Here is a 55,623-nt window from a genome sequence, read left to right on the forward strand (position 1 = left end):
GTTTAAACCCAACTCATTGAGTTGGGTTTTTTGTGTTCTGTTTTATTGGTATCATAAAATTCCACTTAACTGTATAATATAATAACTTTATACCGAATTTTAAATCAGCATTCAGGTTTTATGGGTCGGGAAAATGGAAATAATAAAGGATAGAGCGAGAAAGTTGAAAATTCCTGAGAAACGGCTTATAGTAAGATTAAAGTCAAATATAGTCAAAGTCAGTAAAGGAGGGGGTTGAGTGGGACATAATATTTCTGACATCATTGAACAATATTTAAAACGAGTGTTAGATCAAAATGGCAAGGAAATTTTAGAGATTAAGCGAAGTGAAATTGCAGATAAATTTCAATGCGTTCCTTCCCAAATAAATTATGTCATCAACACCAGGTTTACAAGCGAAAGAGGATATATTGTTGAGAGCAAACGCGGGGGCGGCGGTTACATCAGAATCATTAAAATTAAAATGAACAATGAAGTTGTCCTGATCAATAATATTATTTCTCAAATTAGTACCCATTTGTCTCAAGCAGCCTCTGATGACATTATTTTAAGGCTATTAGAAGACAAGGTGATTTCAGAAAGAGAAGCAAAAATGATGGTCAGCGTAATGGACCGCTCAGTTTTACACATTGACTTGCCTGAACGTGATGAATTAAGAGCAAGAATGATGAAGGCTATGCTGACTGCATTAAAATTAAAATAAGCGGGTGAAAAGATTGATTTGTCAAGAGTGCCACGAGAGACCAGCCACTTTTCACTTTACAAAGGTTGTTAACGGAGAAAAAATAGAAGTTCATATTTGTGAACAATGTGCCAAGGAAAATAGTGATTCATATGGTATAAGTGCAAATCAAGGTTTCTCTATTCATAATTTACTTTCGGGTTTGCTGAACATGGATTCTTCATTTCAAAATGCAGGGACTCAAATGTTCAGTCACTCGGAGCAAATATCTGCTTGTCCGAAATGCGGAATGACGTTTCAGCAATTCAGAAAAATTGGCCGTTTTGGATGTTCTGAATGTTACAAAACATTTCATAGCAACATTACACCAATCCTACGTAAAGTGCACAGCGGAAACACTGTGCATGCAGGTAAGATACCGAAACGAATAGGCGGCAATCTTCATGTCAGACGGCAGATTGATATGCTAAAAAAGGAATTAGAATCCTTAATCCATCAAGAAGAATTTGAAAATGCAGCTCATGTAAGAGATCAAATTCGTTCATTAGAACAATCACTCAAAAGTACAGATAGTGAGGAGGAACAGGAGTAATGTCGCTAAAGCATTTTATTCAGGACGCACTAAGCAGTTGGATGAAGCAGAAAGGACCTGAAAGTGACATTGTACTCAGCAGCCGCATACGTTTAGCAAGGAACTTTGAACATATTCGGTTCCCTACGCGGTATTCCAATGAAGAAGCCTCATCCATCATACAGCAATTTGAAGATCAATTTTCAGAGCAAGAAATTCCCGGAATCGGCAAATTTGTTTTGATTAGAATGAATGATGCACAGCCTTTAGAAAAGCGTGTACTTGTTGAAAAACATCTAATCAGTCCTAATCTGACAGAGTCTCCTTTTGGCGGCTGTTTGCTTTCTGAAAATGAGGAAGTAAGTGTCATGTTAAATGAAGAGGACCATATTAGAATTCAGTGTCTTTTCCCTGGATTTCAGCTTTTAGAAGCAATGAAAGCCGCAAACCAGGTCGACGACTGGATTGAAGAAAAAGTTGATTATGCATTCAATGAGCAAAGAGGATACTTAACCAGCTGTCCTACAAACGTAGGTACAGGTTTAAGGGCTTCGGTCATGATGCATCTGCCGGCGCTGGTTTTAACTAGGCAAATAAATCGAATTATACCGGCAATTAATCAATTAGGCTTAGTTGTTAGAGGAATTTATGGGGAAGGCAGCGAAGCAGTAGGGAATATCTTTCAAATTTCAAATCAGATCACGCTTGGTAAGTCAGAGCAGGATATTGTAGATGATCTTAACAGTGTTGCTGCCCAGCTGATTGAACAAGAGCGATCTGCCCGAGAAGCGATTTATCAAACTTCTAAAATTGAACTTGAGGATCGGGTATATCGGTCTTATGGGGTCTTGTCTAATTGCCGGATGATAGAATCGAAAGAAACTGCAAAGTGCCTTTCAGATGTTCGGTTAGGCATAGACCTAGGTATTATAAAAGGACTTTCAAGCAACATACTTAACGAACTAATGATTTTGACGCAGCCAGGTTTTTTACAGCAGTACTCGGGAGGCGCTTTGCGTCCGAACGAAAGGGACATTCGAAGAGCGGCTCTCATAAGAGAACGGCTTCACTTAGAAATGAATGGGAAAAGACAGGAGGATGAATCGATATGATGTTTGGAAGATTTACAGAACGGGCTCAAAAAGTACTGGCGCTAGCACAGGAAGAAGCACTTCGTTTAGGTCATAATAATATTGGCACTGAGCATATTTTATTAGGACTGGTAAGAGAAGGAGAGGGCATTGCTGCCAAAGCTCTTCAAGCGCTTGGACTCGGTTCAGATAAAATTCAGAAAGAAGTAGAAAGTTTGATCGGGCGCGGGCAGGAAATGTCTCAAACGATTCATTATACTCCTAGAGCTAAAAAAGTCATTGAACTTTCGATGGATGAAGCAAGAAAACTCGGTCATTCTTATGTCGGAACAGAACATATTCTTCTTGGCCTGATTCGTGAAGGAGAAGGTGTTGCCGCGAGAGTTCTGAATAATCTCGGTGTCAGCTTAAATAAAGCAAGACAGCAGGTGCTCCAGCTTCTTGGAAGCAATGAAACAGGATCATCAGCGGCAGGAACAAACAGCAATGCGAATACGCCTACGCTTGATAGCTTGGCAAGAGACTTGACTGCTATTGCGAAGGAAGACAGTCTTGATCCTGTAATCGGCAGAAGCAAGGAAATCCAGCGTGTCATTGAAGTGTTAAGCCGCAGAACGAAAAACAACCCTGTTCTCATTGGTGAACCAGGTGTTGGTAAAACGGCTATCGCAGAAGGTTTGGCGCAGCAAATTATCAATAATGAAGTACCCGAAATCTTGCGTGATAAACGTGTGATGACATTAGACATGGGGACGGTTGTTGCCGGCACAAAATATCGCGGAGAATTTGAGGATCGCCTGAAGAAGGTCATGGATGAAATTCGCCAGGCAGGAAATATCATTCTATTCATCGATGAGCTCCATACATTAATCGGGGCAGGCGGAGCAGAAGGTGCTATTGATGCATCTAATATCTTAAAACCTTCACTTGCTCGCGGTGAGCTCCAATGTATTGGAGCAACGACTCTTGATGAGTACCGTAAATATATTGAAAAAGACGCAGCATTGGAACGCCGTTTTCAGCCGATCCAGGTAGATCAGCCATCTGTCGATGAAAGTATTCAAATTTTACAAGGTCTTCGTGACAGATACGAAGCCCACCACCGTGTTTCTATCACTGATGATGCCATTGAAGCTGCGGTTAAGCTTTCTGACAGATATATTTCTGACCGCTTCCTTCCGGATAAAGCCATTGACTTAATCGATGAAGCTGGTTCAAAGGTGAGACTGCGCTCCTTTACAACGCCGCCTAACTTAAAAGAGCTTGAGCAGAAGCTTGATGAGGTTCGTAAAGAGAAGGATGCGGCAGTGCAAAGCCAAGAGTTTGAAAAAGCTGCTTCCTTACGTGATACTGAGCAGCGCTTGCGCGAGCAAGTAGAGGATACGAAGAAATCATGGAAAGAGAAGCAAGGACAGGAAAACTCAGAGGTTACTGTGGATGATATTGCGATGGTTGTATCCAGCTGGACCGGTGTGCCTGTATCTAAAATCGCCCAAACTGAAACTGATAAGCTTCTCAATATGGAAAACATTCTTCACTCTCGTGTCATCGGCCAGGATGAAGCGGTTGTAGCTGTTGCAAAAGCCGTCAGACGTGCGAGAGCAGGGTTAAAAGATCCTAAACGCCCAATCGGCTCATTCATTTTCTTAGGCCCTACAGGTGTAGGTAAAACAGAGCTTGCGCGAGCACTTGCTGAATCCATTTTTGGCGATGAAGAATCCATGATCAGAATAGATATGTCTGAATACATGGAAAAACACTCAACTTCAAGACTTGTCGGTTCACCTCCGGGATACGTGGGCTACGATGAAGGCGGTCAATTGACTGAGAAAGTCAGAAGAAAACCTTACTCTGTCGTGCTTCTTGATGAGATTGAGAAAGCGCACCCTGATGTCTTCAATATCCTTCTGCAAGTTCTTGAAGACGGTCGATTGACTGATTCTAAAGGACGTACAGTCGATTTCCGCAATACCATTTTGATCATGACATCAAACGTCGGAGCAAGTGAGCTGAAACGCAATAAATATGTCGGCTTTAACGTTCAGGATGAGACTCAAAATCATAAAGACATGAAAGATAAAGTGATGGGTGAATTGAAACGGGCGTTTAGACCTGAGTTCATCAACCGTATCGATGAAATCATCGTCTTCCATTCACTTGAGAAAAAACATCTTACTGAAATCGTGTCATTAATGTCTGATCAATTGACGAAACGCCTGAAAGAACAGGATCTTTCTATCGAATTGACTGATGCTGCAAAAGCAAAAGTCGCGGAAGAGGGCGTTGATCTGGAGTACGGAGCCCGTCCGTTAAGAAGAGCGATCCAAAAACACGTAGAGGATCGTTTATCTGAAGAACTCCTCAGAGGAAATATTCATAAAGGACAGCATATTGTTCTTGATGTAGAAGATGGCGAATTTGTCGTAAAAACGACTGCTAAAACGAATTAATATAAAAGACAGAAATGAGGCATACAGCATGTAAGTGTATGCCTCACTTTCATATCAAGAAATAGTAACAAGGGAGAGGTCTTACACTATATATGGCTAAAACAAAATCGAAATTCATCTGCCAATCCTGCGGCTACGAGTCTCCAAAATGGATGGGGAAATGTCCGGGCTGCGGTGCTTGGAATACAATGGTTGAAGAAATGATTAAAAAAGCACCGGCCAATCGGAGAGCGGCTTTTTCTCATTCTGTTCAAACTGTACAGAAACCTTCACCTATTACATCAATCGAAACATCAGAAGAACCCCGCGTTAAAACCCAGCTTGGCGAGTTTAACAGAGTACTCGGCGGAGGTGTCGTTAAAGGCTCCCTCGTTTTAATCGGCGGTGATCCTGGTATCGGAAAGTCAACGTTATTACTGCAGGTTTCCGCTCAATTATCAGGCTCATCAAACAGTGTTCTGTATATTTCGGGAGAAGAATCTGTAAAGCAAACGAAGCTTCGAGCTGACCGCCTCGGCATCAATAATCCGTCACTGCATGTTTTATCTGAAACCGATATGGAGTATATTTCGTCTGCTATACAAGAGATGAATCCAGCGTTTGTCGTTGTTGACTCTATTCAAACGGTATACCAAAGCGATATCACATCGGCACCGGGCAGCGTTTCACAGGTCAGAGAATGTACCGCTGAGCTAATGAAAATTGCAAAAACAAAAGGTATCCCGATTTTTATCGTGGGACACGTGACGAAAGAAGGGTCTATTGCAGGGCCGAGACTGTTGGAGCATATGGTTGACACTGTTTTATATTTTGAAGGAGAACGCCACCATACTTTCCGCATTTTGCGGGCTGTAAAAAACCGTTTCGGATCTACAAACGAAATGGGCATATTTGAAATGCGGGAAGAGGGGCTCACTGAGGTTTTGAATCCTTCAGAAATTTTCTTAGAGGAACGCTCTGCGGGTTCCGCGGGCTCGAGTATCACTGCTTCTATGGAGGGCACTAGACCGATTCTCGTTGAAATTCAGGCACTCATCTCGCCAACAAGCTTTGGAAACCCAAGGCGTATGGCAACGGGAATAGACCACAACAGGGTTTCTCTGTTAATGGCTGTATTAGAAAAAAGAGTGGGGCTGCTGCTGCAAAATCAGGATGCTTATTTGAAAGTGGCTGGCGGCGTTAAGCTTGATGAACCGGCAATTGATCTTGCCATTGCGATCAGTATCGCATCAAGCTTTAGAGACACACCTCCAAATCCTGCAGATTGTTTTATTGGAGAAGTGGGATTAACCGGAGAAGTCCGGCGGGTTTCAAGAATTGAACAGCGTGTGAAAGAAGCGGCAAAGCTTGGTTTTAAACGCATGATCATACCCGCGGCTAATCTGGATGGATGGACAAAACCAAAAGGGATTGAGGTTATCGGAGTAGCAAATGTTGCAGAGGCGCTTCGTACTTCATTAGGAGGATAATAGATGGAAAAAGAGAAAAAAGGGGCGAAACACGAGTTAGACTTGTCATCTATATTGCAGTTTGTTGCTCCGGGTACACCGCTCAGAGCGGGGATGGAGAACGTCTTGAGAGCAAATACAGGCGGTCTGATCGTTGTTGGATATAATGATAAAGTAAAAGAAGTGGTGGATGGAGGATTTCACATCAACACGGCTTTTTCTCCGGCGCATTTGTATGAGCTGGCTAAAATGGATGGCGCGATCATTTTAAGTGATTCGGGTCAAAAGATCCTATATGCGAATACACAGCTGATGCCGGATGCCACAATTGCTTCATCAGAAACAGGAATGCGGCACAGAACTGCCGAAAGAGTAGCTAAGCAAACCGGCTGTCTTGTGATTGCTATTTCTGAAAGAAGAAATGTCATAACGTTATATCAGGAAAACATGAAGTATACACTAAAGGACATAGGATTTATTTTAACAAAGGCAAACCAAGCCATTCAAACACTTGAAAAATATAAGACAATCCTCGATAAAACGATTAATGCACTGAATGCGTTAGAGTTTGAGGAGCTTGTTACCTTTAGTGATGTCTTGTCTGTCATGCATCGTTATGAAATGGTATTGAGAATTAAAAACGAAATAAATATGTATATCAAAGAGCTGGGGACAGAAGGACATCTGATCAAGCTGCAAGTCATTGAATTGATTACGGATATGGAAGAAGAGGCCGCTTTATTTATTAAGGATTATGTAAAAGAAAAGATTAAAGATCCGTTTGTTCTTTTGAAGGAGCTGCAGGATATGTCCAGTTATGATCTGCTGGATGATTCCATTGTGTATAAGCTTCTCGGTTATCCTGCTTCTACTAATCTTGATGATTATGTATTGGCTAGAGGATACAGGCTGTTAAATAAGATACCGCGTCTGCCGATGCCAATTGTTGAAAATGTTGTAGAAGCATTTGGAGTCCTTCCAAGGATTATTGAGGCGAGTGCAGAAGAATTAGATGAAGTAGAGGGAATCGGTGAAGTACGAGCCCAAAAAATCAAAAAAGGATTAAAACGCCTGCAAGAGAAGCATTATTTAGACCGGCAGCTGTGATTTCGGTTAAAACCTGGGGAATACGGGTATATTAATGTTGGTTTTTGTTTATTCTGATATTCGTAGGGTGCATAAAACTTTGTGAAATTAAAATGTTTAAAAAGGAGGTGGGGGTATGTTAAAACGAATAGTTCAGGCGTTCTTCATTATTTTTGGCGGCGTTGTTGGTATATTTCTAATACCTGAATTGTTTGTACTGTTAAATATACAGGACATACCTTTAATAACAAACGCATATACGTCTGCGGCAATTGGGGCAATTATCTTTTTTCTCATCAGTATATGGGGTACAGAATACGTTGTGAACTGGGTGAAGTGGATAGAGGATTCATTGTTAAAAGCGCCGGTTCCAGATTTGTTATTTGGAAGTCTAGGCCTGGTTTTTGGACTTATAATTGCTTATCTTATCGTAAATGTTATTCCTTTAGACAATATACCTTACCGCATATTCAGCACAATTATCCCTGTATTTTTGGCTTTCTTCCTCGGTTATCTCGGCTTCCAGGTGGGCTTTAAGAAAAAGGATGAATTGATCAGCCTGTTTTCCATTTCCGCCAGAATGCAAAAGAAAAAAGGATCAGCTGAAGAAGAACATGAGGTTCAAGACAAGAAGCTGAAAATTTTGGACACTAGTGTTATTATTGATGGGAGAATAGCAGATATTTGCCAGACTGGATTTTTAGAGGGAGTTATCGTGATTCCGCAGTTTGTCCTTGAGGAATTGCAGCATATTGCCGACTCTTCCGATGTGTTAAAACGAAACAGAGGACGCCGCGGTCTTGATATCCTGAACCGCATTCAGAAAGAATTAGACATTGAAGTTGAAATTTACGAAGGCGACTTTGAGGATATTCAGGAGGTTGACAGTAAGCTCGTCAAACTTGCGAAGCTGACATCCGGGGTCGTTGTGACGAATGATTTTAATTTAAATAAAGTATGCGAGCTTCAGAAGGTAGCAGTATTAAACATTAATGACCTTGCCAATGCGGTCAAGCCTGTTGTGCTTCCTGGCGAGGAAATGAATGTTCAGGTCATTAAGGATGGGAAAGAGCATAATCAGGGAGTTGCCTACTTGGATGATGGTACGATGATTGTCGTTGAAGAAGGACGCAATTATATCGGCAAGCATATTGATGTACTCGTCACAAGTGTGCTGCAGACAGCAGCGGGACGAATGATTTTTGCGAAGCCTAAGCTGTTGGAGAAGGCGCTGTAAAGGGAGAAAAAACAATGAGTTATGATGTGGTGATTCCTGCAGCCGGACAGGGAAAGCGGATGAAGGCAGGGAGAAATAAACTGTTCATTGAGCTGAAAGGAGACCCGGTGATCATACACACGTTAAGAGTGTTTGACAGCCACCGGCAGTGCGAAAAAATCATCTTGGTGATTAACGAGCAGGAGCGGGAGCACTTTCAACAATTGCTGACCGATTATCCGTTTCAAACTTCGATTGAGCTTGTTGCAGGCGGAGATGAGCGTCAGCACAGTGTTTATAAGGGGCTGAAAGCCGTAAAGCAAGAAAAGATTGTCCTTGTACATGACGGTGCCCGCCCATTTATAAAACATGAACAAATTGACGAACTGATCGCAGAGGCGGAACAGACAGGAGCGGCCATCCTCGCTGTTCCGGTAAAAGATACAATTAAACGCGTTCAAGATTTACAAGTCAGCGAGACGATTGAACGTTCAAGCTTGTGGGCTGTCCAAACGCCACAAGCTTTTCGTCTTTCTTTATTGTTGGAGGCTCACGCTGAGGCCGAGCGCAAGGGATTTTTAGGGACGGATGACGCCAGCCTCGTTGAACAGATGGAAGGCGGTTCGGTCCGTGTTGTAGAAGGCAGTTATACAAATATTAAGCTGACGACGCCAGACGATTTGACGTCAGCTGAAGCTATCATGGAATCAGAAAGTGGGAATAAACATGTTTAGAATTGGACAAGGATTTGATGTGCATCAATTAGTGGAGGGCCGTCCTCTGATTATTGGCGGGATTGAAATCCCGTACGAAAAAGGGCTGCTTGGCCATTCTGATGCAGACGTATTGCTGCATACTGTCGCTGACGCCTGCCTGGGAGCTGTGGGTGAAGGTGACATTGGCAAGCATTTTCCTGACACAGATCCTGAGTTCAAGGACGCAGACTCTTTCAAATTACTTCAGCATGTTTGGGGAATCGTGAAACAAAAAGGGTATGTCCTTGGGAACATTGATTGCACCATCATAGCGCAAAAGCCGAAGATGCTGCCGTACATAGAAGATATGAGAAAAAGAATCGCTGAAGGCCTTGAGGCAGAGGTTTCACAGGTAAATGTAAAAGCAACAACGACAGAAAAGCTTGGATTTACAGGACGGGCGGAAGGAATAGCGGCTCAGGCGACAGTACTGATACAAAAAGGCTAACTTGTTTTGATGCTGGGTCTATTTGGTGGTAGAATAGATTCATACATTTTTGCCTGAGGCCATACATGACATGAAAGGAAGTATTTGAAAATGGGAAACGAAGTACGCGTCCGTTATGCACCGAGTCCAACCGGACATTTGCATATTGGAAATGCCAGAACGGCGCTTTTTAATTATTTATTTGCTCGCAATCAAGGCGGTAAGTTTATCATTCGTGTTGAGGACACTGATAAAAAGCGCAATATTGAGGGCGGAGAACAAAGCCAGCTGAATTATCTGAAATGGCTAGGTATTGACTGGGATGAGAGTGTGGATGTCGGCGGAGAGTACGGCCCATACCGTCAGTCAGAGCGTAACGATATCTATAAAGTGTACTACGAAGAGCTCCTTGAAAAAGGGCTTGCTTATAAATGCTACTGTACGGAAGAAGAGCTTGAAAAAGAGCGTGAAGAGCAGATTGCCCGCGGAGAAATGCCACGTTATTCTGGGAAACACAGAGATCTGACTCAGGAAGAACAGGAGAAATTTATTGCTGAAGGCAGAAAGCCGAGTATTCGTTTCCGTGTGCCGGAAGGAAAAGTCATCGCCTTCAACGATATCGTAAAAGGCGAAATTTCTTTTGAATCAGATGGCATTGGCGACTTCGTTATTGTGAAAAAGGACGGAACGCCTACTTATAACTTCGCGGTAGCTATTGATGACTACTTAATGAAAATGACACACGTGCTGCGCGGTGAGGATCATATTTCTAACACACCGAAACAGATTATGATCTATCAAGCATTCGGGTGGGATATTCCTCAGTTCGGACATATGACGCTGATTGTAAACGAAAGCCGTAAAAAGCTCAGCAAACGTGATGAATCCATAATTCAATTCATCGAGCAGTACAAAGAGCTTGGCTACTTGCCAGAAGCGCTGTTCAACTTTATCGGACTGCTAGGCTGGTCACCGGTTGGAGAAGAAGAGCTTTTCACAAAAGAGCAGTTTTTTGAAATTTTTGATGTAAATCGTTTATCTAAATCACCAGCTTTGTTTGATATGCATAAGCTAAAATGGGTTAACAACCAATATGTGAAGAAGCTGGATCTTGATCAGGTTGTTGAACTGACGCTTCCGCATTTGCAAAAAGCCGGCAAAGTTGGCACTGAGCTTTCTGCTGAAGAACAAGAGTGGGTTCGCAAATTGATTTCCCTGTATCATGAGCAATTAAGCTACGGTGCCGAAATTGTTGAGCTGACTGATTTGTTCTTTGCGGATGAGATCGAGTATAATCAAGAAGCGAAAGCTGTTCTGGAAGAGGAGCAGGTTCCTGAAGTGCTCAGCACATTCGCTGCGAAGCTTGAAGAGCTTGAGGAGTTCACTCCAGATAATATCAAAGCATCGATCAAAGCAGTGCAGAAAGAAACTGGCCACAAAGGGAAAAAACTGTTTATGCCGATTCGTGTTGCTGTTACAGGGCAAACTCACGGTCCGGAACTGCCGCAATCAATCGAATTGATCGGTAAAGAGACTGCGATTCAGCGTTTGAAAAATATCTAAATAAATGATTGTTGACAGGGAAGAGTATAAAGCTTTAGGCCATTACAGAAAGGATCTTCATTGGCTGAGAGAGATCCATGAGCCGGGTTTTAGAAGTGCGCCCTTAAGACCTTTGAAGAACGTTTTTAAAAATCAGTATTCAAAGGCGGCCGCCGCCGTTACAGGCTGAAGTTGGGAGAGCAGGAGTCTGCTTTTCAAACAGAGTGGAACCGCGCGGTTAAAGCGTCTCTGTCATGTTTACATGCAGAGACGCTTTTTTTATTGGGCAGAGGAAATCAGATAGAGAAACGGGGGGAAGCATGTGTTTTTTAGAATGCTCAAAGAAGACATTGATACTGTTTTCGATCAAGATCCTGCAGCAAGAAGCTATTTTGAAGTGATTTTAACTTATTCCGGTTTACATGCTATATGGGCGCATCGGATTGCACATGCTTTATATAAACGAAAATTTTATTTCCTTGCACGCCTTATATCTCAAGTAAGCCGATTTTTTACCGGGATCGAAATCCACCCCGGCGCCACAATTGGAAGAAGATTTTTCATAGACCACGGCATGGGGGTTGTCATTGGGGAGACATGTGAAATCGGCAATAACGTAACCGTTTTTCAGGGAGTTACCCTTGGGGGAACGGGGAAAGAAAAGGGAAAAAGGCACCCAACGATTAAAGACGACGCATTGATAGCCACAGGTGCTAAAGTGCTCGGTTCAATTACGGTCGGTGAAGGCTCAAAGATTGGCGCTGGTTCAGTAGTGCTGCATGATGTTCCCGATTTTTCAACAGTTGTCGGTATCCCCGGACGGGTCGTTGTACAAAATGGCAAGAAGGTAAGACGCGATTTAAACCATCAGGATTTGCCCGATCCGGTTGCTGACCGCTTTAAGTCTTTGGAACAGCAGATTTTAGAGCTGAAGGCAGAAATTGAAGACAGAAAAGAAAGGATCAATCAAAAATGACAATCACACTTTATAATACATTGACTAGACAGAAGGAAACATTCGTTCCTCTTGAAGAGGGGAAAGTGAAAATGTATGTATGCGGACCGACAGTTTACAATTACATTCACATCGGGAACGCGCGTCCGGCTATCGTTTACGATACGGTTCGAAACTATTTGGAGTACAAAGGCTATGATGTGCAGTATGTCTCTAACTTCACAGACGTAGACGATAAATTAATTAAAGCGGCAAATGAACTTGGTGAGGATGTGCCTACCATTTCAGAGCGTTTTATTAAAGCATATTTTGAAGATGTAGGTGCGCTCGGATGCCGAAAAGCCGACCTTCATCCGCGGGTGATGGAAAACATGGATGCCATTATCGAATTCGTAGATCAGCTCGTGAAAAAGGGCTACGCTTATGAATCAGAAGGTGACGTTTATTTCAAAACAAGAGCGTTTGAAGGATACGGAAAGCTTTCTCAGCAATCAATCGATGAGCTAAGATCAGGTGCACGCATCCGGGTCGGAGAGAAAAAAGAAGATGCTCTTGATTTCGCACTGTGGAAAGCGGCAAAAGAAGGGGAAATCTCTTGGGATAGCCCTTGGGGAAAAGGACGTCCGGGCTGGCACATTGAATGCTCAGCAATGGTGAAAAAGTATCTGGGTGACCAGATTGATATCCATGCGGGCGGACAGGATTTAACATTCCCTCACCATGAAAACGAAATTGCGCAATCTGAGGCATTGACAGGAAAAACGTTTGCGAAGTACTGGCTCCATAATGGCTATATCAATATTGATAATGAAAAAATGTCAAAATCACTGGGCAACTTTGTGCTTGTGCATGACATCATTAAACAGCATGATCCGCAGCTTTTGAGATTCTTTATGCTATCTGTTCATTATCGCCATCCGATTAACTATTCAGAAGAGCTTCTAGAAAATACGAAAAGCGCATTTAACCGTTTAAAAACAGCGTACAGCAATCTTCAGCACCGTCTGAACAGCAGTACGAATTTAACGGAAGATGACGATCAATGGCTTGAGAAAGTTGAAGAACACCGCAAAGCATTTGAAGAAGCGATGGACGATGATTTTAATACGGCGAATGCGATTTCTGTCTTGTTCGACTTAGCGAAGCATGCCAATTACTATCTTCAGAAAGACCATACAGCTGATCATGTGATTACGGCGTTTATCGAGATGTTTGACCGTATTGTTTCTGTTCTCGGTTTTTCATTGGGTGAGCAGGAACTTCTCGATCAAGAGATTGAAGACTTAATCGAAAAACGAAATGAAGCGCGCCGGAATCGCGATTTTGCGTTGTCAGACCAGATTCGCGACCAGCTGAAAAGCATGAATATCATTCTTGAAGATACGGCTCAAGGCACTCGCTGGAAACGGGGAGAATAACGGATGCTTGAATTTGATACGATAAAAGATTCAAAGCAGCTTAACGGTCTTGCGCTTGCTTATATAGGTGATGCCATTTTTGAAGTGTATGTAAGGCATCACCTGCTTAAGCAGGGCTTTACCAAACCAAATGATCTTCATAAGAAATCAAGCCGGATTGTTTCGGCAAAGTCGCAGGCTGAGATCCTATTTTTTCTGCAGAATCAATCATTTTTTACGGAAGAAGAGGAAGCGGTGCTGAAAAGAGGCAGAAATGCCAAGTCAGGAACAACACCTAAAAATACAGATGTTCAGACGTACCGCTATAGTACAGCATTTGAAGCGCTTCTGGGCTACCTTTTTCTAGAGAAAAGAGAGGAACGGCTTAGTCAGCTCATAGCCGAAGCTATACAATTCGGGACGTCAGGGAGGAAAACAAATGAGTCAGCAACATGATTACGTCATAGGGAAGAATGCAGTGATCGAGACGTTAAAATCTGATCGGAAGCTGTATAAGCTGTGGATGGCGGAAAACACCGTAAAGGGACAGGCACAGCAAGTGATTGAGCTTGCGAAAAAGCAGGGAATCACGATTCAATACGTCCCGAGAAAAAAACTCGATCAAATGGTGACAGGACAGCATCAAGGCGTAGTGGCACAGGTTGCAGCGTATGAATATGCAGAACTGGACGATTTATATAAAGCGGCCGAAGAAAGAAATGAACAGCCTTTCTTCCTCATTCTGGACGAGCTTGAAGACCCTCATAATCTTGGTTCCATTATGAGAACAGCTGATGCGGTCGGCGCTCATGGCATCGTCATTCCAAAACGGAGAGCTGTCGGGCTGACAACAACAGTGGCAAAAGCTTCAACAGGGGCAATTGAACACATTCCTGTAGCAAGAGTCACCAATTTGGCACGGACGTTAGAAGAGATGAAAGAACGGGGAATCTGGGTTGTCGGAACGGATGCGTCCGCGCGTGAGGATTACCGCAATATGGACGGCAATATGCCTTTGGCTTTAGTCATCGGAAGTGAAGGAAAAGGGATGGGCCGACTCGTGAAAGAAAAGTGTGACTTTCTCATTAAACTCCCGATGGCCGGAAAGGTAACTTCACTAAATGCATCTGTCGCGGCTGGTCTTTTGATGTATGAAGTCTACCGGAAACGAAACCCTCTGGGAGAATAAAGACCCATGGATATCCTGTTAGTAGACGGATACAACATGATAGGAGCCTGGCCGCAGCTGAAGGATTTAAAAGCGAACAGTTTCGAAGAGGCGAGAGACGTACTGATTCAGAAAATGGCGGAATATCAATCGTATACAGGAAACAGGGTTATTGTTGTTTTTGACGCGCATCTCGTAAAAGGGCTTGAGAAAAAACAGACCAACCATCGAGTTGAAGTGATTTTTACAAAAGAAAATGAGACGGCTGATGAGCGGATAGAAAAGCTCGCTCAGGCTTTGAATAATATTGCGACTCAAATTCACGTTGCGACCTCTGACTATACTGAGCAATGGGCGATTTTCGGACAGGGGGCATTGCGGAAATCGGCCCGGGAGCTTTTGAGAGAGGTAGAAGCGATTGAAAGGCGAATAGAGAGACGGGTAAGAAAAATCACTTCCGAAAAGCCGGCGGGTAAAATTGCTTTATCGGAAGAGGTTTTGAAAACGTTTGAAAAGTGGAGGCGAGGAGACTTAGATTAAGTTGACGCTTTTTTGCCCAATACTGTATAATATTTCTATCTACGTGCGCCGGGGGGATCGGAGTGAATCTACAGAACAACAAGGGAAAATTCAACAAAGAGCAGTTTTGCCAGTTGGAGGACGAGCAGGTCATTGAAAAGGTTCATGTTGGGGACAGTGATGCGTTAGATTACTTGATTACGAAGTACCGAAACTTTGTTCGGGCGAAAGCAAGATCCTATTTCTTAATAGGGGCGGACAGAGAAGATATTGTTCAGGAAGGTATGATAGGCCTCTATAAGTCTATTCGTGACTTCAAAGAGGACAAGCTTACCTCTTTCAAAGCTTTCGCAGAATTATGTATTACCCGCCAAATTATTACCGCAATAAAGACAGCTACTCGCCAGAAACACATTCCTTTGAATTCCTACGTCTCATTAGATAAACCGATTTTTGATGAAGAATCAGACCGAACGCTGCTTGATGTCATTTCAGGGGCGAAAACCTTAAATCCTGAGGAAATGATCATTAATCAGGAAGAATTTGATGACATTGAAATGAAAATGGGAGAACTACTAAGTGATTTAGAGAGAAAAGTACTCGTCTTATATCTCGACGGGAGAAGTTACCAAGAGATTTCCGATGAACTGAACCGACATGTGAAATCGATCGACAATGCCCTTCAGCGTGTGAAACGCAAGCTGGAGAAGTACTTGGAAATTCGCGAAATCAGTTTGTAATAGGAATTTATGCTATATTGACAGTATTTTTCTGACTATGATATGTTACTAAAGATAAGAACTAATGTCTATTTAGAAAAAGGTGTAATGACATGAGAAAAAAGATTACGTTAGCATGCAAGACATGCGGAAACCGTAATTATACGACAATGAAGAGCTCTGCATCAGCGGCTGAGCGATTAGAAGTAAAGAAATACTGCAGTACTTGCAATTCACATACAGCTCATCTTGAAACAAAATAGTTTTTGCGCTTTTTAAATTGTGGAGGTCTTTTACATGCGTATTATGAAATTCTTTAAAGATGTTGGGAAAGAAATGAAAAAGGTAAGCTGGCCTAAAGGAAAAGAGTTAACGCGTTATACCATTACGGTAATTTCAACAGTTATCTTTTTTGTTATCTTTTTTGCCCTCCTTGACACAGGAATTTCTCAATTAATTCGTTTAATAGTTGAATAATGATCAGCAATACGTGCTATAATAGATCATAATATTACTTGCCAAAACCCGTTCAGCGGGTTTTTTATTGTGGCTTAAAATGATAGTTATCATAGGCTTGCCGCCTATTTTTTGAAGCGTTATGGTAATTCACTAAAACCAAATGCGGGGAGGGAAGGACTGGACAGTCCTGAAGAGAATGGAAAAGAATTGGTATGTTGTTCACACGTACTCTGGTTATGAGAATAAAGTAAAAGCCAACTTGGAAAAACGTGTTGAATCAATGGGGATGCAGGATAAAATTTTCCGTGTAGTCGTACCCGAAGAAGAAGAAACGGATATCAAAAACGGCAAGAAAAAAGTCGTGAAAAAGAAAGTATTCCCTGGTTATGTGCTTGTTGAAATTGTAATGACAGACGACTCTTGGTATGTTGTCCGCAACACGCCGGGCGTTACTGGATTCGTAGGATCTGCCGGATCAGGTTCAAAACCGACGCCGCTTCTTCCAGGCGAAGCAGAAACCATTCTGAAGAGAATGGGCATGGACGAACGCAAAACTGATATTGACTTTGAACTGAAAGAGACAGTGAAAGTAATAGACGGACCTTTTGCTAACTTTACTGGATCGATTGAAGAGATTGATTATGACAAAAGCAAGGTCAAAGTTTTCGTTAATATGTTCGGCCGCGAAACGCCGGTTGAGCTGGAATTTACCCAAATCGATAAATTGTAATGTGAAAAAACTTGAAATTGCTATATATAAATGATAATATAGCAAAGGTACGTCTTGGACTTATCCAAGGCAACTAGCATGATATTTCGTCATTCATATAAAGAATGAAACCTTGAGTGGGAGGGTTTACCCTATTACCACATCACGGACTTAAGGAGGTGTGTCTCGTGGCTAAAAAAGTAGTTAAAGTTGTAAAATTGCAAATTCCTGCTGGAAAAGCTAACCCAGCACCACCAGTTGGACCTGCACTTGGTCAAGCCGGTGTTAACATCATGGGATTCTGTAAGGAGTTTAACGCTCGTACAGCTGACCAAGCTGGTTTAATCATTCCTGTTGAAATTTCGGTTTACGAAGACCGTTCATTTACATTTATTACAAAAACTCCACCTGCTGCAGTATTGCTTAAAAAAGCAGCTGGAATTGAGTCTGGTTCTGGTGAACCAAACCGTAATAAAGTGGCAACCGTTAAGCGCGATAAAGTACGCGAAATCGCTGAAACGAAAATGCCTGACTTAAACGCAGCAGACGTTGAAGCGGCAATGCGCATGGTTGAAGGTACTGCCCGCAGTATGGGTATTGTAATCGAGGATTAATTTGTTTCTTGTCGGGTTGCGAGTTTTAACAAGTTCGCAACCCTTATTCGTGGGAGGTTATTCCGCTATAACCACATAAGGAGGAAATTTTAAAATGGCTAAAAAAGGTAAAAAGTACGTTGAAGCTGCTAAGCTTGTAGACCGTTCTAAAGCTTACGACGTCTCTGAAGCAGTAGCTCTCGTTAAAAAAACAAACACAGCTAAATTCGACGCTACAGTTGAAGTGGCTTTCCGTTTAGGGGTTGACCCTCGTAAAAACGACCAGCAAATCCGTGGAGCAGTTGTTCTTCCAAACGGAACTGGTAAAACTCAGCGCGTTCTCGTTTTCGCAAAAGGCGAAAAAGCGAAAGAAGCTGAAGCTGCTGGTGCAGATTTCGTAGGCGATACTGACTACATCAACAAAATTCAACAAGGCTGGTTCGATTTCGATGTTATCGTAGCTACACCTGACATGATGGGTGAAGTTGGTAAAATCGGTCGTGTACTTGGACCAAAAGGTTTAATGCCAAACCCTAAAACTGGTACAGTTACTTTCGAAGTTGAAAAAGCGATCGGCGAAATCAAAGCTGGTAAAGTTGAATACCGTGTTGATAAAGCTGGAAACATTCATGTTCCTATCGGTAAAGTTTCTTTCGAGGATGAAAAACTTGTTGAGAACTTCACAACAATGTACGATACAATCCTTAAAGCTAAACCTGCTGCAGCTAAAGGCGTTTACGTGAAAAACGTTGCTGTAACTTCTACTATGGGACCTGGTGTCAAAGTAGACTCTTCAACTTTTAACGTAAAATAATATTGACATGACATCAACATTCTGATATTATTCAAAATGTTGTAAAATAGAATATCATTTATACCGTAGACAGTAGGGGCCTTAACCGCTTAATTATCCTACCGAGGTGTATATTATCACAGCTATTACGTTACGTATGCTTGTATATACAGCCTCCATGTCTCATGGAGGCTTTTTATATGGAATCCGTCGTCTCAGTCGTGATCACCTAACGGTATAAGTGTTACACAAGAATCTACAGGAGGTGTAACCATGAGCAGCGCAATTGAAACAAAAAAAGTTGTTGTTGAAGAAATTGCTTCTAAACTGAAAGAAAGTAAATCAACGATCATCGTTGACTATCGCGGACTTAACGTTTCTGAAGTAACTGAACTTCGTAAACAGCTTCGCGAAGCTAACGTTGAGTTCAAAGTTTACAAAAATACGATGACTCGCCGTGCGGTTGAACAAGCTGAGCTTAATGGTTTGAATGATTTCTTAACTGGACCGAACGCGATCGCATTCAGCACTGAAGATGTTGTCGCTCCGGCTAAAGTTCTTAATGACTTCGCTAAAAATCACGAAGCTCTTGAAATCAAAGCTGGCGTTATCGAAGGTAAAGTTTCTACTGTTGAAGAAGTGAAAGCTCTTGCTGAACTTCCATCACGCGAAGGCTTGCTTTCTATGTTGCTTAGCGTACTTCAAGCTCCAGTTCGCAACCTTGCTCTTGCTGCAAAAGCTGTGGCAGAACAAAAGGAAGAACAAGGCGCTTAAATTAATCAGTTTTTCATAAATTAAAACAAAATGGAGGAATTACAAATGGCTTTAAATATCGAAGAAATCATTGCTTCCGTTAAAGAAGCAACTGTACTTGAATTGAACGACCTAGTAAAAGCAATCGAAGAAGAATTTGGCGTAACTGCTGCTGCTCCTGTAGCTGTAGCTGGCGGAGCTGCTGCAGGCGGAGCTGCTGAAGAGCAAAGCGAATTCGATCTTATCCTTGCTGGTGCTGGATCTCAAAAAATCAAAGTTATCAAAGTTGTACGTGAAATCACTGGTCTTGGCTTGAAAGAAGCTAAAGAACTTGTTGACAACACTCCAAAACCACTTAAAGAAGGTATTGCTAAAGAAGAAGCTGAAGAGCTTAAAGCTAAACTTGAAGAAGTTGGCGCTTCTGTAGAAGTTAAGTAATCTTCACTTACCTGGAGGGGAAGCTCGCTTTTATGAGGCGAGCTTTTTCTTTGCCATTCTTTAAGCCATGAAAAAAGGAGGTTCTAATAATGAGTGAGCACTATTATTCAGAAAAACCTTCAGTGAAAAGCAACAAGCAAACCTGGTCTTTTAGGCTTCGGAATAAAGATTTCACGTTTACCAGCGACAGCGGGGTTTTTTCTAAAAAAGAAGTTGATTTCGGCTCCCGCCTGCTGATAGATTCTTTTGAAGAGCCTGAGGTTGAGGGCAGCATTTTGGATGTAGGCTGCGGGTACGGGCCGATTGGTTTATCGCTTGCCAGCGACTTTAAAGACCGGACTATCCACATGATTGATGTTAATGAGAGAGCCGTAGAACTATCAAATGGAAATGCGGAACAGAACGGAATAACAAACGTTAAGATTTATCAAAGCGATTTGTTTTCAAACGTTGATTCTGCTCAAACATTTGCTTCTATTCTTACAAATCCCCCAATCCGAGCCGGAAAAAAAGTTGTCCATGCTATCTTTGAGAAAAGCGCTGAACACTTAAAAGCTTCAGGTGAGTTGTGGATCGTCATACAGAAAAAGCAAGGCGCGCCTTCTGCCATTGAAAAGCTCGAGGAACTGTTCGATGAAGTTTCTGTCGTTCAAAAAAAGAAAGGCTATTATATCATAAAAGCAAAAAAAGTTTGACTCGGTATTTTAACTATGTTAATATTGTAAAATGCCAATGTATATATTTTGCTTGATATGATGAATTGTCAATATCTATGTATAAATTATACAAGTATGGAAATGCTAATAAAATCGGTATTTGTTTTTGGATGTGGTTTTCTTAATTAGAAACCCTTTTTTCTTTTGTCTTGTAAAAGTATTTTCTTTCTTTGGAAGAAATGCTTATTACACATATAATACGCATGATTTGAGGGGTGAATCAGTTGACAGGTCAACTAGTTCAGTATGGACGACACCGCCAGCGCAGAAGCTATGCTCGCATTAGCGAAGTGTTAGAATTACCAAATCTCATTGAAATTCAAACCTCTTCTTATCAGTGGTTTCTTGATGAGGGTCTTAGAGAGATGTTTCAAGACATATCACCAATTGAGGATTTCACTGGTAACCTCTCTCTTGAGTTCATTGATTATAGTTTAGGTGAGCCTAAATATCCTGTAGAGGAATCAAAAGAACGTGATGTGACTTACTCAGCTCCGCTAAGAGTGAAGGTTCGTTTAATTAACAAAGAAACTGGAGAGGTAAAAGACCAAGATGTCTTCATGGGTGATTTCCCTATTATGACAGATACAGGTACTTTTATCATTAACGGTGCGGAACGCGTTATCGTTTCCCAGCTTGTTCGGTCTCCAAGTGTATATTTCAGTGGTAAAGTAGACAAGAACGGTAAAAAAGGTTTTACCGCAACTGTCATTCCAAACCGTGGCGCATGGTTAGAATACGAAACTGATGCGAAAGATGTTGTTTATGTCCGCATTGATCGCACACGTAAGTTGCCGGTTACGGTTCTTTTGCGTGCTCTCGGCTTCGGCTCCGATCAAGAGATTCTTGATCTCATAGGAGAAAACGAATACCTGAGAAATACGCTTGATAAAGATAACACAGAAAACAGCGACAAAGCACTGCTTGAAATTTACGAGCGTCTCCGTCCTGGAGAGCCGCCTACAGTAGAAAATGCGAAAAGCTTGCTTGATTCTCGTTTCTTTGATCCGAAACGATACGATCTTGCCAATGTAGGACGCTATAAAATTAATAAAAAACTTCATATTAAGAATCGCCTCTTCAATCAGAGACTTGCTGAAACGCTCGTTGATCCTGAAACAGGAGAAATCCTTGCTGAAAAAGGTCAGATTCTTGATAGAAGAACACTTGATAAAGTACTGCCATACTTAGAAAACGGAATCGGTTTCAGAAAGCTGTATCCGAATGGCGGTGTTGTTGAAGATGAAGTGACTCTTCAATCCATTAAAATCTTTGCTCCGACTGATCAAGAAGGAGAACAGGTTATTAATGTAATCGGCAATGCTTACATTGAAGAAGAGATTAAAAACATCACGCCTGCTGATATTATTTCTTCAATCAGCTACTTCTTCAACCTGCTGCACGGAGTAGGCGACACAGATGATATCGATCATCTTGGAAACCGCCGTTTACGTTCTGTAGGCGAGCTTCTCCAGAACCAATTCCGTATCGGTTTAAGCCGTATGGAGCGTGTGGTTCGTGAGAGAATGTCAATTCAAGATACGAATACAATTACGCCTCAGCAGCTGATCAATATTCGTCCTGTTATTGCGTCCATTAAAGAGTTCTTTGGAAGCTCACAGCTTTCTCAATTCATGGATCAGACGAACCCGCTTGCTGAATTAACGCATAAGCGCCGTCTGTCAGCATTAGGACCGGGCGGATTGACACGTGAGCGTGCCGGAATGGAAGTGCGTGACGTTCACTACTCCCACTATGGCCGTATGTGTCCGATTGAAACGCCTGAGGGCCCGAACATCGGTTTGATCAACTCACTATCATCTTATGCAAAAGTAAACCGTTTTGGCTTTATTGAAACGCCATATCGCCGCGTTGACCCTGAAACAGGGAAGGTAACGGGCAGAATCGATTACTTAACTGCTGATGAAGAGGATAACTATGTTGTCGCTCAAGCGAACGCTCGTCTCGATGACGAAGGCGCCTTTATTGATGACAGCATCGTAGCTCGTTTCCGCGGGGAGAACACCGTTGTTTCCAGAAACCGTGTAGACTACATGGATGTATCGCCTAAGCAGGTTGTATCTGCTGCGACAGCATGTATCCCGTTCTTAGAAAACGATGACTCCAACCGTGCCCTCATGGGAGCGAACATGCAGCGTCAGGCTGTGCCTTTGATGCAGCCAGAAGCGCCATTCGTTGGAACTGGTATGGAATACGTATCAGGAAAAGACTCTGGTGCCGCTGTAATTTGTAAACACCCTGGTATCGTTGAACGTGTAGAAGCGAAAAACGTTTGGGTTCGCCGTTATGAAGAAGTAGACGGTCAAAAAGTAAAAGGAAACCTGGATAAATACAGCCTGCTGAAATTTGTCCGCTCTAACCAAGGTACGTGCTACAACCAGCGTCCGATCGTAAGTGTCGGCGATGAAGTGGTAAAAGGAGAAATCCTTGCTGACGGCCCTTCTATGGAGCTTGGTGAACTTGCACTTGGCCGTAACGTAATGGTCGGCTTCATGACATGGGATGGCTACAACTATGAGGATGCCATCATCATGAGTGAACGCCTTGTAAAGGATGATGTTTATACATCTATCCACATTGAAGAATACGAATCAGAAGCACGTGATACGAAACTTGGACCTGAAGAGATCACTCGCGATATTCCAAACGTCGGTGAAGATGCGCTTCGCAATCTTGATGACCGCGGAATCATCCGTATCGGGGCAGAAGTAAAAGACGGAGATCTTCTTGTTGGTAAAGTAACGCCTAAAGGCGTAACTGAACTGACTGCAGAAGAACGCCTGCTTCACGCCATCTTTGGCGAGAAAGCCCGCGAGGTTCGTGATACTTCTCTTCGTGTGCCTCACGGCGGCGGAGGAATTATCCATGACGTTAAAGTCTTCAACCGTGAAGACGGAGACGAACTTCCTCCAGGTGTTAACCAGTTAGTACGCGTATATATCGTTCAGAAACGTAAGATTTCTGAAGGGGATAAAATGGCCGGTCGTCACGGTAACAAAGGTGTTATCTCTAAGATTCTTCCTGAAGAGGATATGCCTTACCTTCCTGACGGCACACCAATTGATATCATGCTTAACCCGCTGGGCGTACCATCACGTATGAACATCGGGCAGGTATTAGAACTTCATATGGGTATGGCCGCTCGTTACCTCGGCATTCACATTGCATCTCCTGTATTTGACGGAGCGCGTGAAGAGGATGTCTGGGAAACACTTGAAGAAGCTGGCATGTCTCGTGACGCCAAAACTGTGCTTTACGACGGACGTACTGGAGAGCCGTTTGATAACCGCGTATCTGTCGGTATCATGTACATGATCAAACTGGCTCACATGGTTGACGATAAACTTCATGCTCGCTCTACAGGCCCTTACTCACTTGTTACGCAGCAGCCTCTTGGCGGTAAAGCGCAATTTGGCGGACAGCGTTTCGGTGAGATGGAGGTTTGGGCACTTGAAGCTTATGGTGCGGCTTACACTCTTCAAGAAATTCTGACTGTTAAGTCTGATGACGTGGTTGGACGTGTGAAAACATACGAAGCCATCGTTAAAGGCGACAATGTTCCTGAACCAGGTGTTCCGGAATCATTCAAAGTATTAATCAAAGAACTTCAAAGCTTAGGTATGGATGTCAAAATCCTTTCTGGTGATGAAGAAGAAATAGAAATGAGAGATTTAGAAGACGAAGAAGATGCGAAACAAGCTGACGGCCTGGCATTATCAGGTGATGAAGAGCCGGAAGAAACAGCATCTGCAGACGTTGAACGTGATGTAGTAACAAAAGAATAATCTCTAGTTATAAAGGCAAGTGACATCGGTTAATCCGAAGATAAAAAGGGAGGTAGGCCCCTTGCTAGATGTGAACAATTTTGAGTATATGAACATCGGTCTTGCTTCACCGGATAAAATCCGTTCATGGTCTTTTGGTGAAGTGAAAAAGCCTGAAACGATAAACTATCGTACGTTAAAACCTGAAAAGGACGGTCTATTCTGCGAACGCATTTTCGGACCGACTAAGGACTGGGAATGTCATTGCGGGAAGTACAAGCGAGTTCGTTATAAAGGCGTAGTTTGTGACCGCTGCGGAGTCGAAGTAACACGGGCTAAAGTCCGTCGTGAGAGAATGGGGCATATTGAACTGGCTGCCCCAGTTTCCCACATTTGGTATTTCAAAGGTATTCCAAGCCGTATGGGTCTTGTGCTGGATATGTCACCTCGTGCTTTAGAAGAAGTGATTTACTTTGCTTCTTACGTTGTAACTGACCCGGCAAATACACCGCTTGAAAAGAAACAGCTTCTGTCTGAGAAAGAATACCGTGCTTATCTTGATAAATACGGTAATAAATTCCAAGCATCTATGGGTGCTGAAGCAATTCATAAACTTCTTCAAGATATCGATCTTGTAAAAGAAGTTGATATGTTAAAAGAAGAGCTGAAAACTTCACAAGGACAACGACGTACTCGTGCGATCAAACGTCTTGAAGTTTTAGAAGCCTTCCGTAACTCAGGAAACAAGCCTTCTTGGATGATCCTTGATGTGCTTCCTGTTATTCCTCCGGAGCTTAGACCGATGGTTCAGCTAGATGGCGGACGTTTTGCGACTTCTGATTTGAACGATCTTTATCGTCGTGTCATCAACCGTAACAATCGTTTGAAACGCCTTCTGGACCTTGGTGCGCCAAGCATCATCGTTCAAAACGAAAAGCGTATGCTTCAAGAGGCTGTCGATGCCTTAATTGACAACGGCCGCCGCGGACGCCCTGTAACAGGTCCTGGTAACAGACCGTTAAAATCTCTTTCTCACATGTTGAAAGGGAAGCAAGGCCGTTTCCGTCAAAACCTTCTTGGTAAACGTGTCGATTACTCCGGACGTTCTGTAATCGTTGTTGGTCCTCATTTGAAAATGTACCAATGCGGATTACCGAAGGAAATGGCGCTTGAACTCTTCAAGCCTTTCGTTATGAAAGAACTTGTTGAAAAGGGTCTTGCTCACAACATTAAGAGTGCGAAACGCAAAATTGAGCGCGTACAGCCTGAAGTTTGGGATGTATTAGAATCAGTTATTAAGGAGCACCCAGTACTGCTGAACCGTGCCCCTACACTTCACAGATTAGGTATTCAAGCGTTTGAACCAACGCTTGTTGAAGGACGCGCAATCCGCCTTCACCCGCTCGTATGTACAGCTTACAACGCTGACTTTGACGGTGACCAAATGGCGGTTCACGTACCATTATCTGCTGAAGCACAAGCTGAAGCACGCATCTTGATGCTTGCTGCTCAAAACATCTTGAACCCTAAAGATGGTAAACCGGTTGTAACACCGTCTCAGGATATGGTACTTGGTAACTATTACCTGACACTTGAGCGTGCCGGTGCTGTCGGTGAAGGCATGGTCTTCAAGAATACAGACGAAGCGCTTCTTGCTTATCAAAACGGATATGTTCACCTTCATACGAGAGTAGCTGTTGCAGCTAACTCCCTTAAGAATGTGACATTTACCGAAGAACAGCGCTCAAAATTGTTAATTACAACTGTCGGTAAGCTTGTCTTCAATGAAATTCTTCCGGAATCATTCCCTTACATGAATGAACCAACGAAGAGCAACATTGAAGAGAAAACACCTGACCGTTTCTTCTTGGAAAAAGGTGCTGACGTTAAAGCTGTCATCGCACAGCAGCCAATCAATGCACCGTTCAAAAAAGGCATTCTGGGTAAAATCATCGCGGAAATCTTTAAACGATTCCATATCACGGAAACGTCTAAAATGCTTGACCGCATGAAAAACCTAGGTTTCAAATATTCAACAAAAGCTGGTATTACAGTTGGGGTTTCTGACATCGTCGTACTCGATGATAAACAAGAAATTCTTGAAGAAGCGCAAAGCAAAGTTGACAACGTTATGAAGCAGTTCCGCCGCGGTCTTATCACTGAAGAAGAACGCTATGAGAGAGTCATCTCTATCTGGAGTGCTGCAAAAGACGTGATCCAAGGCAAACTGATGAAATCACTTGATGAACTCAACCCGATCTACATGATGAGTGACTCTGGTGCCCGTGGTAACGCATCTAACTTTACGCAGCTTGCCGGAATGCGCGGCCTGATGGCCAACCCGGCTGGACGTATCATTGAGTTGCCGATCAAATCAAGTTTCCGTGAAGGTCTGACAGTATTGGAGTACTTTATCTCCACACACGGTGCGCGTAAAGGTCTTGCCGATACCGCTCTTAAAACTGCTGACTCAGGTTACCTTACACGCCGTCTCGTTGACGTTGCGCAGGATGTTATCATCCGTGAAACTGATTGCGGAACTGACCGAGGCATTCTTGCTAAGCCTCTTAAAGAAGGAACTGAAACAATTGAGCGCTTAGAAGAACGCTTAATCGGCCGTTTTGCACGAAAACAAGTGAAGCACCCTGAAACAGGTGAAGTGCTTGTGAATGAAAACGAACTAATCGATGAAGATAAGGCGCTGGAGATTGTCGAAGCTGGCATTGAAGAAGTGTGGATCCGTTCTGCCTTCACATGTAATACGCCTCATGGTGTATGTAAACGATGCTATGGCCGAAATCTTGCAACTGGCTCCGATGTTGAAGTCGGTGAAGCTGTCGGAATCATTGCTGCCCAATCAATCGGTGAGCCTGGTACACAGTTAACAATGCGTACATTCCATACAGGCGGGGTTGCCGGAGACGATATCACACAGGGTCTTCCGCGTATCCAAGAGCTTTTCGAAGCGCGTAATCCGAAAGGTCAGGCAACAATTACAGAAATCGACGGTACAGTCGTTGAGATTAATGAAGTTCGTGATAAGCAGCAGGAAATTGTGGTTCAAGGCGCAGTGGAAACACGTTCTTATACGGCACCTTACAACTCCCGCCTGAAAGTAGCGGAAGGAGATAAAATTACTCGTGGCCAAGTACTGACAGAAGGTTCAATCGATCCGAAAGAACTTCTTAAAGTGACTGACCTGACGACTGTTCAAGAGTATCTTCTCCATGAGGTTCAAAAGGTTTACCGTATGCAGGGTGTTGAAATCGGTGATAAACACGTAGAAGTAATGGTTCGCCAGATGCTTCGTAAAGTACGCGTAATTGATGCCGGTGACACTGATGTGCTTCCAGGTACATTGCTTGACATTCACCAATTTACTGAAGCAAACAAAAAGGTGTTGCTCGAAGGCAATCGACCTGCTACAGGCCGTCCTGTCTTACTCGGTATTACAAAAGCATCTCTTGAAACTGATTCATTCTTATCTGCTGCTTCCTTCCAGGAAACAACGCGTGTCCTTACAGATGCAGCGATCAAAGGTAAGCGTGACGAGCTTCTCGGCTTGAAAGAGAATGTTATCATCGGTAAGCTTGTTCCAGCTGGTACAGGAATGATGAAATACCGTAAAGTAAAACCAATTTCAAATGTTCAGCCAACTGACGATATGGTCCCGGTTGAATAATTGATTTCATTCTGCTGAAAGACTGTTTTTGCAGTCTTTCAGCAGATATATTTATTAAAAAGTCACTCTATGAGAAGATAGAAACTAAAAAATGTCATACCTTGTTGACATTCGTCTCCTAGAATGATAATATAACCAAGGTGCTCGAAATAAACCTGTTACTTTGGAGGATATGTTTATGTCTTATGATAAAGTATCACAGGCCAAATCAATTATTATTGGTACGAAGCAAACAGTGAAAGCTCTAAAGCGAGGTTCAGTAAAGGAAGTAGTCGTTGCAAAGGACGCAGATCCGATACTTACGTCAAGTGTTGTTTCACTTGCGGAAGATCAAGGTATCTCTGTCTTAATGGTTGAATCCATGAAAAAGCTCGGCAAAGCCTGCGGAATTGAGGTAGGAGCAGCCGCTGTTGCCATTATTTTATAACGTACTTTTGTTTTTGCGTAAGATTCCATCTTGTGTAAAGACATTGTTTTTTGCCTTTTGATGAACCACCTGGGTATGTGGGTTATAAAACGTAATGAAGGGAGGAAAAAATCATGCCTACAATTAATCAGCTAATTCGCAAAGGACGCGTGAGTAAAGTAGAAAACTCAAAGTCTCCTGCACTTAACAAAGGATACAACAGCTTTAAAAAAGAGCACACTAACGTATCTTCTCCACAAAAACGCGGGGTATGTACTCGTGTTGGTACAATGACACCGAAAAAACCGAACTCAGCACTTCGTAAATATGCTCGTGTTCGTTTGACTAACGGAATCGAGGTTACTGCTTACATTCCTGGTATCGGTCACAACCTGCAAGAGCACAGTGTTGTACTTATCCGCGGTGGACGTGTAAAAGACTTACCAGGGGTACGTTACCACATCGTTCGTGGTGCGCTTGATACTGCTGGAGTTGAAAACCGTGCACAAGGCCGTTCTAAATACGGTACGAAAAAACCTAAAGCAAAATAATAAACGAAAATACGCATAATTGATGAAGGGAGGATATTCAGATGCCACGTAAAGGTCCTGTAGCAAAAAGAGACGTTTTACCTGATCCGATTTACAACTCTAAGCTTGTATCTCGTCTAATCAACAAAATGATGATCGATGGTAAAAAAGGTAAGTCTCAAACAATCCTATACAAGTCATTCGATATCATTAAAGAACGTACTGGCAATGATGCAATGGAGGTTTTCGAACAAGCATTGAAAAACATCATGCCTGTACTTGAAGTAAAAGCACGCCGTGTAGGTGGTGCGAACTACCAAGTTCCTGTAGAAGTTCGTCCTGAACGTCGTACGACTCTTGGACTTCGCTGGTTAGTAAACTACGCTCGTCTTCGTGGAGAAAAAACGATGGAAGAGCGTTTAGCTAACGAAATCCTTGACGCAGCTAACAACACTGGTGCTGCTGTTAAGAAACGTGAAGATACTCATAAGATGGCTGAAGCAAACAAAGCATTTGCTCACTATCGTTGGTAGGATTTATATACTAAAAAACACAATTTCCCAATAAGGAAGGAGAAATTACCCAATGGCAAGAGAGTTCTCCTTAGACAAAACTCGTAATATCGGGATCATGGCTCACATTGATGCCGGTAAAACGACTACTACAGAACGTATCTTGTTCTATACTGGTCGTATCCATAAAATTGGTGAAACTCATGAAGGAGCTTCACAAATGGACTGGATGGAACAGGAACAAGAACGTGGTATCACAATCACTTCCGCTGCGACAACTGCACAGTGGAAAGGATACCGCGTAAACATCATCGATACTCCAGGACACGTAGACTTCACAGTTGAAGTTGAACGTTCTCTTCGTGTACTTGATGGTGCTGTTGCTGTACTTGACGCGCAATCAGGCGTTGAGCCTCAAACAGAAACTGTTTGGCGTCAGGCAACAACTTACGGAGTACCGCGTATCGTTTTTGTTAACAAAATGGACAAAATCGGTGCAGACTTCCTTTACTCTGTAGGAACTTTAAGAGATCGTCTTCAAGCAAACGCTCATGCAATTCAATTGCCGATCGGTGCTGAAGATAATTTCGAAGGTATCATCGACCTTGTAGAAAACGTTGCGTATTTCTACGAAGATGACCTCGGAACTCGTTCTGATGCAAAAGAAATCCCTGAAGAGTATAAAGAGCAAGCTGAAGAGCTTCGCAACAGCCTTATTGAAGCTGTATGTGAGCTTGATGAAGAGCTTATGGATAAATACCTTGAGGGTGAAGAAATCACAATTGACGAGTTAAAAGCAGGTATCCGTAAAGGTACATTAAATGTTGAATTCTACCCTGTTCTTGTTGGTTCTGCTTTCAAAAACAAAGGTGTTCAACTCGTACTTGATGCTGTTCTTGACTACCTTCCTGCACCAACTGACGTTGCTGCAATCAAAGGTACACGTCCTGATACAAATGAAGAGATTGAGCGTCATTCTTCTGATGAAGAGCCATTCTCTGCATTAGCATTTAAAGTTATGACTGACCCTTACGTTGGTAAGTTGACGTTCTTCCGTGTGTACTCTGGAACACTTGATTCCGGTTCATACGTGAAAAACTCTACTAAAGGCAAACGTGAGCGTGTTGGACGTATTCTTCAAATGCACGCTAACAGCCGTGAAGAAATCTCTACTGTATACGCAGGGGATATCGCAGCTGCTGTAGGTCTAAAAGATACAACTACTGGAGATACTCTATGTGATGAGAAGGATCTTGTTATCCTTGAGTCAATGGAATTCCCAGAACCAGTTATCGACGTTGCTATTGAGCCTAAATCAAAAGCTGACCAAGATAAAATGGGTATCGCTTTAGCGAAACTTGCTGAAGAAGATCCTACATTCCGTACTCAAACAAACCCAGAAACTGGCCAAACGATCATCTCTGGTATGGGTGAACTTCACCTTGATATCATTGTTGACCGTATGAAGCGCGAATTTAAAGTAGAAGCCAATGTTGGTGCTCCTCAAGTTGCGTACCGTGAAACATTCCGTACCGGTGCAAAAGTTGAAGGTAAATTCGTACGTCAGTCTGGTGGACGCGGTCAGTTCGGACACGTTTGGATCGAATTCGAACCAAACGAAGAAGGCGCGGGCTTTGAATTTGAAAATGCGATTGTTGGTGGGGTCGTTCCTCGTGAATACATCCCAGCTGTTCAAGCAGGTCTGGAAGATGCACTTGAAAATGGTGTACTAGCAGGCTTCCCGCTTATCGACATTAAAGCTAAACTTTTCGACGGTTCTTACCATGATGTTGACTCAAACGAAATGGCATTTAAAGTTGCTGCTTCTATGGCATTGAAAAATGCAGTCAGCAAATGTAACCCAGTTCTTCTTGAACCAATCATGAAAGTAGAAGTGGTTATTCCAGAAGAATACATGGGAGATATCATGGGTGATATCACTTCACGTCGCGGACGCGTAGAAGGTATGGAAGCACGCGGTAACGCTCAAGTTGTTCGTGCTATGGTTCCTCTTGCTGAAATGTTCGGTTACGCTACTGCACTTCGTTCTAATACGCAAGGTCGCGGTACGTTCACTATGTTCATGGATCACTACGAAGAAGTGCCGAAGAGCGTTTCTGAAGAAATTATCAAAAAAAATAAAGGCGAATAATTGATTTTGCCGCTTAACTCAAGTATAACTACTATTGTAAGATGAGGAAGTGAAAGCTTTCTTTCACTTCCTATCACTCTATACATTACTAATTAAAAGCTCTTAAGGAGGATTTTAGAATGGCTAAAGAAAAATTCGACCGTTCCAAATCACATGCCAATATTGGTACAATTGGACACGTTGACCATGGTAAAACAACTTTAACTGCTGCTATCACAACAGTACTTCATAAGAAATCTGGTAAAGGTACAGCTATGGCGTACGATCAAATTGATGGTGCTCCAGAAGAACGTGAGCGCGGTATCACAATCTCTACTGCACACGTTGAGTACGAAACTGAAACTCGTCACTATGCACACGTTGACTGCCCAGGACACGCTGACTATGTTAAAAACATGATCACTGGTGCTGCGCAAATGGACGGAGCTATCCTTGTAGTATCTGCTGCTGATGGCCCAATGCCACAAACTCGTGAGCACATCCTTCTTTCTAAAAACGTTGGTGTACCATACATCGTTGTATTCTTAAACAAATGCGACATGGTAGACGACGAAGAGCTTCTTGAACTAGTTGAAATGGAAGTTCGCGATCTTCTTAGCGAATACGACTTCCCTGGTGATGATGTACCAGTAATCAAAGGTTCTGCTCTTAAAGCTCTTGAAGGTGACGCTGAGTACGAAGCTAAAATCTTCGAACTTATGGATGCGGTTGATGAGTACATCCCAACTCCAGAACGTGACACTGAAAAACCATTCATGATGCCGGTTGAGGACGTATTCTCAATCACTGGTCGTGGTACAGTAGCGACTGGCCGTGTAGAACGCGGACAAGTTAAAGTCGGTGACGAAGTTGAAATCATCGGTCTACAAGAAGAGAACAAGAAAACAACTGTTACAGGTGTTGAAATGTTCCGTAAGCTTCTTGATTATGCTGAAGCTGGTGACAACATTGGTGCCCTTCTTCGTGGTGTATCTCGTGAAGAAATCCAACGTGGTCAAGTACTTGCTAAACCAGGTACAATCACTCCACACAGCAAATTCAAAGCTGAAGTTTACGTTCTTTCTAAAGAAGAGGGTGGACGTCACACTCCATTCTTCTCTAACTACCGTCCTCAGTTCTACTTCCGTACAACTGACGTAACTGGTATCATCCATCTTCCAGAAGGCGTAGAAATGGTTATGCCTGGAGATAACACTGAAATGAACGTTGAACTTATCTCTACAATCGCTATCGAAGAAGGAACTCGTTTCTCTATTCGTGAAGGCGGACGTACTGTTGGTTCAGGCGTTGTTTCTACAATCACTGAGTAATAGTATGATTTTAAACGAGACCCCTGCGGGTCTCGTTTTTTGTTTGCTTTTCTTTTTCTTGTATAATAGGATCTATCATATTCGAGGGGCTACTATCTATGATTCCTGAAAAGAGATCAATCGCAATCATGAAAGAACTGAGCATTGGGAATACAAAGCAAATGCTGATGATTAATGGAGCTGATGTTGAAAATCCATTGCTGCTTTTTTTACATGGCGGGCCGGGAACGCCGCAAATCGGATACATTAGACATTATCAAAAAGAGCTGGAACGGTATTTCACTGTAGTTCATTGGGATCAGAGAGGATCAGGGCTTTCATATTCTAAACGAATTTCCCAACACTCCATGACAATAAATCACTTCATTAAAGATACAATCCATGTCACTCAATGGCTCTTAGCTCACTTTTCAAAAACAAAACTATATCTGGCCGGTCATTCTTGGGGGTCAATGCTGGCGCTTCATGTAGTGCAGCAGCGCCCGGACTTGTTTTACGCTTATTATGGAATCAGTCAGGTTGTCAGTCCTCACGATGAAGAATCAACTGCTTATCGACATATTCGTAAAACTTCTGAAGCAAAGAAAGCCAGCATATTATCTTTGCTCACACGTTTCATTGGGGCTCCGCCTTGGAAGCAGGATATCCAGCATCTTATCTATCGATTTTGCGTTGAGGTAAGCAGAGGAGGATTCACTCGCCTGCATCGACATTCTCTTGCTGTTTTATTTCAAATGCTTACTGGTAATGAGTATGGTGTGCGAAACATTCATAGCGTCCTCAATGGACTGCGCTTCAGCAAAAAACATTTAACAGATGAGTTGTACAGGTTTAATGCATTTAGATCTGTTCCTTCTATTAAAGTACCGTGTGTTTTCATTTCAGGGAAACATGACTTAATTGTTCCAACTGAAATATCGAAACAGTATTATCAAGAACTCGTGGCGCCCGAAAAGCGCTGGGTTCAATTTGAGAATTCAGCTCATACCCCGCATATTGAGGAGCCGTCATTATTCGCTAGTACACTAAGTCGTCATGCACGGTACCATTTATGATAGGTCCTTGATAAATAAGAAAAACCCCTGTATAATATAAAAAGTGTGCAAACCATGCATATTTTAAATAAGTCTTGCAACATACGCCTATTTTCTGTATAATGGTGTATGTTGGTCTTTGACTGCGATGAAGTGAGAGGTTGCTGACACACCCGGCCGCTTTGCCATGGCAAGGTGTTCAGGTTTTTCTCACGGAGAACTGTCTAACGTGATGTAGGCGAAAAGGAGGGAAAATAATGGCAAAACAAAAAATTCGTATTCGTTTGAAAGCATATGATCATAGAATCCTTGATCAATCTGCAGAGAAGATTGTTGAAACGGCAAAACGTTCTGGTGCCAGCGTATCTGGTCCGATTCCGTTGCCAACTGAAAAATCAGTTTACACAATCCTTCGTGCGGTGCACAAATACAAAGATTCTCGTGAGCAATTTGAAATGCGTACACATAAACGTTTAATCGACATTGTGAACCCAACACCACAAACTGTTGATGCTCTTATGCGATTAGACTTACCATCTGGTGTCGATATCGAAATTAAACTTTAATTCTAAAATATAGAATGATCTTAATAGGAGGTGTGACGAATGACCAAAGGAATCTTAGGAAGAAAAATTGGTATGACGCAAGTATTCGCTGAGAACGGTGATCTTATTCCGGTAACTGTTATCGAGGCTGCTCCAAACGTTGTTCTTCAAAAGAAAACAGCTGAAAACGACGGTTACGAAGCAATCCAGCTTGGTTTTGACGACAAGCGTGAAAAGCTTTCTAACAAACCTGAAAAAGGGCACGTTGCAAAAGCGGAAACTGCTCCTAAGCGCTTCGTTAAAGAATTACGCGGAGTGGAAATGGATGCGTATGAAGTTGGTCAGGAAGTCAAGGTTGAAATTTTCTCTGCTGGAGAAATCGTAGATGTAACAGGAGTATCTAAAGGTAAAGGTTTCCAAGGTGCGATCAAGCGCCACGGACAATCTCGCGGACCTATGTCTCACGGTTCACGCTACCACCGTCGTCCTGGTTCAATGGGACCTGTAGATCCTAACCGTGTATTCAAAGGTAAATTATTACCTGGACGTATGGGCGGAGAGCAAATCACTGTTCAAAACCTTGAAATCGTAAAAGTTGATGCAGAACGCAATCTTCTTTTGATCAAAGGTAACGTACCTGGTGCGAAGAAAACTTTAATCACTGTTAAAAGTGCTGTTAAATCTAAATAACTCTCTTAGGAAAGGAGGAAATTGATCATGCCAAAAGTAGCATTATACAACCAAAACGGTTCTACTGCTGGTGACATCGAATTAAATGCTTCTGTATTTGGTATCGAACCAAATGAGAGTGTTGTATTCGACGCTATTCTTATGCAAAGAGCTTCCTTACGTCAAGGAACTCACAAAGTAAAAAATCGTTCTGAAGTACGCGGCGGAGGTCGTAAACCATGGCGTCAAAAAGGTACTGGACGTGCCCGTCAAGGTTCAATCCGTTCACCGCAATGGCGCGGAGGTGGTGTCGTATTCGGCCCAACACCACGCAGCTATTCTTATAAATTACCTAAAAAAGTTCGCCGCTTGGCAATCAAATCAGTATTGTCTTCTAAAGTGAACGACAACAACATCATCGTTCTTGAAGATCTTACTCTTGATACGGCTAAAACAAAAGAAATGGCAGCTATCCTTAAAGGATTATCTGTTGAGAAAAAAGCTTTAATCGTAACTGCGGATGCAAACGAAGCAGTAGCTTTATCTGCTCGTAACATTCCTGGAGTTACTGTTGTTGAAGCTAACGGAATCAACGTTTTAGACGTTGTCAACCACGAGAAGCTTCTGATTACAAAAGCAGCGGTTGAAAAAGTAGAGGAGGTGCTTGCATAATGAAAGATCCTCGTGATGTTCTAAAGCGCCCCGTCATTACTGAACGTTCTGCTGATTTAATGACTGAAAAGAAATATACTTTTGAAGTTGATGTAAGAGCTAACAAAACAGAAGTGAAAGACGCGGTTGAAAGCATCTTTGGAGTGAAAGTTGACAAAGTCAACATCATGAACTACAAAGGTAAATCAAAACGTGTTGGACGCTACACTGGTATGACTAGCCGTCGCAGAAAAGCGATCGTAAAACTTACTGCAGACAGCAAAGAAATCGAAATTTTTGAAGCTTAATTATCTGTAAAAAGAAGGAGGGAAATTCAAAATGGCGATTAAAAAGTATAAACCGACCTCTAATGGACGTCGTGGCATGACAACTTCAGATTTTGCTGAAATCACGACTGACAAGCCGGAAAAATCCTTGCTTGCTCCCCTTCACAAAAAAGGCGGACGTAACAACCAAGGTAAATTGACTGTACGTCACCAAGGTGGCGGACATAAACGCCAATACCGTGTTATCGACTTCAAACGCGATAAAGATGGTATACCTGGACGCGTTGCTACAGTTGAATACGATCCAAACCGTTCAGCTAACATCGCTCTAATCAACTATGCAGACGGAGAAAAACGTTACATTCTTGCTCCTAAAGGAATTCAAGTGGGTACTGAAATCATGTCAGGTCCTGAAGCTGACATTAAAGTAGGTAATGCACTTCCACTTATCAACATCCCTGTTGGTACAGTTGTGCATAACATTGAATTAAAACCTGGTAAAGGCGGACAGCTTGTACGTTCAGCTGGTACATCTGCTCAGGTTCTTGGTAAAGAAGGTAAATACGTTCTTGTACGTCTTAACTCTGGTGAAGTTCGCATGATCCTTTCTGCTTGCCGTGCTTCTATCGGTCAAGTAGGTAACGAACAGCACGAACTTATCAACATTGGTAAAGCTGGACGTTCTCGCTGGAAAGGCATCCGTCCTACAGTTCGTGGTTCTGTAATGAACCCTAACGATCACCCACACGGTGGTGGTGAAGGACGTGCGCCAATCGGACGTAAATCACCAATGTCTCCATGGGGTAAACCAACTCTTGGATTCAAGACTCGTAAGAAAAAGAACAAATCCGATAAATTTATCGTACGTCGTCGTAAAAATAAATAACGGGGTTGTCTACGGTTCTTTTCGGACCGTAGTGCAATCACGAAGGGAGGTTCCAAAATGGCTCGCAGCTTAAAAAAAGGACCATTTGTCGATGGACACTTGATGACTAAAATCGAGAAATTAAATGAAACAGACAAGAAACAAGTCGTAAAAACTTGGTCTCGTCGTTCTACTATTTTCCCACAGTTTATTGGTCACACAATCGCAGTCTATGACGGACGTAAACACGTGCCTGTATTCATCTCTGAAGATATGGTAGGGCACAAGTTGGGTGAATTCGCTCCAACTCGTACGTACAAAGGTCATGCTAGTGATGACAAAAAAACAAGACGCTAAGAGAGGAGGCTTTTAAATGCAAGCTAAAGCTGTTGCAAGAACAGTCCGTATTGCTCCTCGTAAAGCACGTCTAGTAATGGACCTGATTCGAGGCAAGCAAGTAGGTGAGGCAGTATCAATCTTGAACCTTACACCAAGAGCTGCTTCTCCAATTATCGAGAAAGTATTAAAATCCGCTATTGCAAATGCTGAGCATAACTATGAAATGGACGTTAACAACCTGGTTATTTCTCAAGCATTCGTTGACGAAGGCCCTACGTTAAAAAGATTCCGCCCACGTGCTATGGGACGTGCGAGCCAAATCAACAAACGTACGAGCCACATTACAATCGTTGTATCAGAAAAGAAGGAGGGATAAGTAGTGGGTCAAAAGGTAAATCCAGTCGGTCTTCGTATCGGAGTCATTCGTGATTGGGAATCTAAGTGGTACGCTGGTAAAGATTACGCTGACTTCCTGCACGAAGATTTAAAAATTCGTGAATACATTAGCAAACGCCTTTCTGACGCTTCTGTTTCTAAAGTGGAAATCGAGCGTGCAGCAAATCGCGTTAACATTACGATCCACACAGCTAAGCCTGGTATGGTTATCGGTAAAGGCGGTTCTGAAGTCGAAGCACTTCGCAAAGCCCTTAACAGCCTTACTGGCAAGCGTGTACACATTAACATTCTTGAAATCAAAAGAGCAGATCTTGATGCACAGCTAGTTGCTGACAACATCGCTCGTCAATTAGAAAACCGTGTTTCTTTCCGCCGTGCGCAGAAACAACAAATCCAACGTACTATGCGTGCTGGAGCACAAGGTGTGAAAACAATGGTTTCTGGTCGTCTTGGCGGTGCAGATATCGCTCGTTCTGAATACTACAGTGAAGGAACTGTTCCATTGCACACATTACGTGCGGACATTGACTATGCAACATCTGAAGCTGACACTACTTACGGTAAGCTTGGTGTGAAAGTCTGGATCTATCGTGGAGAGGTTCTTCCTACTAAGAAGAAAACTGAGGAAGGAGGAAAATAATATGTTATTACCAAAACGCGTTAAATATCGCAGAGAGCATCGCGGAAAAATGCGTGGCCGTGCGAAAGGCGGTACTGAAGTACATTTCGGTGAATTCGGTATCCAAGCTCTTGAAGCTTCTTGGATCACTAACCGTCAAATCGAAGCTGCACGTATTGCGATGACTCGTTACATGAAACGTGGCGGTAAAGTTTGGATCAAAATTTTCCCTTCTAAACCTTACACTGCTAAACCACTTGAGGTACGTATGGGATCCGGTAAAGGGGCTCCAGAAGGTTGGGTAGCTGTTGTAAAACCGGGCAAAGTTTTATTTGAGATTTCTGGTGTGTCTGAAGAGGTTGCTCGTGAAGCGCTTCGTCTTGCATCTCACAAATTGCCAATTAAAACGAAGTTCGTAAAACGTGAAGAAATTGGTGGTGAATCAAATGAAAGCTAATGAAATTCGTGACCTTACCACTGCTGAAATTGAACAAAAAGTAAAGTCTCTTAAAGAAGAACTTTTCAATCTTCGCTTTCAATTAGCGACAGGACAACTTGAAAATACTGCTCGCATTCGTGAAGTGCGCAAAGCTATCGCGCGCATGAAAACTGTGATTCGTGAAAGAGAAATTGCTGCTAATAAATAATCACTGAGGGGAGGTCGTGAGCATGAGCGAACGTAACCAACGCAAGGTTTACCAAGGCCGTGTTGTTTCTGACAAAATGGATAAAACCATCACTGTTGTTGTTGAGACATACAAAAAACATACACTTTACGGTAAACGCGTAAAATACTCAAAAAAATTCAAAGCACATGATGAAAATAATCAAGCTAAAATCGGTGACATCGTTAAGATTATGGAAACTCGTCCATTGTCTGCAACTAAGCGTTTCCGTCTAGTTGAAGTTGTCGAAGAAGCTGTTATTATCTAATAAAGTTCGGAATTCTTTTTCCGAAGGGAGGTAACAAATAATGATTCAACAAGAGACTCGTTTAAAAGTAGCTGACAACTCTGGCGCACGTGAAGTACTTACTATTAAAGTTCTTGGTGGTTCTGGACGTAAAACAGCTAACATTGGTGATGTAATTGTTTGCACGGTTAAACAAGCAACACCAGGAGGCGTTGTCAAAAAAGGTGAAGTCGTAAAAGCTGTTATCGTTCGCACTAAAAGCGGAGCGCGCAGAAGTGATGGTTCATACATCAGCTTCGATGAGAATGCATGTGTTATCATCCGTGACGACAAGAGCCCACGCGGAACTCGTATCTTCGGACCAGTTGCTCGTGAATTGCGTGAAAACAACTTTATGAAAATTGTTTCTCTAGCTCCAGAAGTTATCTAATGAAATAAATGCCTTACTCAAGGAGGTGCGATCAGGATGCATGTAAAAAAAGGCGATAAAGTTATGGTTATCTCTGGTAAAGATAAAGGCAAACAAGGAACAATCCTTGCTGCTTTCCCTAAAAAGGACCGCGTTTTAGTTGAAGGTGTTAACATGGTAAAGAAACACTCTAAACCAACTCAAGCTAACCCTCAAGGCGGTATTTCTAATCAAGAGGCGCCAATTCATGTATCAAACGTTATGCCGCTCGATCCTAAAACAGGTGAAGTGACTCGCGTAGGATACAAAGTGGAAGATGGCAAAAAAGTTCGTGTTGCAAAAAAATCTGGGCAAGTTCTAGATAAATAGTATTAAAAGGAAGGGAGGTCTATCTCATGAACCGCCTTAAAGAAAAGTACAATAAAGAAATTGCACCTGCTTTAATGACTAAGTTCAACTATGATTCAGTCATGCAAGTGCCTAAAATCGAAAAAATCGTAATCAACATGGGTGTTGGTGACGCTGTTCAAAACGCAAAAGCAATCGACAGTGCTGTTGAAGAATTAACGTTTATCGCAGGTCAAAAACCTGTCGTTACTCGTGCGAAGAAATCAATTGCTGGATTCCGTCTTCGTGAGGGAATGCCTATCGGTGCGAAAGTAACTCTTCGCGGAGAGCGCATGTATGATTTCCTTGATAAACTTATTTCTGTATCTTTACCGCGTGTACGTGACTTCCGCGGGGTTTCTAAAAAATCTTTCGACGGTCGCGGTAACTACACACTTGGTATCAAAGAACAGTTAATCTTCCCTGAAATTGACTACGATAAAGTAACAAAGGTTCGAGGAATGGACATCGTTATCGTAACAACTGCTAATACTGACGAAGAAGCTCGTGAGCTATTAACTCAAGTAGGTATGCCGTTCCAGAAATAATCAATGAAAGGGAGGCGAAATCGTGGCTAAAAAGTCTATGATTGCGAAACAACAACGTACACCAAAGTTTAAAGTACAAGAGTACACACGCTGTGAACGCTGCGGACGTCCGCATTCAGTCATTCGTAAATTTAAACTTTGCCGTATTTGTTTCCGTGAGCTTGCATATAAAGGACAAATTCCTGGCGTGAAAAAAGCCAGCTGGTAATCCCCAAGAAAGGGAAGGAGGTAATTATATAATGGTTATGACAGATCCAATTGCAGATATGCTAACTCGTATTCGCAATGCAAACATGGTACGTCATGAGAAGCTTGAAATTCCTGCTTCTAAATTGAAAAGAGAAATTGCTGAAATTTTAAAGCGTGAAGGTTTCATTCGTGACGTTGAGTTCGTAGAAGACAGCAAACAAGGTATCATCCGCGTTTTCTTGAAATACGGACAAAACAACGAGCGCGTTATCACTGGTCTTAAAAGAATCAGCAAGCCTGGTTTGCGTGTTTATGCTAAATCTAATGAAGTACCTCGCGTACTTAACGGTCTTGGAATCGCGATTATTTCTACATCACAAGGTGTTTTAACGGACAAAGAAGCCCGTGCAAAACAAGCTGGTGGAGAAGTTCTAGCATACGTTTGGTAAGAAGTTTATCATGAATGGAGGTGTTTGGTATGTCTCGTGTAGGTAAGAAGCTACTTGAGATTCCTTCTGATGTTACAGTAACGTTAAATGATAACAACACTGTAGCTGTGAAAGGACCAAAAGGAGAATTAACTCGTACGTTTCACCCTGATATGGAGATTAAAGTAGAGGACAATGTGCTTACAGTCGTTCGTCCTTCTGATCAAAAAGAGCACCGTGCCCTGCATGGTACGACTCGTAGTCTGCTTGGCAACATGGTTGAGGGTGTATCTAAAGGATTTGAAAGAGGTTTGGAATTAGTCGGTGTCGGTTACCGTGCTTCTAAATCCGGAAATAAACTTGTTTTAAACGTTGGATACTCTCATCCTGTTGAGATCGTTCCTGAAGAAGGCATCGAAATCGAAGTTCCTTCTCAAACTAAAGTAGTTGTAAAAGGTACAGACAAAGAACGTGTAGGAGCTATTGCTGCTAACATCCGTGCTGTACGTTCTCCAGAGCCTTACAAAGGTAAAGGAATCCGCTACGAAGGTGAAGTTGTTCGCCGTAAAGAAGGTAAATCTGCTAAGTAAGATCGCTTAAAGTGAAGAAAGGAGTGACCTAGATGATTACGAAAACTAGCAAAAATGCTGCTCGTCTTAAAAGACACGCTCGTGTTCGCGCTAAACTTTCCGGTACTGCTGAAAGACCGCGTCTGAACGTTTTCCGTTCTAACAAGCACATTTACGCTCAAATCATCGATGATGTAAATGGTGTAACACTTGCTAGTGCATCTACTCTCGATAAAGACTTGAACGTTGAAAGCACTGGAGATACTTCTGCTGCTACTAAAGTTGGAGAATTAGTTGCAAAACGCGCTGCTGAAAAAGGCATTTCTGACGTAGTATTTGACCGTGGCGGATACTTATACCATGGACGTGTAAAAGCTTTAGCTGATGCCGCTCGTGAAGCTGGACTTAAATTTTAATAAAAGAAGGAGGGACACATGATTATGCGTCGTATTGACCCAAGCAAATTAGAGTTAGAAGAACGCTTAGTTACGGTTAACCGCGTAGCGAAAGTTGTTAAAGGTGGTCGTCGTTTCCGCTTCGCAGCTCTAGTCGTTGTCGGTGACAAAAACGGACACGTAGGATTCGGTACTGGTAAAGCACAAGAAGTACCAGAAGCGATCCGCAAAGCTGTTGAAGATGCGAAAAAGAATTTGATTGAAGTACCAATGGTTGGAACTACAATTCCACACGAAATCATCGGACGTTTCGGTGCAGGTAACATCTTGTTAAAACCTGCTTCTGAAGGTACTGGAGTTATCGCTGGAGGCCCTGTACGTGCGGTACTTGAGCTAGCTGGTGTAGCTGATATCCTTTCTAAGTCTTTAGGTTCTAACACACCGATCAACATGATTCGTGCAACACTTCAAGGTTTAAGTGAACTTAAACGTGCTGAAGACGTTGCGAAGCTTCGTGGAAAATCTGTAGAAGAACTGTTAGGATAAGGAGGGAACATTAATGGCTAAATTAGAAATTACCCTCAAACGAAGTGTAATCGGTCGCCCGGAAGACCAACGCGTTACTGTAAGAACACTTGGTTTAAAGAAAACAAACCAAACTGTTGTTCATGAAGACAACGCTGCGATCCGTGGCATGATTAATAAAGTATCTCATTTAGTTTCTGTTAAAGAACAATAAAAATATTTGATCGGATAAGGAGGTGTCCTAATGAAACTTCATGAATTAAAACCTTCAGAAGGTTCACGCAAAACGCGTAATCGCGTAGGTCGTGGTATTGGTTCTGGTAACGGTAAAACAGCTGGTAAAGGTCACAAAGGTCAAAACGCTCGTTCTGGCGGCGGTGTACGCCCTGGATTCGAGGGGGGACAAATGCCTTTATTCCAACGTCTTCCTAAACGCGGTTTCACTAACATCAACCGCAAGGAATACACTGTAGTCAACCTAGACAAATTGAACGGTTTTGCAGAAGGAACGGAAGTCACTCCTGAACTTCTTCTTGAGACTGGTGTTATTAGCAAACTTAATGCAGGAGTAAAGATTCTTGGCAACGGTAAATTAGAGAAAAAATTAACTGTAAAAGCCAATAAATTCTCTGCTTCTGCGAAAGAAGCTGTTGAAGCTGCTGGCGGTACAGCTGAGGTGATCTAACTTGTTTAAAACAATCTCCAACTTTATGCGTGTGAGTGATATCAGGAATAAAATCATATTCACTTTACTCATGCTTATCGTCTTTCGCATAGGTGCGTTTATTCCTGTGCCTTATGTTAACGCTGAAGTGTTACAGGCACAGTCTCAAATGGGTGTTTTTGATCTCCTTAATACATTTGGCGGCGGTGCGCTTTACCAATTTTCCATTTTTGCAATGGGAATTACTCCTTATATCACGGCTTCGATCATCATTCAGCTGCTTCAGATGGATGTTGTACCGAAGTTTACCGAGTGGTCTAAGCAAGGTGAAGTTGGCCGCCGTAAATTAGCTCAGTTCACAAGGTACTTTACGATTGTGCTTGGGTTCATCCAGGCGTTAGGTATGTCATATGGATTCAACAATCTGGCAAACGGTATGCTGATCGAAAAATCCGGTGTATCGACATATCTTATTATTGCTTTAGTGCTCACTGGCGGAACTGCCTTTTTAATGTGGCTTGGGGAACAAATTACGTCTCATGGAGTAGGCAACGGAATATCGATCATTATCTTCGCGGGGATTGTGTCTAGTATTCCAAAAACAATTGGGCAAATATATGAGACTCAATTTGTCGGCAGCAACGATCAGTTGTTTATTCATATTGTGACAATCGCACTTCTTGTGATTGCGATTTTAGCAGTTATTGTTGGAGTTATTTTCATTCAGCAAGCCGTACGGAAAATTGCGATTCAATATGCTAAAGGCACAGGTCGTTCACCTGCTGGCGGAGGTCAGTCTACACACCTTCCATTGAAAGTGAATCCTGCAGGGGTTATTCCGGTAATCTTTGCGGTTGCGTTTTTGATAACGCCGCGGACGATCGCGTCATTCTTTGGAACAAACGATGTGACAAAGTGGATTCAAAACAACTTTGATAATACGCATCCGGTGGGTATGGCGATATATGTTGCGTTGATTATTGCCTTTACGTACTTTTATGCTTTTGTGCAGGTAAACCCTGAACAAATGGCTGATAACCTTAAAAAACAGGGTGGCTATATCCCGGGGGTTCGTCCAGGGAAAATGACTCAAGATAGAATTACGAGCATTTTGTATCGACTTACGTTTGTGGGTTCTATATTCTTAGCCGTGATTTCCATTCTTCCTATCTTTTTCATTCAATTCGCTGGATTGCCTCAAAGTGCACAAATTGGCGGAACATCTTTGTTAATTGTTGTCGGGGTAGCCTTGGAGACAATGAAACAACTAGAAAGCCAGTTGGTGAAACGAAACTACCGTGGATTTATGAAAAACTAGAGGAAATGGATTTATCCATTCCCTCTTAATAAAGAGAGGACGGGGGAAATCCGAATGAACTTAGTCTTAATGGGGCTTCCTGGTGCCGGCAAAGGCACACAGGGCGAACGAATTGTTGAGGATTATGGGATTCCTCATATCTCAACAGGAGATATGTTCCGTGCTGCTATGAAAGAAGAAACACCACTCGGACTCGAAGCAAAATCCTATATTGATAAGGGAGAGCTCGTACCTGACGAAGTCACAATCGGAATTGTAAAAGAAAGACTTGGCAAAGATGATTGTGAAAGAGGTTTTCTTCTGGACGGATTTCCGCGAACAGTCGCTCAAGCCGAAGCTCTTGAAGAAATTCTTGAGGAATACGGCAAGCCGATTGATTATGTCATTAACATTGAAGTCGACAAAGACGCTCTTATGGAACGTCTGACTGGACGCAGAATTTGCAGTGTTTGCGGCACAACCTATCATTTAGTTTTTAATCCGCCGAAAACGCCGGGTATTTGTGATAAAGACGGAGGCGAACTCTATCAACGGGCAGATGATAATGAGGAAACCGTCTCTAAACGGCTTGAGGTAAACATGAAGCAAACTCAGCCTTTACTGGATTTCTATTCAGAGAAAGGTTATCTTGCAAACGTGAATGGCCAACAGGACATTCAAGATGTTTATGCAGATGTGAAGGATCTTCTTGGAGGATTAAAAAAATGATTATCTGTAAAACCCCACGTGAACTTGGTATCATGCGGGAAGCAGGGCGAATCGTGGCTTTAACTCATGAAGAGTTAAAAAAGCACATTAAACCAGGAATCTCGACAAAAGAATTGGATCAAATTGCCGAACGTTTTATTAAGAAGCAGGGTGCAATCCCATCTTTTAAGGGGTATAATGGGTTTCGCGGGAGCATTTGCGTATCAGTTAATGAAGAACTCGTTCATGGCATTCCTGGCAGCAGGGTGCTGAAGGACGGTGACATCATCAGTATTGATATCGGTGCTAAATTAAATGGTTATCATGGTGACTCTGCATGGACATATCCGGTAGGAAACATCAGCGATGATGACAAAAAACTTCTGGAAGTGACAGAGGAGTCTTTATATAAAGGCTTGCAGGAAGCAAAACCAGGTGAACGTTTGTCGAATATTTCCCACGCAATACAAACGTATGTCGAAAATGAGCAGTTTTCAGTTGTTAGGGAGTATGTCGGACATGGTGTTGGTCAAGACTTGCATGAGGACCCGCAAATTCCTCATTACGGTCCGCCCAACAAAGGACCACGGCTCAAACCTGGCATGGTTCTCGCTATTGAGCCTATGGTGAACGCTGGCAGCCGCTACGTGAAAACATTGGCTGATAACTGGACGGTTGTAACGGTAGATGGGAAAAAGTGTGCTCATTTTGAACATACGATTGCGATTACGGAAACGGGTTTTGATATACTGACGAGAGTCTAGATGATGAAAATAATTCCGAAGACAGATGTTTTTTCGGCTTGATAGGGCAGAAAGCTTGGATGAACATTGGCAGGACTGAATTCATCTTGCCGCTTGTCATTGGAATTTTGACCATCATCAATGTACTAACAGCAGACGGAGAAAAGCGTACATTTCATTCTCCTAAGAAAAAGAATATCAATCATGTAACCCTTTATGATTGCGTATCTCCGGAAGTTCAGAACAGTATAAACGAAACAGGGCGTGTGACAAACTTCTTTTGAAATTTGTCAGAAAGCAAGTTACTGATTTGATGAAGGGAGAACACTTGAATGGCGAAAGACGATGTAATTGAAGTGGAAGGTACTATAGTCGAAACACTGCCAAACGCGATGTTCAAAGTTGAACTTGAAAATGGCCACACTGTTTTGGCTCATGTATCTGGTAAAATCCGCATGCACTTCATTCGCATTTTACCTGGAGACAAAGTTACGGTAGAATTATCTCCATATGACTTAACTCGTGGCAGGATTACGTACCGTTACAAATAAAGCACTCCGGAAACTGAAGGAGGTTGGAAACACATGAAAGTGAGACCATCAGTTAAACCAATCTGCGAAAAATGTAAAGTTATTCGCAGAAAAGGAAAAGTAATGGTGATCTGTGAAAATCCAAAGCATAAACAAAAACAAGGATAATTTATAAGGAGGTGCCCAGAGAATGGCTCGTATTGCTGGTGTAGATATCCCACGTGACAAACGTGTTGTTATTTCTTTAACATACATCTTCGGAATTGGCCGCACAACGGCTCAGCAAGTTTTAAAAGAAGCTGGAGTTTCAGAAGATACTCGTGTGCGCGATCTTACTGAAGAAGAACTTGGTAAAATCCGTGATATTATTGATAAACTGAAAGTAGAAGGTGACCTTCGCCGTGAAGTTTCTCTTAATATCAAACGTCTGATCGAAATCGGAAGCTACCGCGGAATCCGTCATCGCAGAGGATTACCTGTTCGCGGACAAAACTCTAAAAACAACGCGCGTACTCGTAAAGGTCCGCGTCGTACTGTAGCTAACAAGAAAAAATAAGTAAGGGAGGTTCTTAAACAATGGCTGCTGCTCGTAAATCTAACACGCGTAAACGTCGCGTGAAAAAGAATATTGAGTCTGGTATTGCTCATATTCGTTCAACTTTCAATAACACGATCGTTACGATCACTGACACTCATGGTAATGCTATTTCTTGGTCTAGTGCCGGAGCTTTAGGATTCAGAGGTTCTCGTAAATCTACTCCTTTCGCTGCGCAAATGGCTGCAGAAACAGCTGCTAAAGGTTCAATCGAACATGGTCTTAAAACTCTAGAGGTTACTGTTAAAGGACCTGGTTCAGGCCGTGAAGCTGCAATCCGTGCACTTCAAGCTGCTGGACTAGAAGTCACTGCTATCAGAGACGTAACTCCTGTTCCTCATAACGGATGCCGTCCACCAAAACGTCGCCGCGTGTAATTTGTTTGTATAGATTTTGTGTCCCTGTCAATAATGGGTTATGATACAGTTATTTATGAAACGAATGCACCGACTCGTTGCCTGAGCACATACGGGACTAAACAATGGGGAATTTCGGATGGAATCTCATATGATTCTATTCGAGGTTTCGACGTTTTGAAGGAGGGTTTTAAGTAATGATCGAGATTGAAAAACCAAAAATCGAAACGGTTGAAATCAGCGACGATGCCAAATTTGGTAAGTTTGTCGTAGAGCCACTTGAGCGTGGATATGGTACAACTCTGGGTAACTCCTTACGTCGTATCCTCTTATCCTCACTCCCTGGTGCCGCTGTAACATCAATCCAGATAGATGGTGTACTGCACGAATTCTCGACAATTGAAGGCGTTGTGGAAGATGTTACAACGATTATCTTACACATTAAAAAGCTTGCATTGAAAATCTACTCTGATGAAGAGAAGACGCTAGAAATTGATGTACAAGGTGAAGGAACTGTAACGGCAGCTGATATTACACACGATAGTGATGTAGAGATCTTAAATCCTGATCTTCATATCGCGACTCTTGGTGAGAATGCGAGTTTCCGAGTTCGCCTTACTGCTCAAAGAGGACGTGGGTATACGCCTGCTGACGCAAACAAGAGAGACGATCAGCCAATCGGCGTGATTCCGATCGATTCTATCTATACGCCAGTTTCTCGTGTATCTTATCAGGTAGAGAACACTCGTGTAGGCCAAGTTGCAAACTATGATAAACTTACACTTGATGTTTGGACTGATGGAAGCACTGGACCGAAAGAAGCAATTGCGCTTGGTTCAAAGATTTTAACTGAACACCTTAATATATTCGTTGGTTTAACTGACGAAGCTCAACATGCTGAAATAATGGTTGAAAAAGAAGAAGATCAAAAAGAGAAAGTTCTTGAAATGACAATTGAAGAATTGGATCTTTCTGTTCGTTCTTACAACTGCTTAAAGCGTGCGGGTATTAACACGGTTCAAGAGCTTGCGAACAAGACGGAAGAAGATATGATGAAAGTTCGGAATCTAGGACGCAAATCACTTGAAGAAGTGAAAGCGAAACTAGAAGAACTTGGACTCGGACTTCGCAAAGACGATTGACTAGTTTCCCTTGTGAACTAGGATTTTCGTGTGTTTATTATTCAGAAACAGCATTCCAATAAAGGAGGGGACATCACATGTCATACAGAAAACTAGGACGTACGAGTGCACAGCGTAAAGCTATGCTTCGTGATCTTACAACTGATTTGATCATCAACGAAAGAATCGAAACAACTGAAACACGTGCGAAAGAACTTCGCTCTGTAGTTGAAAAAATGATCACGCTTGGCAAACGCGGTGATCTTCACGCTCGCCGTCAAGCTGCTGCATACATCCGCAACGAGGTTGCAAACGAAGAAAATAACCAAGATGCACTTCAAAAATTATTCTCTGACATTGCAACTCGTTACGAGGAGCGCCAAGGCGGATACACACGTATTATGAAGCTTGGTCCTCGCCGTGGTGACGGAGCACCAATGGCAATTATCGAATTGGTTTAATCACATATTTTTGTGTGTCTAAAGAAGGGCGGGACAGTTTCTAACTGGATCTATGCCCTTTTTTTAGATACTGCAACTTTTTATATAGAGAAAAGCAGAGCATTAGCTGAGAGGAGGCCGGTTTTCCATGAATCAGAATCAGTTGATATCGGTAGAGGATATCGTATTTCGATATCGGAAGGACGCAGAAAGACGAGCACTAGACGGCGTCTCCCTGCAGGTGTATGAGGGTGAATGGCTTGCAATTGTAGGTCATAACGGTTCAGGGAAATCAACACTGGCACGGGCATTGAATGGTTTAATTCTTCCTGAATCAGGCGACATTGAGGTTGCCGGGATTCAATTGACAGAGGAATCAGTTTGGGAAGTGCGTAAGAAGATAGGTATGGTCTTTCAAAATCCGGATAACCAATTTGTCGGAACGACTGTTCGCGATGATGTGGCTTTTGGTTTAGAAAACAATGGTGTACCGCGGGAAGAAATGATTGAGAGGGTAGACTGGGCAGTAAAACAGGTAAATATGCAAGATTTTCTCGATCAAGAGCCGCACCATCTCTCCGGAGGCCAAAAGCAGAGAGTTGCGATTGCGGGAGTTATTGCCGCACGTCCTGATATTATTATCTTAGATGAAGCAACATCCATGCTTGATCCGATCGGGCGAGAAGAAGTGCTTGAAACGGTAAGACATTTAAAAGAACAGGGAATGGCGACTGTCATATCCATTACACATGATCTGAATGAGGCAGCAAAAGCAGACAGGATCATTGTCATGAATGGCGGTAAAAAATATGCTGAAGGGCCGCCTGAAGAGATTTTTAAATTGAATAAAGAACTTGTTCAAATCGGGCTTGATTTACCCTTCTCATTCCAGCTTAGCCAGCTTTTAAGAGAAAATGGACTGGCTTTGGAAGAAAACCATTTGACTCAGGAAGGGCTGGTGAAAGAGCTATGGACATTACAATCAAAGATGTAGAGCATCGCTATCAGATGAAGACGCCGTTCGAGCGCCTGGCACTGTATGATATCAATGCATCGATTAAAGAAGGAAGCTACGTAGCCGTTATCGGGCATACAGGCTCTGGCAAGTCCACTCTTCTTCAGCACTTAAATGGTCTCCTGAAGCCGACGAAGGGACAGCTATCACTAGGCAGCACTGTCATTCAGGCAGGGAAAAAGAATAAAGAGCTGAAAAAACTTCGTAAAAAAGTCGGAATCGTTTTCCAATTTCCTGAGCATCAATTATTCGAAGAAACAGTTCTTAAAGATATATCGTTCGGACCGATGAACTTTGGGGTTAAAAAAGAGGATGCTGAACAAAAAGCGAGGGAGATGCTGAAGCTTGTAGGTTTATCAGTAGAGCTTCTGGACAGATCCCCTTTTGAATTAAGCGGCGGACAAATGCGCAGAGTTGCAATTGCAGGCGTACTTGCAATGGATCCTGAGGTGCTTGTTCTGGATGAACCGACTGCAGGATTGGACCCAAGAGGGCGAAAAGAGATTATGGACATGTTTTATGAGCTTCATCAACGTGGGAACCTGACGACGATCCTTGTGACACACAGCATGGAGGATGCAGCTGCATACGCTGATGAAATGATTGTTATGCATAAAGGAACGATACAAGCATCAGGCAGTCCGCGTGAACTGTTTTTAAAGGGTGAAGAGATGGCTGGCTGGGGGCTGGATCTTCCTGAAACGATAAAATTTCAAAGACATCTTGAAGCTGCACTGGGTGTGAAATTTAATGAGCCTATGCTCACAATAGAAGATGCCGCAGCTGAAATCCGTGCTCTTTTTCAGGGGGAGAAGACCTTATGATGGACAGCATGATTATCGGCAAGTATGTACCTGGCTCCTCACTTGTGCATCGGCTTGACCCCAGAACAAAGCTTATTACGATCTTTTTATTTGTCTGCATCGTATTCTTAGCCAATAATGTGCAGACATATGCGCTGCTTGGTTTATTTACAGTTGGCGTCGTTTCTTTAACAAGAGTTCCTTTCTCTTTTTTAATGAAAGGGCTGAAGCCTATCATCTGGATTGTCCTCTTTACGTTCCTTCTTCACATTTTTATGACACATGAAGGACCGGTTATCTTTCAAATAGGTTTTTTCAAAGTTTATGAGGGCGGACTGGTTCAGGGGATATTCATTTCCCTTAGATTCGTCTATCTGATTTTAATCACAACCTTATTAACGCTTACGACAACACCGATTGAGATTACCGATGGAATGGAGCAGTTGCTGAATCCATTGAAAAAATTAAAGCTTCCTGTCCACGAGCTGGCTCTAATGATGTCCATTTCTTTGCGATTTATTCCGACACTGATGGAGGAAACAGATAAGATCATGAAGGCTCAGATGGCGCGAGGCGTTGATTTTACAAGCGGACCTGTTAAAGATAGGGTAAAGGCTATTGTTCCGCTTCTTGTCCCCCTTTTCGTCAGTGCTTTTAAACGTGCTGAAGAGCTTGCGGTGGCAATGGAAGCAAGAGGCTATCAGGGCGGAGAAGGACGTACGAAATATAGAAAGCTTGTATGGACAGGAAAAGACACTTCTGTCATTGCCAGCTTGATGGTATTAGCTGCTTTGTTATTCTTCTTAAGGGCTTAGAGGTGCTGTATGAGACTGAAATGCACGATTTCTTATGACGGACATTTATTTAACGGTTATCAGGTTCAGCCGGGCAAAAGAACGGTTCAGGATGAACTGGAGAAGGCTTTGGCTGTCCTGCATAAGTCAAAAGAAAGAATTCCTGTCGTTTCGTCTGGAAGAACAGACAGCGGGGTTCACGCAGCCGGACAGGTGATTCATTTTGACACTCCGCTGGCTATCCCGGCGGAAAGATGGCCTTATGCCTTAAATGCACTGCTTCCGGACGATATCGCAGTCAAACAGGCAGAAATTGCGGATGATGGGTTCCATGCACGATTTAGCGCAGTCAAAAAAGAATATCGCTATTTTGTATACACGGAGAAACACCCGGACGTATTTAAACGGCATTACGCTTACCATTTTTCATATCGCCTTAATGTGCAGGACATGAGAGAAGCGGCAAAGCATCTTATAGGGACACATGATTTTACGAGCTTTTGCGCGGCTAAAACAGAAGTGCAGGACAAGGTAAGAACGATTTACGAGCTTGATTGGACTGAGACGGATAACGGCCTGCAAATGCGGATCACAGGCAGCGGTTTCTTATATAATATGGTCAGAATTATTGTCGGTACTTTGCTTGATGCAGGTATTGGAAAAATTTCTCCTGATGATGTGAAATCCATGCTGGAAGCGAAGGATCGCGAAGCGGCAGGGCGCACAGCACCGGGGCACGGGCTATATTTATGGAACGTTTACTATGACAACTAAACCAGGTGTATAATATTTTCTTGACAGAGTCTGCATAAAGTTATAAGATATCATATGGTATGTATTTCAACCCCACGATAAGCCCCGGAACTTATTGTGTTGTGAAATAGAACGTAATCGAAGTTTATTGAAAATGACAGATCATTTAGGAGGGAAATTCAATGCGTACAACACCTATGGCTAACGCAAGTACTATTGAACGCAAGTGGTTAGTTGTTGATGCTGCTGGCAAGACTTTAGGTCGTCTTTCTTCAGAAGTTGCAGCTATCCTTCGCGGAAAACACAAACCAACTTACACACCACACGTTGATACTGGAGATCATGTGATCATCATCAACGCTGAAAAAATCGAGTTAACTGGTAAAAAGTTAACTGACAAAATCTACTACCGTCACACTCAACATCCAGGCGGATTAAAATCAAGAACTGCTCTTGAAATGCGTACAAACTACCCTGAGAAAATGCTTGAGCTTGCTATCAAAGGCATGCTTCCAAAAGGTTCTCTAGGTCGTCAAATGTTCAAAAAATTGAACGTATACCGTGGTTCTGAGCATCCACACGAAGCACAAAAACCTGAAGTTTACGAACTTCGCGGTTAATTAAAAAGGAGGTTACCAATTTGGCACAGGTTCAATATTACGGTACTGGCCGTCGTAAAAGCTCTGTAGCGCGTGTGCGTTTAGTTCCAGGAGAAGGCCGTATCGTCGTTAATAATCGTGAAATCAGCGAACACATCCCATCTGCAGCTTTAATCGAAGATATCAAACAACCATTAACTTTGACTGAAACAGCTGGCACTTATGATGTTTTAGTAAACGTACATGGAGGCGGCTTATCTGGTCAAGCTGGAGCAATCCGTCACGGTATCGCTCGTGCATTGCTTGAAGCAGATCCAGAATACCGTACAACTCTTAAACGTGCAGGTCTTCTGACTCGTGACGCTCGTATGAAAGAACGTAAAAAATACGGTCTTAAAGGCGCTCGTCGTGCACCTCAGTTCTCAAAACGTTAATTTTGCGTTTTCAAAAAAGCTCTCGACCTTGTGTTGGGAGCTTTTTTCTTTTATTAGATCCGCAACAAAAAATGGACGAATGACGTTTATAAACAAATTGCTTGCTTATAAACGGTCTCACTTGTAATAATCATAATATCTTTCATTTCATAATCATTTATTGAATTCGAAATGTGGTCATTGTTTATAATCGTTACGTCGCCAGCTCAGCCCATTCTATCCCTGTCACTCATCCGTCCTAAAGTTAACTGCAATTTCTCATCTATTTCTTAACCCAGAGGAACAATAGCTCTTTGCTAATGACATTATTTAAAGAAGTAAGTGTAAATGTAATGACGTAAATCACATATCTCCTTTGTGATTTTTTTGCGTTTTTATGAACTTTTTTCTAAATATGCAAAGGGAAAGCGTTATCAATCTAGAAATATTTGTTATACTCTATACATTAAAGTAAGGAGAAGATTCATGAATGCGTTAGTAGCTCATAATAGCAAAGCCTGGGATAAAAAAGTAGAAACAGGCAATGAATGGACTGTTGCTGTTGATCAGCAGGTTATCGAACAAGCGAAAAAAGGCAATTGGGATATAAGAGTAACACCAATGAAAGATGTACCGAAGGATTGGTTTCCGCCTGTCAAAGGTCTGAAAATACTCTGTTTAGCATCAGGCGGCGGCCAGCAAGGTCCAATTTTGGCAGCTGCGGGGGCGGATGTCACCGTATTAGATAACTCCGAAAAACAGCTGAATCAGGATAGAATGGTTGCTGAGCGAGATGGCCTCACAATACACACTGTCAAAGGAAGCATGGATGATCTCAGTGTATTTAATAATGAATCATTTGATATCATTGTACATCCTGTTGCCAATGTTTTTGTTGAGAATGTCCTCCCGGTCTGGATGGAAGCACACCGTGTATTGAAAAGAAATGGCGTACTAATCTCAGGGTTTGTCAATCCTGTCGTATTTCTGTTTGATGTAGAATTAGAACAGCAAGGTATTTTAAAAGTAAAGCACTCCATTCCATATGCTGACCCAGAAGATCTTCCGAAACATAAAGTGAAAAAACTAATCGATAATAATGAGGCTCTGGAATTCGGCCATTCCTTAGAAGACCAAATCAAAGGCCAAATAGATGCCGGTTTTATCGTCACTGGTTTTTATGAAGATAAAGGCGGGTTTGTGTTAGATCAATATATCCATACATATTCTGCAACAAGAAGCGTGAAAGTATGAAAAGCAGCGTCCTGTCAGAGGGGCTGCTTTTTTTATAACTAATTACAGAACGTTTGTTCCAATCCCCTTCGGAAAGCTGCCTTTTTATCGATTCACACCTTCATTTGGGCGAATTTCCAACCGAATTCGGGCATTGTTTCATCATCCAAACCCCAAAATAATCGGTAAAAGGAGAGTGAATTTATATGGCAGAAGTACTGTCTTTTATGGATGTGAAACGGCAAAAGGATTTTGAATTAGAAAAGAACTTGCTCAAAGAACTCTCTCTGAGACAAATTATCCAGTCTGTTAAGGAATGTTTGGAACCATTATTCCCTTTTTTACATGATGAACGAGATATAATTAGCGAAGGCTGTATTGATTTTGCGATTGAAGCCTATTTGTTAGGCGGACGTTTTGGGATATTCGGCTATTACGGAGAATCCATGCAAAGTATCAGTGCCCGCTCTGCAAGAGAAGAAGAAGAGCTTCGAATGGAGTTTTTTGATTATCTCTATAATTGGATACACGAGCAATACGCAACATTTGATAAAAACACTGTTTATGAAGCGGCACGCAAGTTCATTAAAGATTGGTGGACAGCAGGGTTTGTTCAAAGAGAAAAACAGTGTAAGCTTCGCATGCGGTAATCATATTTCCCGGCCCTGTCCCATAGTTATGTAATAACGGACAAGCGGGAGGGGAAGGGATGAGGAAAAAGCTTAAATGGCTCAGTTTTTTGCTAGGCTTCATCGTATTACTATTTCTGTTCAAGTATCAGTTCAGCAATAACGATTCTTGGAAGCCGTGGAGCCTGCCCTTGAGCGGGAAAATCATTTACCTAGATCCAGGGCATGGCGGGCCTGACGGCGGAGCAGTCGGCGGAAAGCTGTTAGAGAAGGATGTTACCCTGGAAGTCGCGTTTAGA

72 protein-coding genes and 2 other annotated features (1 of these 74 only partly in view) are annotated in these 55,623 nt (G+C 42.5%); all 72 genes read left to right on the forward strand.

The window, feature by feature from the left end:
• Positions 1–238: 238 nt before the first annotated feature.
• A complete protein-coding gene (gene ctsR / locus BFW96_RS20045; RefSeq protein WP_014662512.1) occupies positions 239–703 on the forward strand; it encodes a transcriptional regulator CtsR in 465 nt (154 codons plus the stop codon).
• Between the two features lie 13 nt (positions 704–716).
• Positions 717–1,274 (forward strand): protein-arginine kinase activator protein McsA, encoded by a 558-nt coding sequence (gene mcsA / locus BFW96_RS20050; protein WP_015252993.1) that lies wholly within the window; start codon positions 717–719, stop codon positions 1,272–1,274.
• Entirely contained in the window at positions 1,274–2,365 is a 1,092-nt protein-coding gene (mcsB, locus tag BFW96_RS20055) for a protein-arginine kinase McsB (RefSeq protein ID WP_069148826.1), read from the forward strand. The genes mcsA and mcsB overlap by 1 nt, the downstream gene beginning before the upstream one ends.
• A complete protein-coding gene (gene clpC / locus BFW96_RS20060; RefSeq protein WP_014475592.1) occupies positions 2,362–4,794 on the forward strand; it encodes an ATP-dependent protease ATP-binding subunit ClpC in 2,433 nt (810 codons plus the stop codon). The genes mcsB and clpC overlap by 4 nt, the downstream gene beginning before the upstream one ends.
• 92 nt (positions 4,795–4,886) lie before the next feature.
• The gene (radA, locus tag BFW96_RS20065; protein ID WP_015252992.1) at positions 4,887–6,263 is read left to right on the forward strand and encodes a DNA repair protein RadA; all 1,377 of its coding nucleotides are present in this window, start codon (positions 4,887–4,889) and stop codon (positions 6,261–6,263) included.
• Between the two features lie 3 nt (positions 6,264–6,266).
• Positions 6,267–7,349 carry a DNA integrity scanning diadenylate cyclase DisA gene (gene disA, locus BFW96_RS20070; protein ID WP_014662516.1) on the forward strand — a complete coding sequence of 361 codons (1,083 nt, stop codon included), beginning with the start codon at positions 6,267–6,269 and terminating at the stop codon, positions 7,347–7,349.
• A 115-nt stretch (positions 7,350–7,464) separates the two neighbouring features.
• On the forward strand, positions 7,465–8,565 hold the full coding sequence (locus tag BFW96_RS20075; protein ID WP_014662517.1) for a PIN/TRAM domain-containing protein: 1,101 nt from the start codon (positions 7,465–7,467) through the stop codon (positions 8,563–8,565).
• 14 nt (positions 8,566–8,579) lie between these two features.
• Positions 8,580–9,278: a 2-C-methyl-D-erythritol 4-phosphate cytidylyltransferase gene (gene ispD / locus BFW96_RS20080; RefSeq protein WP_069148827.1), complete on the forward strand. Its 699-nt coding sequence runs from the start codon at positions 8,580–8,582 to the stop codon at positions 9,276–9,278.
• The gene (gene ispF / locus BFW96_RS20085) at positions 9,271–9,747 is read left to right on the forward strand and encodes a 2-C-methyl-D-erythritol 2,4-cyclodiphosphate synthase (protein WP_014475594.1); all 477 of its coding nucleotides are present in this window, start codon (positions 9,271–9,273) and stop codon (positions 9,745–9,747) included. Before ispD ends, ispF begins: the two co-directional genes overlap by 8 nt.
• 90 nt (positions 9,748–9,837) lie before the next feature.
• Positions 9,838–11,289, forward strand: a complete 1,452-nt coding sequence (gene gltX, locus BFW96_RS20090) for a glutamate--tRNA ligase (RefSeq protein WP_069840415.1) — start codon at positions 9,838–9,840, stop codon at positions 11,287–11,289.
• Between the two features lie 2 nt (positions 11,290–11,291).
• Positions 11,292–11,522 (forward strand) — a binding site (T-box leader).
• Positions 11,523–11,590: 68 nt separating this feature from the next.
• On the forward strand, positions 11,591–12,244 hold the full coding sequence (gene cysE / locus BFW96_RS20100; RefSeq protein WP_069840416.1) for a serine O-acetyltransferase: 654 nt from the start codon (positions 11,591–11,593) through the stop codon (positions 12,242–12,244).
• Complete coding sequence (gene cysS / locus BFW96_RS20105) at positions 12,241–13,641, forward strand: cysteine--tRNA ligase (RefSeq protein ID WP_014478619.1); 1,401 nt, start codon at positions 12,241–12,243, stop codon at positions 13,639–13,641. Before cysE ends, cysS begins: the two co-directional genes overlap by 4 nt.
• A 3-nt stretch (positions 13,642–13,644) precedes the next feature.
• Entirely contained in the window at positions 13,645–14,076 is a 432-nt protein-coding gene (locus BFW96_RS20110) for a mini-ribonuclease 3 (RefSeq protein ID WP_014662523.1), read from the forward strand.
• Positions 14,060–14,809, forward strand: a complete 750-nt coding sequence (gene rlmB, locus BFW96_RS20115; protein WP_003225755.1) for a 23S rRNA (guanosine(2251)-2'-O)-methyltransferase RlmB — start codon at positions 14,060–14,062, stop codon at positions 14,807–14,809. The genes BFW96_RS20110 and rlmB overlap by 17 nt, the downstream gene beginning before the upstream one ends.
• A gap of 6 nt (positions 14,810–14,815) precedes the next feature.
• Positions 14,816–15,328: a ribosome-dependent mRNA decay endonuclease Rae1/YacP gene (gene rae1 / locus BFW96_RS20120; protein WP_003225756.1), complete on the forward strand. Its 513-nt coding sequence runs from the start codon at positions 14,816–14,818 to the stop codon at positions 15,326–15,328.
• Between the two features lie 62 nt (positions 15,329–15,390).
• Positions 15,391–16,047, forward strand: coding sequence for an RNA polymerase sporulation sigma factor SigH (gene sigH / locus BFW96_RS20125; protein ID WP_003225758.1), 657 nt, complete (start codon positions 15,391–15,393; stop codon positions 16,045–16,047).
• Between the two features lie 92 nt (positions 16,048–16,139).
• Positions 16,140–16,289 (forward strand): 50S ribosomal protein L33, encoded by a 150-nt coding sequence (rpmG, locus tag BFW96_RS20130; RefSeq protein ID WP_003156421.1) that lies wholly within the window; start codon positions 16,140–16,142, stop codon positions 16,287–16,289.
• Between the two features lie 34 nt (positions 16,290–16,323).
• On the forward strand, positions 16,324–16,503 hold the full coding sequence (secE, locus tag BFW96_RS20135) for a preprotein translocase subunit SecE (protein ID WP_004399676.1): 180 nt from the start codon (positions 16,324–16,326) through the stop codon (positions 16,501–16,503).
• 178 nt (positions 16,504–16,681) lie between these two features.
• Positions 16,682–17,215 carry a transcription termination/antitermination protein NusG gene (gene nusG / locus BFW96_RS20140; protein ID WP_003225764.1) on the forward strand — a complete coding sequence of 178 codons (534 nt, stop codon included), beginning with the start codon at positions 16,682–16,684 and terminating at the stop codon, positions 17,213–17,215.
• 167 nt (positions 17,216–17,382) lie between these two features.
• Positions 17,383–17,808 carry a 50S ribosomal protein L11 gene (gene rplK / locus BFW96_RS20145; protein WP_003156430.1) on the forward strand — a complete coding sequence of 142 codons (426 nt, stop codon included), beginning with the start codon at positions 17,383–17,385 and terminating at the stop codon, positions 17,806–17,808.
• Between the two features lie 94 nt (positions 17,809–17,902).
• Positions 17,903–18,601: a 50S ribosomal protein L1 gene (gene rplA, locus BFW96_RS20150; RefSeq protein WP_003235040.1), complete on the forward strand. Its 699-nt coding sequence runs from the start codon at positions 17,903–17,905 to the stop codon at positions 18,599–18,601.
• Between the two features lie 45 nt (positions 18,602–18,646).
• Positions 18,647–18,788, forward strand: a sequence feature (ribosomal protein L10 leader region).
• Positions 18,789–18,853: 65 nt separating this feature from the next.
• Positions 18,854–19,354, forward strand: a complete 501-nt coding sequence (rplJ, locus tag BFW96_RS20155) for a 50S ribosomal protein L10 (protein WP_003235042.1) — start codon at positions 18,854–18,856, stop codon at positions 19,352–19,354.
• Positions 19,355–19,399: 45 nt separating this feature from the next.
• On the forward strand, positions 19,400–19,771 hold the full coding sequence (gene rplL / locus BFW96_RS20160; RefSeq protein WP_003156436.1) for a 50S ribosomal protein L7/L12: 372 nt from the start codon (positions 19,400–19,402) through the stop codon (positions 19,769–19,771).
• A gap of 89 nt (positions 19,772–19,860) precedes the next feature.
• Positions 19,861–20,466, forward strand: coding sequence for a class I SAM-dependent methyltransferase (locus BFW96_RS20165; RefSeq protein ID WP_014662527.1), 606 nt, complete (start codon positions 19,861–19,863; stop codon positions 20,464–20,466).
• Between the two features lie 245 nt (positions 20,467–20,711).
• Complete coding sequence (rpoB, locus tag BFW96_RS20170) at positions 20,712–24,293, forward strand: DNA-directed RNA polymerase subunit beta (RefSeq protein WP_009966326.1); 3,582 nt, start codon at positions 20,712–20,714, stop codon at positions 24,291–24,293.
• A gap of 61 nt (positions 24,294–24,354) precedes the next feature.
• Positions 24,355–27,954: a DNA-directed RNA polymerase subunit beta' gene (gene rpoC / locus BFW96_RS20175; protein WP_069840417.1), complete on the forward strand. Its 3,600-nt coding sequence runs from the start codon at positions 24,355–24,357 to the stop codon at positions 27,952–27,954.
• Positions 27,955–28,132: 178 nt separating this feature from the next.
• The gene (locus BFW96_RS20180; protein WP_003242012.1) at positions 28,133–28,381 is read left to right on the forward strand and encodes a 50S ribosomal protein L7ae-like protein; all 249 of its coding nucleotides are present in this window, start codon (positions 28,133–28,135) and stop codon (positions 28,379–28,381) included.
• A gap of 113 nt (positions 28,382–28,494) precedes the next feature.
• On the forward strand, positions 28,495–28,911 hold the full coding sequence (gene rpsL, locus BFW96_RS20185) for a 30S ribosomal protein S12 (RefSeq protein ID WP_003225781.1): 417 nt from the start codon (positions 28,495–28,497) through the stop codon (positions 28,909–28,911).
• Between the two features lie 41 nt (positions 28,912–28,952).
• Entirely contained in the window at positions 28,953–29,423 is a 471-nt protein-coding gene (rpsG, locus tag BFW96_RS20190; protein WP_003225784.1) for a 30S ribosomal protein S7, read from the forward strand.
• Positions 29,424–29,475: 52 nt separating this feature from the next.
• Positions 29,476–31,554: an elongation factor G gene (gene fusA / locus BFW96_RS20195; RefSeq protein ID WP_014662529.1), complete on the forward strand. Its 2,079-nt coding sequence runs from the start codon at positions 29,476–29,478 to the stop codon at positions 31,552–31,554.
• A gap of 119 nt (positions 31,555–31,673) precedes the next feature.
• The gene (gene tuf, locus BFW96_RS20200; protein WP_003242008.1) at positions 31,674–32,864 is read left to right on the forward strand and encodes an elongation factor Tu; all 1,191 of its coding nucleotides are present in this window, start codon (positions 31,674–31,676) and stop codon (positions 32,862–32,864) included.
• Positions 32,865–32,962: 98 nt separating this feature from the next.
• A complete protein-coding gene (locus BFW96_RS20205) occupies positions 32,963–33,919 on the forward strand; it encodes an alpha/beta fold hydrolase (RefSeq protein WP_069840418.1) in 957 nt (318 codons plus the stop codon).
• A 236-nt stretch (positions 33,920–34,155) separates the two neighbouring features.
• The gene (gene rpsJ / locus BFW96_RS20210) at positions 34,156–34,464 is read left to right on the forward strand and encodes a 30S ribosomal protein S10 (RefSeq protein WP_003156464.1); all 309 of its coding nucleotides are present in this window, start codon (positions 34,156–34,158) and stop codon (positions 34,462–34,464) included.
• Between the two features lie 39 nt (positions 34,465–34,503).
• On the forward strand, positions 34,504–35,133 hold the full coding sequence (gene rplC, locus BFW96_RS20215) for a 50S ribosomal protein L3 (protein ID WP_014662531.1): 630 nt from the start codon (positions 34,504–34,506) through the stop codon (positions 35,131–35,133).
• Between the two features lie 27 nt (positions 35,134–35,160).
• Positions 35,161–35,784, forward strand: a complete 624-nt coding sequence (gene rplD / locus BFW96_RS20220) for a 50S ribosomal protein L4 (protein WP_003225792.1) — start codon at positions 35,161–35,163, stop codon at positions 35,782–35,784.
• Positions 35,784–36,071 (forward strand): 50S ribosomal protein L23, encoded by a 288-nt coding sequence (rplW, locus tag BFW96_RS20225; RefSeq protein WP_003156467.1) that lies wholly within the window; start codon positions 35,784–35,786, stop codon positions 36,069–36,071. The genes rplD and rplW overlap by 1 nt, the downstream gene beginning before the upstream one ends.
• Positions 36,072–36,102: 31 nt before the next feature.
• A complete protein-coding gene (gene rplB / locus BFW96_RS20230) occupies positions 36,103–36,936 on the forward strand; it encodes a 50S ribosomal protein L2 (RefSeq protein WP_003225795.1) in 834 nt (277 codons plus the stop codon).
• A gap of 57 nt (positions 36,937–36,993) precedes the next feature.
• Positions 36,994–37,272 (forward strand): 30S ribosomal protein S19, encoded by a 279-nt coding sequence (gene rpsS, locus BFW96_RS20235; RefSeq protein ID WP_003156472.1) that lies wholly within the window; start codon positions 36,994–36,996, stop codon positions 37,270–37,272.
• Positions 37,273–37,288: 16 nt separating this feature from the next.
• Complete coding sequence (gene rplV / locus BFW96_RS20240) at positions 37,289–37,630, forward strand: 50S ribosomal protein L22 (RefSeq protein WP_014662532.1); 342 nt, start codon at positions 37,289–37,291, stop codon at positions 37,628–37,630.
• A gap of 3 nt (positions 37,631–37,633) precedes the next feature.
• Positions 37,634–38,290 carry a 30S ribosomal protein S3 gene (rpsC, locus tag BFW96_RS20245; protein ID WP_003242001.1) on the forward strand — a complete coding sequence of 219 codons (657 nt, stop codon included), beginning with the start codon at positions 37,634–37,636 and terminating at the stop codon, positions 38,288–38,290.
• Position 38,291: 1 nt separating this feature from the next.
• Positions 38,292–38,726, forward strand: a complete 435-nt coding sequence (gene rplP / locus BFW96_RS20250) for a 50S ribosomal protein L16 (RefSeq protein WP_003225801.1) — start codon at positions 38,292–38,294, stop codon at positions 38,724–38,726.
• Complete coding sequence (rpmC, locus tag BFW96_RS20255; RefSeq protein ID WP_003156482.1) at positions 38,716–38,916, forward strand: 50S ribosomal protein L29; 201 nt, start codon at positions 38,716–38,718, stop codon at positions 38,914–38,916. The genes rplP and rpmC overlap by 11 nt, the downstream gene beginning before the upstream one ends.
• Before the next feature lie 22 nt (positions 38,917–38,938).
• On the forward strand, positions 38,939–39,202 hold the full coding sequence (gene rpsQ / locus BFW96_RS20260) for a 30S ribosomal protein S17 (protein ID WP_003225804.1): 264 nt from the start codon (positions 38,939–38,941) through the stop codon (positions 39,200–39,202).
• Between the two features lie 40 nt (positions 39,203–39,242).
• On the forward strand, positions 39,243–39,611 hold the full coding sequence (gene rplN, locus BFW96_RS20265) for a 50S ribosomal protein L14 (protein ID WP_003225805.1): 369 nt from the start codon (positions 39,243–39,245) through the stop codon (positions 39,609–39,611).
• Between the two features lie 36 nt (positions 39,612–39,647).
• Positions 39,648–39,959, forward strand: a complete 312-nt coding sequence (gene rplX / locus BFW96_RS20270; protein WP_003156486.1) for a 50S ribosomal protein L24 — start codon at positions 39,648–39,650, stop codon at positions 39,957–39,959.
• Between the two features lie 26 nt (positions 39,960–39,985).
• On the forward strand, positions 39,986–40,525 hold the full coding sequence (gene rplE, locus BFW96_RS20275; protein ID WP_003225809.1) for a 50S ribosomal protein L5: 540 nt from the start codon (positions 39,986–39,988) through the stop codon (positions 40,523–40,525).
• 22 nt (positions 40,526–40,547) lie between these two features.
• The gene (gene rpsN / locus BFW96_RS20280; RefSeq protein ID WP_003156488.1) at positions 40,548–40,733 is read left to right on the forward strand and encodes a 30S ribosomal protein S14; all 186 of its coding nucleotides are present in this window, start codon (positions 40,548–40,550) and stop codon (positions 40,731–40,733) included.
• A gap of 31 nt (positions 40,734–40,764) precedes the next feature.
• A complete protein-coding gene (gene rpsH, locus BFW96_RS20285) occupies positions 40,765–41,163 on the forward strand; it encodes a 30S ribosomal protein S8 (RefSeq protein ID WP_003241998.1) in 399 nt (132 codons plus the stop codon).
• A 29-nt stretch (positions 41,164–41,192) separates the two neighbouring features.
• Entirely contained in the window at positions 41,193–41,732 is a 540-nt protein-coding gene (rplF, locus tag BFW96_RS20290; protein WP_014662533.1) for a 50S ribosomal protein L6, read from the forward strand.
• A 32-nt stretch (positions 41,733–41,764) separates the two neighbouring features.
• Positions 41,765–42,127 (forward strand): 50S ribosomal protein L18, encoded by a 363-nt coding sequence (rplR, locus tag BFW96_RS20295; RefSeq protein WP_003225816.1) that lies wholly within the window; start codon positions 41,765–41,767, stop codon positions 42,125–42,127.
• A 24-nt stretch (positions 42,128–42,151) separates the two neighbouring features.
• Entirely contained in the window at positions 42,152–42,652 is a 501-nt protein-coding gene (rpsE, locus tag BFW96_RS20300; RefSeq protein ID WP_003328273.1) for a 30S ribosomal protein S5, read from the forward strand.
• A gap of 13 nt (positions 42,653–42,665) precedes the next feature.
• The gene (rpmD, locus tag BFW96_RS20305; protein ID WP_003156497.1) at positions 42,666–42,845 is read left to right on the forward strand and encodes a 50S ribosomal protein L30; all 180 of its coding nucleotides are present in this window, start codon (positions 42,666–42,668) and stop codon (positions 42,843–42,845) included.
• A 30-nt stretch (positions 42,846–42,875) separates the two neighbouring features.
• Positions 42,876–43,316, forward strand: a complete 441-nt coding sequence (gene rplO, locus BFW96_RS20310) for a 50S ribosomal protein L15 (RefSeq protein ID WP_014662534.1) — start codon at positions 42,876–42,878, stop codon at positions 43,314–43,316.
• Position 43,317: 1 nt separating this feature from the next.
• On the forward strand, positions 43,318–44,613 hold the full coding sequence (secY, locus tag BFW96_RS20315; RefSeq protein ID WP_014662535.1) for a preprotein translocase subunit SecY: 1,296 nt from the start codon (positions 43,318–43,320) through the stop codon (positions 44,611–44,613).
• A gap of 54 nt (positions 44,614–44,667) precedes the next feature.
• A complete protein-coding gene (locus BFW96_RS20320; RefSeq protein ID WP_003241987.1) occupies positions 44,668–45,321 on the forward strand; it encodes an adenylate kinase in 654 nt (217 codons plus the stop codon).
• On the forward strand, positions 45,318–46,064 hold the full coding sequence (gene map, locus BFW96_RS20325) for a type I methionyl aminopeptidase (protein ID WP_003225828.1): 747 nt from the start codon (positions 45,318–45,320) through the stop codon (positions 46,062–46,064). The genes BFW96_RS20320 and map overlap by 4 nt, the downstream gene beginning before the upstream one ends.
• 59 nt (positions 46,065–46,123) lie before the next feature.
• Positions 46,124–46,327, forward strand: coding sequence for a KOW domain-containing RNA-binding protein (locus tag BFW96_RS20330; protein ID WP_014662537.1), 204 nt, complete (start codon positions 46,124–46,126; stop codon positions 46,325–46,327).
• 48 nt (positions 46,328–46,375) lie between these two features.
• Entirely contained in the window at positions 46,376–46,594 is a 219-nt protein-coding gene (gene infA, locus BFW96_RS20335; RefSeq protein WP_003156508.1) for a translation initiation factor IF-1, read from the forward strand.
• A gap of 33 nt (positions 46,595–46,627) precedes the next feature.
• A complete protein-coding gene (gene rpmJ, locus BFW96_RS20340; protein WP_003156543.1) occupies positions 46,628–46,741 on the forward strand; it encodes a 50S ribosomal protein L36 in 114 nt (37 codons plus the stop codon).
• Between the two features lie 22 nt (positions 46,742–46,763).
• Complete coding sequence (gene rpsM / locus BFW96_RS20345; protein WP_003235095.1) at positions 46,764–47,129, forward strand: 30S ribosomal protein S13; 366 nt, start codon at positions 46,764–46,766, stop codon at positions 47,127–47,129.
• Between the two features lie 20 nt (positions 47,130–47,149).
• Positions 47,150–47,545, forward strand: a complete 396-nt coding sequence (gene rpsK, locus BFW96_RS20350; protein ID WP_009966385.1) for a 30S ribosomal protein S11 — start codon at positions 47,150–47,152, stop codon at positions 47,543–47,545.
• A gap of 176 nt (positions 47,546–47,721) precedes the next feature.
• Positions 47,722–48,666 carry a DNA-directed RNA polymerase subunit alpha gene (locus BFW96_RS20355; protein ID WP_003225835.1) on the forward strand — a complete coding sequence of 315 codons (945 nt, stop codon included), beginning with the start codon at positions 47,722–47,724 and terminating at the stop codon, positions 48,664–48,666.
• Between the two features lie 77 nt (positions 48,667–48,743).
• Positions 48,744–49,106 (forward strand): 50S ribosomal protein L17, encoded by a 363-nt coding sequence (gene rplQ, locus BFW96_RS20360; protein WP_003225836.1) that lies wholly within the window; start codon positions 48,744–48,746, stop codon positions 49,104–49,106.
• Positions 49,107–49,233: 127 nt separating this feature from the next.
• On the forward strand, positions 49,234–50,079 hold the full coding sequence (locus BFW96_RS20365; protein ID WP_014662538.1) for an energy-coupling factor ABC transporter ATP-binding protein: 846 nt from the start codon (positions 49,234–49,236) through the stop codon (positions 50,077–50,079).
• A complete protein-coding gene (locus tag BFW96_RS20370) occupies positions 50,055–50,924 on the forward strand; it encodes an energy-coupling factor ABC transporter ATP-binding protein (protein WP_069840419.1) in 870 nt (289 codons plus the stop codon). Before BFW96_RS20365 ends, BFW96_RS20370 begins: the two co-directional genes overlap by 25 nt.
• A complete protein-coding gene (locus BFW96_RS20375) occupies positions 50,921–51,718 on the forward strand; it encodes an energy-coupling factor transporter transmembrane component T family protein (RefSeq protein WP_069148833.1) in 798 nt (265 codons plus the stop codon). Before BFW96_RS20370 ends, BFW96_RS20375 begins: the two co-directional genes overlap by 4 nt.
• 9 nt (positions 51,719–51,727) lie before the next feature.
• A complete protein-coding gene (gene truA / locus BFW96_RS20380; RefSeq protein ID WP_069840420.1) occupies positions 51,728–52,471 on the forward strand; it encodes a tRNA pseudouridine(38-40) synthase TruA in 744 nt (247 codons plus the stop codon).
• 161 nt (positions 52,472–52,632) lie between these two features.
• Positions 52,633–53,070 (forward strand): 50S ribosomal protein L13, encoded by a 438-nt coding sequence (rplM, locus tag BFW96_RS20385; protein WP_003241966.1) that lies wholly within the window; start codon positions 52,633–52,635, stop codon positions 53,068–53,070.
• A gap of 20 nt (positions 53,071–53,090) precedes the next feature.
• Positions 53,091–53,483 (forward strand): 30S ribosomal protein S9, encoded by a 393-nt coding sequence (gene rpsI, locus BFW96_RS20390; RefSeq protein WP_004399691.1) that lies wholly within the window; start codon positions 53,091–53,093, stop codon positions 53,481–53,483.
• A 465-nt stretch (positions 53,484–53,948) separates the two neighbouring features.
• Positions 53,949–54,716 (forward strand): class I SAM-dependent methyltransferase, encoded by a 768-nt coding sequence (locus BFW96_RS20395; protein WP_069148835.1) that lies wholly within the window; start codon positions 53,949–53,951, stop codon positions 54,714–54,716.
• 185 nt (positions 54,717–54,901) lie between these two features.
• Positions 54,902–55,345, forward strand: a complete 444-nt coding sequence (locus tag BFW96_RS20400; RefSeq protein ID WP_069840421.1) for a YbaK family protein — start codon at positions 54,902–54,904, stop codon at positions 55,343–55,345.
• 59 nt (positions 55,346–55,404) lie between these two features.
• Positions 55,405–55,623, forward strand: partial view of an N-acetylmuramoyl-L-alanine amidase CwlD gene (gene cwlD, locus BFW96_RS20405; RefSeq protein ID WP_014662544.1) — the 5' end (the start) only. 495 nt of this gene lie beyond the right edge of the window; only the first 219 of its 714 coding nucleotides appear in the window; its start codon is at positions 55,405–55,407; its stop codon lies beyond the right edge, outside the window.

This window comes from Bacillus sp. F56, assembly GCF_001748205.1.
In the GTDB taxonomy this organism is placed as follows: Bacteria; Bacillota; Bacilli; order Bacillales; family Bacillaceae; genus Bacillus; species Bacillus stercoris.

Excerpts from the sequence above, each read along its gene's own strand:
- mcsB (WP_069148826.1), top strand. The coding sequence starts at position 1,274 with ATGTCGCTAAAGCATTTTATTCAGGACGCACTAAGCAGTTGGATGAAG.
- clpC (WP_014475592.1), top strand. The coding sequence starts at position 2,362 with ATGATGTTTGGAAGATTTACAGAACGGGCTCAAAAAGTACTGGCGCTA.
- radA (WP_015252992.1), top strand. The coding sequence starts at position 4,887 with ATGGCTAAAACAAAATCGAAATTCATCTGCCAATCCTGCGGCTACGAG.
- disA (WP_014662516.1), top strand. The coding sequence starts at position 6,267 with ATGGAAAAAGAGAAAAAAGGGGCGAAACACGAGTTAGACTTGTCATCT.
- BFW96_RS20075 (WP_014662517.1), top strand. The coding sequence starts at position 7,465 with ATGTTAAAACGAATAGTTCAGGCGTTCTTCATTATTTTTGGCGGCGTT.
- ispD (WP_069148827.1), top strand. The coding sequence starts at position 8,580 with ATGAGTTATGATGTGGTGATTCCTGCAGCCGGACAGGGAAAGCGGATG.
- ispF (WP_014475594.1), top strand. The coding sequence starts at position 9,271 with ATGTTTAGAATTGGACAAGGATTTGATGTGCATCAATTAGTGGAGGGC.
- gltX (WP_069840415.1), top strand. The coding sequence starts at position 9,838 with ATGGGAAACGAAGTACGCGTCCGTTATGCACCGAGTCCAACCGGACAT.
- cysS (WP_014478619.1), top strand. The coding sequence starts at position 12,241 with ATGACAATCACACTTTATAATACATTGACTAGACAGAAGGAAACATTC.
- BFW96_RS20110 (WP_014662523.1), top strand. The coding sequence starts at position 13,645 with ATGCTTGAATTTGATACGATAAAAGATTCAAAGCAGCTTAACGGTCTT.
- rlmB (WP_003225755.1), top strand. The coding sequence starts at position 14,060 with ATGAGTCAGCAACATGATTACGTCATAGGGAAGAATGCAGTGATCGAG.
- rae1 (WP_003225756.1), top strand. The coding sequence starts at position 14,816 with ATGGATATCCTGTTAGTAGACGGATACAACATGATAGGAGCCTGGCCG.
- rpmG (WP_003156421.1), top strand. The coding sequence starts at position 16,140 with ATGAGAAAAAAGATTACGTTAGCATGCAAGACATGCGGAAACCGTAAT.
- secE (WP_004399676.1), top strand. The coding sequence starts at position 16,324 with ATGCGTATTATGAAATTCTTTAAAGATGTTGGGAAAGAAATGAAAAAG.
- nusG (WP_003225764.1), top strand. The coding sequence starts at position 16,682 with ATGGAAAAGAATTGGTATGTTGTTCACACGTACTCTGGTTATGAGAAT.
- rplA (WP_003235040.1), top strand. The coding sequence starts at position 17,903 with ATGGCTAAAAAAGGTAAAAAGTACGTTGAAGCTGCTAAGCTTGTAGAC.
- rplJ (WP_003235042.1), top strand. The coding sequence starts at position 18,854 with ATGAGCAGCGCAATTGAAACAAAAAAAGTTGTTGTTGAAGAAATTGCT.
- rplL (WP_003156436.1), top strand. The coding sequence starts at position 19,400 with ATGGCTTTAAATATCGAAGAAATCATTGCTTCCGTTAAAGAAGCAACT.
- BFW96_RS20165 (WP_014662527.1), top strand. The coding sequence starts at position 19,861 with ATGAGTGAGCACTATTATTCAGAAAAACCTTCAGTGAAAAGCAACAAG.
- BFW96_RS20180 (WP_003242012.1), top strand. The coding sequence starts at position 28,133 with ATGTCTTATGATAAAGTATCACAGGCCAAATCAATTATTATTGGTACG.
- rpsL (WP_003225781.1), top strand. The coding sequence starts at position 28,495 with ATGCCTACAATTAATCAGCTAATTCGCAAAGGACGCGTGAGTAAAGTA.
- rpsG (WP_003225784.1), top strand. The coding sequence starts at position 28,953 with ATGCCACGTAAAGGTCCTGTAGCAAAAAGAGACGTTTTACCTGATCCG.
- fusA (WP_014662529.1), top strand. The coding sequence starts at position 29,476 with ATGGCAAGAGAGTTCTCCTTAGACAAAACTCGTAATATCGGGATCATG.
- tuf (WP_003242008.1), top strand. The coding sequence starts at position 31,674 with ATGGCTAAAGAAAAATTCGACCGTTCCAAATCACATGCCAATATTGGT.
- BFW96_RS20205 (WP_069840418.1), top strand. The coding sequence starts at position 32,963 with ATGATTCCTGAAAAGAGATCAATCGCAATCATGAAAGAACTGAGCATT.
- rpsJ (WP_003156464.1), top strand. The coding sequence starts at position 34,156 with ATGGCAAAACAAAAAATTCGTATTCGTTTGAAAGCATATGATCATAGA.
- rplC (WP_014662531.1), top strand. The coding sequence starts at position 34,504 with ATGACCAAAGGAATCTTAGGAAGAAAAATTGGTATGACGCAAGTATTC.
- rplD (WP_003225792.1), top strand. The coding sequence starts at position 35,161 with ATGCCAAAAGTAGCATTATACAACCAAAACGGTTCTACTGCTGGTGAC.
- rplW (WP_003156467.1), top strand. The coding sequence starts at position 35,784 with ATGAAAGATCCTCGTGATGTTCTAAAGCGCCCCGTCATTACTGAACGT.
- rplB (WP_003225795.1), top strand. The coding sequence starts at position 36,103 with ATGGCGATTAAAAAGTATAAACCGACCTCTAATGGACGTCGTGGCATG.
- rpsS (WP_003156472.1), top strand. The coding sequence starts at position 36,994 with ATGGCTCGCAGCTTAAAAAAAGGACCATTTGTCGATGGACACTTGATG.
- rplV (WP_014662532.1), top strand. The coding sequence starts at position 37,289 with ATGCAAGCTAAAGCTGTTGCAAGAACAGTCCGTATTGCTCCTCGTAAA.
- rplP (WP_003225801.1), top strand. The coding sequence starts at position 38,292 with ATGTTATTACCAAAACGCGTTAAATATCGCAGAGAGCATCGCGGAAAA.
- rpmC (WP_003156482.1), top strand. The coding sequence starts at position 38,716 with ATGAAAGCTAATGAAATTCGTGACCTTACCACTGCTGAAATTGAACAA.
- rpsQ (WP_003225804.1), top strand. The coding sequence starts at position 38,939 with ATGAGCGAACGTAACCAACGCAAGGTTTACCAAGGCCGTGTTGTTTCT.
- rplN (WP_003225805.1), top strand. The coding sequence starts at position 39,243 with ATGATTCAACAAGAGACTCGTTTAAAAGTAGCTGACAACTCTGGCGCA.
- rplX (WP_003156486.1), top strand. The coding sequence starts at position 39,648 with ATGCATGTAAAAAAAGGCGATAAAGTTATGGTTATCTCTGGTAAAGAT.
- rplE (WP_003225809.1), top strand. The coding sequence starts at position 39,986 with ATGAACCGCCTTAAAGAAAAGTACAATAAAGAAATTGCACCTGCTTTA.
- rpsH (WP_003241998.1), top strand. The coding sequence starts at position 40,765 with ATGGTTATGACAGATCCAATTGCAGATATGCTAACTCGTATTCGCAAT.
- rplF (WP_014662533.1), top strand. The coding sequence starts at position 41,193 with ATGTCTCGTGTAGGTAAGAAGCTACTTGAGATTCCTTCTGATGTTACA.
- rplR (WP_003225816.1), top strand. The coding sequence starts at position 41,765 with ATGATTACGAAAACTAGCAAAAATGCTGCTCGTCTTAAAAGACACGCT.
- rpsE (WP_003328273.1), top strand. The coding sequence starts at position 42,152 with ATGCGTCGTATTGACCCAAGCAAATTAGAGTTAGAAGAACGCTTAGTT.
- rpmD (WP_003156497.1), top strand. The coding sequence starts at position 42,666 with ATGGCTAAATTAGAAATTACCCTCAAACGAAGTGTAATCGGTCGCCCG.
- rplO (WP_014662534.1), top strand. The coding sequence starts at position 42,876 with ATGAAACTTCATGAATTAAAACCTTCAGAAGGTTCACGCAAAACGCGT.
- BFW96_RS20320 (WP_003241987.1), top strand. The coding sequence starts at position 44,668 with ATGAACTTAGTCTTAATGGGGCTTCCTGGTGCCGGCAAAGGCACACAG.
- map (WP_003225828.1), top strand. The coding sequence starts at position 45,318 with ATGATTATCTGTAAAACCCCACGTGAACTTGGTATCATGCGGGAAGCA.
- BFW96_RS20330 (WP_014662537.1), top strand. The coding sequence starts at position 46,124 with ATGAACATTGGCAGGACTGAATTCATCTTGCCGCTTGTCATTGGAATT.
- infA (WP_003156508.1), top strand. The coding sequence starts at position 46,376 with ATGGCGAAAGACGATGTAATTGAAGTGGAAGGTACTATAGTCGAAACA.
- rpmJ (WP_003156543.1), top strand. The coding sequence starts at position 46,628 with ATGAAAGTGAGACCATCAGTTAAACCAATCTGCGAAAAATGTAAAGTT.
- rpsM (WP_003235095.1), top strand. The coding sequence starts at position 46,764 with ATGGCTCGTATTGCTGGTGTAGATATCCCACGTGACAAACGTGTTGTT.
- rpsK (WP_009966385.1), top strand. The coding sequence starts at position 47,150 with ATGGCTGCTGCTCGTAAATCTAACACGCGTAAACGTCGCGTGAAAAAG.
- BFW96_RS20355 (WP_003225835.1), top strand. The coding sequence starts at position 47,722 with ATGATCGAGATTGAAAAACCAAAAATCGAAACGGTTGAAATCAGCGAC.
- rplQ (WP_003225836.1), top strand. The coding sequence starts at position 48,744 with ATGTCATACAGAAAACTAGGACGTACGAGTGCACAGCGTAAAGCTATG.
- BFW96_RS20365 (WP_014662538.1), top strand. The coding sequence starts at position 49,234 with ATGAATCAGAATCAGTTGATATCGGTAGAGGATATCGTATTTCGATAT.
- BFW96_RS20370 (WP_069840419.1), top strand. The coding sequence starts at position 50,055 with ATGGACATTACAATCAAAGATGTAGAGCATCGCTATCAGATGAAGACG.
- BFW96_RS20375 (WP_069148833.1), top strand. The coding sequence starts at position 50,921 with ATGATGGACAGCATGATTATCGGCAAGTATGTACCTGGCTCCTCACTT.
- truA (WP_069840420.1), top strand. The coding sequence starts at position 51,728 with ATGAGACTGAAATGCACGATTTCTTATGACGGACATTTATTTAACGGT.
- rplM (WP_003241966.1), top strand. The coding sequence starts at position 52,633 with ATGCGTACAACACCTATGGCTAACGCAAGTACTATTGAACGCAAGTGG.
- BFW96_RS20395 (WP_069148835.1), top strand. The coding sequence starts at position 53,949 with ATGAATGCGTTAGTAGCTCATAATAGCAAAGCCTGGGATAAAAAAGTA.
- BFW96_RS20400 (WP_069840421.1), top strand. The coding sequence starts at position 54,902 with ATGGCAGAAGTACTGTCTTTTATGGATGTGAAACGGCAAAAGGATTTT.